This is a genomic window from Tritonibacter multivorans (assembly GCF_001458415.1).
In the GTDB taxonomy this organism is placed as follows: domain Bacteria; phylum Pseudomonadota; class Alphaproteobacteria; order Rhodobacterales; family Rhodobacteraceae; genus Epibacterium; species Epibacterium multivorans.
Map to the genome: position 1 here is coordinate 113,890 of NZ_CYSD01000039.1, position 57,671 is coordinate 171,560.

47 protein-coding genes (2 of these 47 only partly in view) are annotated in these 57,671 nt (G+C 60.3%); 20 read left to right on the forward strand and 27 right to left on the reverse strand.

The window, feature by feature from the left end; all coding sequences use genetic code 11:
* The 3 genes from recN to TRM7557_RS14015 all read left to right on the forward strand — a co-directional run.
* A protein-coding gene (recN, locus tag TRM7557_RS14005; RefSeq protein WP_058290848.1) for a DNA repair protein RecN crosses the window boundary here: on the forward strand, positions 1–1,305 show its 3' portion. It extends 345 nt beyond the left edge of the window; 1,305 of the gene's 1,650 nt are visible here — the last part of the coding sequence; its start codon lies off the left edge, out of view; the stop codon is at positions 1,303–1,305.
* 114 nt (positions 1,306–1,419) lie between these two features.
* Positions 1,420–3,126 carry a chloride channel protein gene (locus TRM7557_RS14010; RefSeq protein ID WP_058290849.1) on the forward strand — a complete coding sequence of 569 codons (1,707 nt, stop codon included), beginning with the start codon at positions 1,420–1,422 and terminating at the stop codon, positions 3,124–3,126.
* A gap of 170 nt (positions 3,127–3,296) precedes the next feature.
* Entirely contained in the window at positions 3,297–3,488 is a 192-nt protein-coding gene (locus TRM7557_RS14015) for a hypothetical protein (RefSeq protein WP_165592464.1), read from the forward strand.
* A gap of 108 nt (positions 3,489–3,596) precedes the next feature.
* Here the strand turns inward: TRM7557_RS14015 and TRM7557_RS14020 are convergent, their stop codons facing one another.
* The 6 genes from TRM7557_RS14020 to TRM7557_RS14045 all read right to left on the reverse strand — a co-directional run bounded on the left by TRM7557_RS14020 (position 3,597) and on the right by TRM7557_RS14045 (position 10,531).
* Positions 3,597–3,938: a DUF427 domain-containing protein gene (locus TRM7557_RS14020; RefSeq protein ID WP_058290851.1), complete on the reverse strand. Its 342-nt coding sequence runs from the start codon at positions 3,936–3,938 to the stop codon at positions 3,597–3,599.
* Between the two features lie 60 nt (positions 3,939–3,998).
* Positions 3,999–5,783, reverse strand: coding sequence for an aminopeptidase P family protein (locus TRM7557_RS14025; protein ID WP_058290852.1), 1,785 nt, complete (start codon positions 5,781–5,783; stop codon positions 3,999–4,001).
* A gap of 345 nt (positions 5,784–6,128) precedes the next feature.
* Positions 6,129–8,006, reverse strand: coding sequence for a cobaltochelatase subunit CobT (gene cobT / locus TRM7557_RS14030; RefSeq protein WP_058290853.1), 1,878 nt, complete (start codon positions 8,004–8,006; stop codon positions 6,129–6,131).
* Positions 8,003–8,704 (reverse strand): aspartate/glutamate racemase family protein, encoded by a 702-nt coding sequence (locus TRM7557_RS14035; RefSeq protein WP_058290854.1) that lies wholly within the window; start codon positions 8,702–8,704, stop codon positions 8,003–8,005. The genes cobT and TRM7557_RS14035 overlap by 4 nt, the downstream gene beginning before the upstream one ends.
* Before the next feature lie 15 nt (positions 8,705–8,719).
* Positions 8,720–9,706 carry a cobaltochelatase subunit CobS gene (gene cobS / locus TRM7557_RS14040; protein WP_058290855.1) on the reverse strand — a complete coding sequence of 329 codons (987 nt, stop codon included), beginning with the start codon at positions 9,704–9,706 and terminating at the stop codon, positions 8,720–8,722.
* Between the two features lie 270 nt (positions 9,707–9,976).
* Positions 9,977–10,531: a carboxymuconolactone decarboxylase family protein gene (locus TRM7557_RS14045; RefSeq protein ID WP_058290856.1), complete on the reverse strand. Its 555-nt coding sequence runs from the start codon at positions 10,529–10,531 to the stop codon at positions 9,977–9,979.
* A gap of 168 nt (positions 10,532–10,699) precedes the next feature.
* Between TRM7557_RS14045 and TRM7557_RS14050 the strand changes: the two genes are divergently transcribed.
* Positions 10,700–11,290 carry a TetR/AcrR family transcriptional regulator gene (locus tag TRM7557_RS14050; protein WP_058290857.1) on the forward strand — a complete coding sequence of 197 codons (591 nt, stop codon included), beginning with the start codon at positions 10,700–10,702 and terminating at the stop codon, positions 11,288–11,290.
* A gap of 699 nt (positions 11,291–11,989) precedes the next feature.
* Here the strand turns inward: TRM7557_RS14050 and TRM7557_RS14060 are convergent.
* Together TRM7557_RS14060 and TRM7557_RS14065 are read right to left on the reverse strand one after the other, a co-directional pair.
* A complete protein-coding gene (locus tag TRM7557_RS14060) occupies positions 11,990–12,589 on the reverse strand; it encodes a methyltransferase family protein (RefSeq protein WP_058290859.1) in 600 nt (199 codons plus the stop codon).
* Between the two features lie 201 nt (positions 12,590–12,790).
* Positions 12,791–13,417: a J domain-containing protein gene (locus tag TRM7557_RS14065; protein ID WP_058290860.1), complete on the reverse strand. Its 627-nt coding sequence runs from the start codon at positions 13,415–13,417 to the stop codon at positions 12,791–12,793.
* A gap of 115 nt (positions 13,418–13,532) precedes the next feature.
* Here TRM7557_RS14065 and TRM7557_RS14070 point away from each other — a divergent pair, with 115 nt between their 5' ends.
* The gene (locus tag TRM7557_RS14070) at positions 13,533–13,787 is read left to right on the forward strand and encodes a BolA family protein (RefSeq protein WP_058290861.1); all 255 of its coding nucleotides are present in this window, start codon (positions 13,533–13,535) and stop codon (positions 13,785–13,787) included.
* A 32-nt stretch (positions 13,788–13,819) separates the two neighbouring features.
* On the opposite strand, the gene TRM7557_RS14075 is transcribed toward TRM7557_RS14070, so the two are convergent.
* The 3 genes from TRM7557_RS14075 to TRM7557_RS14085 form a co-directional block, all read right to left on the reverse strand.
* Complete coding sequence (locus TRM7557_RS14075) at positions 13,820–14,392, reverse strand: DUF4177 domain-containing protein (protein WP_058290862.1); 573 nt, start codon at positions 14,390–14,392, stop codon at positions 13,820–13,822.
* Positions 14,393–14,535: 143 nt separating this feature from the next.
* Positions 14,536–16,047, reverse strand: a complete 1,512-nt coding sequence (gene gatB, locus TRM7557_RS14080) for an Asp-tRNA(Asn)/Glu-tRNA(Gln) amidotransferase subunit GatB (protein WP_058290863.1) — start codon at positions 16,045–16,047, stop codon at positions 14,536–14,538.
* 224 nt (positions 16,048–16,271) lie between these two features.
* Entirely contained in the window at positions 16,272–16,991 is a 720-nt protein-coding gene (locus TRM7557_RS14085; RefSeq protein ID WP_058290864.1) for a substrate-binding periplasmic protein, read from the reverse strand.
* Positions 16,992–17,249: 258 nt separating this feature from the next.
* Between TRM7557_RS14085 and TRM7557_RS14090 the strand changes: the two genes are divergently transcribed.
* Positions 17,250–19,628 (forward strand): Tex family protein, encoded by a 2,379-nt coding sequence (locus TRM7557_RS14090; protein ID WP_058290865.1) that lies wholly within the window; start codon positions 17,250–17,252, stop codon positions 19,626–19,628.
* Positions 19,629–19,678: 50 nt separating this feature from the next.
* Here the strand turns inward: TRM7557_RS14090 and TRM7557_RS14095 are convergent, their stop codons facing one another.
* The 3 genes from TRM7557_RS14095 to pepN all read right to left on the reverse strand — a co-directional run bounded on the left by TRM7557_RS14095 (position 19,679) and on the right by pepN (position 24,435).
* Positions 19,679–21,214 carry a hypothetical protein gene (locus tag TRM7557_RS14095; RefSeq protein WP_058290866.1) on the reverse strand — a complete coding sequence of 512 codons (1,536 nt, stop codon included), beginning with the start codon at positions 21,212–21,214 and terminating at the stop codon, positions 19,679–19,681.
* A 202-nt stretch (positions 21,215–21,416) separates the two neighbouring features.
* Positions 21,417–21,878 carry a hypothetical protein gene (locus TRM7557_RS14100; protein WP_058290867.1) on the reverse strand — a complete coding sequence of 154 codons (462 nt, stop codon included), beginning with the start codon at positions 21,876–21,878 and terminating at the stop codon, positions 21,417–21,419.
* Complete coding sequence (gene pepN, locus TRM7557_RS14105; protein ID WP_058290868.1) at positions 21,871–24,435, reverse strand: aminopeptidase N; 2,565 nt, start codon at positions 24,433–24,435, stop codon at positions 21,871–21,873. The genes TRM7557_RS14100 and pepN overlap by 8 nt, the downstream gene beginning before the upstream one ends.
* A 214-nt stretch (positions 24,436–24,649) precedes the next feature.
* Between pepN and TRM7557_RS14110 the strand changes: the two genes are divergently transcribed.
* The 5 genes from TRM7557_RS14110 (at position 24,650) to TRM7557_RS14130 (ending at position 31,583) form a co-directional block, all read left to right on the forward strand.
* The gene (locus TRM7557_RS14110) at positions 24,650–26,773 is read left to right on the forward strand and encodes a malate synthase G (protein ID WP_058291056.1); all 2,124 of its coding nucleotides are present in this window, start codon (positions 24,650–24,652) and stop codon (positions 26,771–26,773) included.
* A 78-nt stretch (positions 26,774–26,851) separates the two neighbouring features.
* Positions 26,852–27,277, forward strand: a complete 426-nt coding sequence (locus TRM7557_RS14115; protein WP_058290869.1) for a GlcG/HbpS family heme-binding protein — start codon at positions 26,852–26,854, stop codon at positions 27,275–27,277.
* Between the two features lie 140 nt (positions 27,278–27,417).
* Positions 27,418–28,206 (forward strand): gamma-glutamyl-gamma-aminobutyrate hydrolase family protein, encoded by a 789-nt coding sequence (locus TRM7557_RS14120; protein ID WP_058290870.1) that lies wholly within the window; start codon positions 27,418–27,420, stop codon positions 28,204–28,206.
* Positions 28,207–28,563: 357 nt separating this feature from the next.
* A complete protein-coding gene (locus TRM7557_RS14125) occupies positions 28,564–30,135 on the forward strand; it encodes a Re/Si-specific NAD(P)(+) transhydrogenase subunit alpha (RefSeq protein ID WP_058290871.1) in 1,572 nt (523 codons plus the stop codon).
* Between the two features lie 14 nt (positions 30,136–30,149).
* Positions 30,150–31,583, forward strand: a complete 1,434-nt coding sequence (locus tag TRM7557_RS14130) for an NAD(P)(+) transhydrogenase (Re/Si-specific) subunit beta (protein WP_058290872.1) — start codon at positions 30,150–30,152, stop codon at positions 31,581–31,583.
* Between the two features lie 52 nt (positions 31,584–31,635).
* Here TRM7557_RS14130 and TRM7557_RS14135 read toward each other — a convergent pair whose 3' ends face one another.
* Positions 31,636–32,133 carry an HPP family protein gene (locus TRM7557_RS14135; RefSeq protein ID WP_058290873.1) on the reverse strand — a complete coding sequence of 166 codons (498 nt, stop codon included), beginning with the start codon at positions 32,131–32,133 and terminating at the stop codon, positions 31,636–31,638.
* Positions 32,134–32,467: 334 nt separating this feature from the next.
* On the opposite strand from TRM7557_RS14135, the gene TRM7557_RS14140 reads away from it, so the two are divergent.
* Positions 32,468–33,754: a DUF3422 family protein gene (locus tag TRM7557_RS14140; RefSeq protein WP_058290874.1), complete on the forward strand. Its 1,287-nt coding sequence runs from the start codon at positions 32,468–32,470 to the stop codon at positions 33,752–33,754.
* Positions 33,755–33,868: 114 nt separating this feature from the next.
* Here TRM7557_RS14140 and TRM7557_RS14145 read toward each other — a convergent pair whose 3' ends face one another.
* The 3 genes from TRM7557_RS14145 to TRM7557_RS14155 form a co-directional block, all read right to left on the reverse strand.
* A complete protein-coding gene (locus tag TRM7557_RS14145; RefSeq protein WP_058290875.1) occupies positions 33,869–34,861 on the reverse strand; it encodes an ABC transporter permease in 993 nt (330 codons plus the stop codon).
* Complete coding sequence (locus TRM7557_RS14150) at positions 34,854–35,861, reverse strand: ABC transporter permease (protein ID WP_058290876.1); 1,008 nt, start codon at positions 35,859–35,861, stop codon at positions 34,854–34,856. The genes TRM7557_RS14145 and TRM7557_RS14150 overlap by 8 nt, the downstream gene beginning before the upstream one ends.
* A gap of 158 nt (positions 35,862–36,019) precedes the next feature.
* Positions 36,020–37,717, reverse strand: a complete 1,698-nt coding sequence (locus TRM7557_RS14155) for a peptide ABC transporter substrate-binding protein (protein ID WP_058290877.1) — start codon at positions 37,715–37,717, stop codon at positions 36,020–36,022.
* A 353-nt stretch (positions 37,718–38,070) separates the two neighbouring features.
* Here TRM7557_RS14155 and TRM7557_RS14165 point away from each other — a divergent pair, with 353 nt between their 5' ends.
* The 3 genes from TRM7557_RS14165 (at position 38,071) to TRM7557_RS14175 (ending at position 42,298) form a co-directional block, all read left to right on the forward strand.
* Positions 38,071–39,888, forward strand: coding sequence for an ABC transporter ATP-binding protein (locus tag TRM7557_RS14165; RefSeq protein ID WP_058290879.1), 1,818 nt, complete (start codon positions 38,071–38,073; stop codon positions 39,886–39,888).
* A 1-nt stretch (position 39,889) separates the two neighbouring features.
* Positions 39,890–41,068 (forward strand): acetylornithine deacetylase, encoded by a 1,179-nt coding sequence (argE, locus tag TRM7557_RS14170; RefSeq protein WP_058290880.1) that lies wholly within the window; start codon positions 39,890–39,892, stop codon positions 41,066–41,068.
* A gap of 63 nt (positions 41,069–41,131) precedes the next feature.
* Positions 41,132–42,298: a M20 aminoacylase family protein gene (locus TRM7557_RS14175; protein ID WP_058290881.1), complete on the forward strand. Its 1,167-nt coding sequence runs from the start codon at positions 41,132–41,134 to the stop codon at positions 42,296–42,298.
* Positions 42,299–42,366: 68 nt separating this feature from the next.
* Here TRM7557_RS14175 and TRM7557_RS14180 read toward each other — a convergent pair whose 3' ends face one another.
* From TRM7557_RS14180 to moaA, 4 genes are all read right to left on the reverse strand, one after another.
* Positions 42,367–42,726 carry a hypothetical protein gene (locus TRM7557_RS14180; protein ID WP_058290882.1) on the reverse strand — a complete coding sequence of 120 codons (360 nt, stop codon included), beginning with the start codon at positions 42,724–42,726 and terminating at the stop codon, positions 42,367–42,369.
* Between the two features lie 251 nt (positions 42,727–42,977).
* Positions 42,978–44,033 carry a glycosyltransferase family 4 protein gene (locus TRM7557_RS14185; protein WP_058290883.1) on the reverse strand — a complete coding sequence of 352 codons (1,056 nt, stop codon included), beginning with the start codon at positions 44,031–44,033 and terminating at the stop codon, positions 42,978–42,980.
* Between the two features lie 15 nt (positions 44,034–44,048).
* Positions 44,049–45,344 (reverse strand): 3-deoxy-D-manno-octulosonic acid transferase, encoded by a 1,296-nt coding sequence (locus tag TRM7557_RS14190; RefSeq protein ID WP_058290884.1) that lies wholly within the window; start codon positions 45,342–45,344, stop codon positions 44,049–44,051.
* A gap of 2 nt (positions 45,345–45,346) precedes the next feature.
* Complete coding sequence (moaA, locus tag TRM7557_RS14195) at positions 45,347–46,354, reverse strand: GTP 3',8-cyclase MoaA (protein WP_058290885.1); 1,008 nt, start codon at positions 46,352–46,354, stop codon at positions 45,347–45,349.
* A 92-nt stretch (positions 46,355–46,446) separates the two neighbouring features.
* On the opposite strand from moaA, the gene TRM7557_RS14200 reads away from it, so the two are divergent.
* Positions 46,447–47,046 (forward strand): hypothetical protein, encoded by a 600-nt coding sequence (locus tag TRM7557_RS14200; protein ID WP_058290886.1) that lies wholly within the window; start codon positions 46,447–46,449, stop codon positions 47,044–47,046.
* A 46-nt stretch (positions 47,047–47,092) separates the two neighbouring features.
* Here the strand turns inward: TRM7557_RS14200 and TRM7557_RS14205 are convergent, their stop codons facing one another.
* The 3 genes from TRM7557_RS14205 to glmU are packed head-to-tail and all read right to left on the reverse strand — an operon-like array spanning position 47,093 to position 50,930.
* The gene (locus TRM7557_RS14205; protein WP_058290887.1) at positions 47,093–47,770 is read right to left on the reverse strand and encodes a DNA alkylation repair protein; all 678 of its coding nucleotides are present in this window, start codon (positions 47,768–47,770) and stop codon (positions 47,093–47,095) included.
* Positions 47,767–49,575: a glutamine--fructose-6-phosphate transaminase (isomerizing) gene (gene glmS, locus TRM7557_RS14210; protein WP_058290888.1), complete on the reverse strand. Its 1,809-nt coding sequence runs from the start codon at positions 49,573–49,575 to the stop codon at positions 47,767–47,769. Before glmS ends, TRM7557_RS14205 begins: the two co-directional genes overlap by 4 nt.
* Positions 49,576–49,580: 5 nt before the next feature.
* Positions 49,581–50,930 carry a bifunctional UDP-N-acetylglucosamine diphosphorylase/glucosamine-1-phosphate N-acetyltransferase GlmU gene (gene glmU, locus TRM7557_RS14215; RefSeq protein WP_058290889.1) on the reverse strand — a complete coding sequence of 450 codons (1,350 nt, stop codon included), beginning with the start codon at positions 50,928–50,930 and terminating at the stop codon, positions 49,581–49,583.
* A 129-nt stretch (positions 50,931–51,059) separates the two neighbouring features.
* Here glmU and TRM7557_RS14220 point away from each other — a divergent pair, with 129 nt between their 5' ends.
* Positions 51,060–51,725, forward strand: coding sequence for an HAD-IA family hydrolase (locus tag TRM7557_RS14220; protein ID WP_058290890.1), 666 nt, complete (start codon positions 51,060–51,062; stop codon positions 51,723–51,725).
* 2 nt (positions 51,726–51,727) lie between these two features.
* Here the strand turns inward: TRM7557_RS14220 and TRM7557_RS14225 are convergent, their stop codons facing one another.
* Positions 51,728–52,999: an MmgE/PrpD family protein gene (locus TRM7557_RS14225; RefSeq protein WP_074941887.1), complete on the reverse strand. Its 1,272-nt coding sequence runs from the start codon at positions 52,997–52,999 to the stop codon at positions 51,728–51,730.
* Positions 53,000–53,158: 159 nt separating this feature from the next.
* Between TRM7557_RS14225 and TRM7557_RS14230 the strand changes: the two genes are divergently transcribed.
* Positions 53,159–54,367, forward strand: coding sequence for a DegT/DnrJ/EryC1/StrS family aminotransferase (locus TRM7557_RS14230; RefSeq protein WP_058290892.1), 1,209 nt, complete (start codon positions 53,159–53,161; stop codon positions 54,365–54,367).
* Between the two features lie 354 nt (positions 54,368–54,721).
* The gene (locus TRM7557_RS14235) at positions 54,722–55,882 is read left to right on the forward strand and encodes an isovaleryl-CoA dehydrogenase (protein WP_058290893.1); all 1,161 of its coding nucleotides are present in this window, start codon (positions 54,722–54,724) and stop codon (positions 55,880–55,882) included.
* A 59-nt stretch (positions 55,883–55,941) separates the two neighbouring features.
* Here the strand turns inward: TRM7557_RS14235 and TRM7557_RS14240 are convergent, their stop codons facing one another.
* A complete protein-coding gene (locus TRM7557_RS14240; protein ID WP_058290894.1) occupies positions 55,942–56,571 on the reverse strand; it encodes an OmpW/AlkL family protein in 630 nt (209 codons plus the stop codon).
* A 155-nt stretch (positions 56,572–56,726) separates the two neighbouring features.
* Here TRM7557_RS14240 and TRM7557_RS14245 point away from each other — a divergent pair, with 155 nt between their 5' ends.
* On the forward strand, positions 56,727–57,671 hold the 5' portion of the coding sequence (locus TRM7557_RS14245) for an AMP-binding protein (RefSeq protein ID WP_058290895.1). The gene runs 612 nt beyond the window's last position; 945 of the gene's 1,557 nt are visible here — the first part of the coding sequence; its start codon is at positions 56,727–56,729; its stop codon lies beyond the right edge, outside the window.

The window sequence follows — 57,671 nt, forward strand, 5'->3', positions numbered from 1 at the left end:
GTGCTCCGCGCGCTCTCGGACACGTTGTTAGAGCTGCATGGCCAGCATGATGATCGGGGTCTTTTGAACCCACGCGGCCACCGCGCCATGCTGGATGCCTTCGCCGGAGCAGAGCCTGAGCTTGCCAAAACTCGCAGCACCTGGGCCGCAATGGCCAGCGCCCGCAAAGATGTGAGTGCCATTCGCGAGGCACTGGAAGCCGTGCGCGCGGAAGAGGGATTCCTGCGCCACGCTGTGCGCGAACTGGATGATTTGAACCCGGAACATGGCGAAGACGAAGCGCTTGATAGCCGTCGTCGGCACATGCAGGCCGCAGAACGCATCCGCGGCGATATTGCCCGTGCACATGGGTTGCTGACCGAAGGTGCAGAGCAGGCGATGGGCGAAGCGCAACGCTGGCTCGAGGCGGTGGCAGGGGATGCGGCCGAAGGGCTCGATGCGCCGTTGGCCGCCCTGTCACGGGCGATGATCGAATTGGGCGAAGCACAGGAAGGTGTGGAAACCTTCCTCTCTGCGCTGGATTACAACCCGCTGGATCTGGAAGCCTGCGAAGAACGCCTGTTTGCGATCCGAGCCTTGGCGCGCAAACACGACCGGCAACCGGATGAACTGGCGGGTTACGCGGAGTTCCTGCGCGAAAAACTGGCGGCGCTGGATGCGGGCGATCAGAGCCTTGCGGAAAAAGAACTGGCCCTGAAAGAAGCTGAGGCCGCCTATGCCAAAGCGGCAGAGGCGCTGCGTGCCAAACGGTGCAAAAGTGCAGCCGCCTTGGATCAGGCTGTGATGGCTGAACTTGCGCCGCTCAAGATGGAGCGCGCGGTGTTTGAAACGCTGGTGAGCGAAGGCGACGCAGGGCCAGACGGCACCGATGCTGTCGCCTTTACCGTCGCCACCAACCCGGGCGCGCCTGCGGGGCCGCTGAACAAGATTGCTTCGGGCGGTGAATTGAGCCGTTTTCTTCTGGCGCTGAAGGTCTGCCTGCGCGGGGATGACACCGCCAAAACGCTGATTTTTGACGAAATCGACCGCGGGGTTGGGGGGGCGACCGCAGACGCCGTGGGCCGTCGCCTGAAATCGCTGGCCGATGGCAGTCAGGTTCTGGTGGTAACCCATTCGCCGCAGGTGGCCGCGCAGGGCGCGCATCACTGGCGGGTGCAGAAGTCTGTAGAGGCGGGTGTCACACTGTCGCGCGTTGTTCCCCTTGCCGAAGGCGATAGGGTGGATGAAATTGCGCGAATGGTGTCAGGTGATCGCATCACCCCCGAAGCCCGCGCGGCAGCGAAATCCCTGCTTCTCGCCGAGTGATCGGGAAAAGAGGCATTTAAGACTAGGGTTTAATGCCCTGCTAAGGCTTCAAACGTTATTTTTGCGCAGGGCTTATGCCCGTGCAGTTTCAGACTTCGACCCGGAGACCCTTGGATGCCGCCCAAGATCAAATCGGCCCTTAATTCGCAAGTCGCCCAAGGGAAATCCGCCCTACACAGCGGTTGGTCCGTTCTCAAGCATCGCGGGCCCAGCCAGTTTCAGTTTTGGCTGATTGCATTGCTGATCGGGATTGTCGCCGGTTTCACAGCGCTGAGTTTCCGTAAGGGCATCACGGCGTTGCAGGGTTTGGTCTATGGGGCCGAAGACGTCGATTACCTGCATTCATTCGCTGCGACCATGCCGTGGTACATGCTGGTGATCATCCCGGTTCTGGGCGGGCTGGTGGTTGGGGTAATCCTGCACCGGTTCACCGAAGATGCGCGCGTGCGTTCGGTATCTGATGTGATCGAAGGCGCGGCGCTGCGGGATGGGCGGGTGGAAACCCGCGAAGGGCTGGCCTCTGCCTGTGCCTCCTTCCTGACCCTGTCTACTGGTGGGTCTTCGGGGCGGGAGGGGCCGGTGGTGCACCTTGCCGCAGTTGTCTCAAGCTGGGTCAGCGACCGAATTCGGGCGGACGGCATTACTGCGCGCGATCTGCTGGGATGTGCGGTGGCAGCGGCTGTGTCTGCCAGCTTTAACGCCCCCATTGCCGGCGCGCTTTTTGCGATGGAGGTGGTGCTGCGCCATTTTGCGGTCAATGCTTTTGCCCCCATCGTGATTGCAGCGGTGGCAGGTACGGTGATCAACCGCCTGGAATATGGCGATGTGACCGAATTCAGCCTCGAAACCCCAGGCGCGCTGCAATTCTACGTCGAATTGCCTGCGTTCCTGATCCTGGGTCTGATTTGCGGCGTTGTGGCCGTGGTGCTGATGAAGTCGATCTTCTTCGCCGATAAGGTGGGTGTCATGGTGCAAGAGGCCATTGGCCTGCCGCGCTGGCTGCGCCCGGCGGGGGCGGGGCTGATCTTGGGCATTATGGCGGTGTGGTTCCCGCACATTATCGGTGTCGGCTACGAGACCACGGTTCTGGCGCTGAGCGGCGGTCTGGTGGCCTCGCAGGCGATCCTGTTTGTCATGGTGAAAACCGCGGCTGTGGCGGTGACCATGGGCGGGCGCATGGGGGGCGGGGTGTTTTCCCCGTCGCTGATGATCGGCGCGTTGACAGGGCTGGCTTTTGGCCTGATTGCCACCTCGATCCTGCCGGAGGTGTCCGGGACGCCGACGCTTTATGCGTTCACCGGGATGGGCGCCGTGGCCGCCGCAGTTCTGGGCGCGCCGATTTCGACCACTTTGATTGTGTTCGAGCTGACCGGTGACTGGCAGATCGGCTTGGCGGTTATGGTGTCGGTGTCGATGTCCACCGCCCTGGCCAGCCGTATGGTGGACCGATCCTTCTTTCTGACGCAGCTTGAAAAGCGCAACCTGCATTGTGCGGCGGGCCCGCAAGCCTATCTTCTGTCGAGCATCAAGGTCGGCACCCTGTGTCATGCAGCCCATACGCTGGACGATGATCTGCGTGCGCGTCTGGAAGAGCTGGTCGAAAATGGGGTTTCTGTCTGTGCCTCGGCCAGCCTAGAGGCCGCCCTCCCGGTTTTTGACCGCAGTGGCGAGGATGTGATTCCCGTGCTCGCGCATCTGCCGGAAGGTGCGAATCCCGATGGCGCGGCAGGGTCAAACCTTTTTGGTGCGCTGCGCCATGTGGATTGCCTGCAGGCATATAACCGCGCATTGGTGGCGGTTGCTGCGGAAGAACACCGCTGACCGCTTGGGAAGTGGGTTGAATAGGCACAACCTGTGGCATTTCTGCATGGCCGCCATCTGTCCTGTACTAATTCGTTAATAACCGGTTGCGAGCACCTCACGCGTTGTTCACATTTCCTAACAAAAGATAAAAATCTTTAGTGATCGGGCGGATCGGAACAATGCAGGCAATGGATACCATGTCTCAGGCAACAGACGGCTTTGGCCGCGACGATGCACAGGCCAACGAGCGTGCCGCGCTCGAGGCATTGATCAACTATGTCGCAGACATGGGGTCTGGTGCGCAGGGGCGGGACCGCCATGGTCAGGCCGACGCACTGCGCCGTTCATTGCGCGATGTTCTGGACCCGAAGTTCAGCTAAGTTGGCTTAATCACGCTGACGCAGGCAGTTTCCAAAGACCATTCGCACGCACATCAAAAAACCGGGCACTGGGCCCGGTTTTTGTGTTTTTACGGGTTGGAACGCAGGTCAGACCTTCTCAACCTTGACGCTGGCGCTCTCGACAAACGCGATATAGTCCTTGATCTCTGCAGCGGCCTCCAGCGGTGCTTCATAGCTCCAGGCGGCGTCTTCGGTCACCGAAGATTTATTGGCAATCGAGAAGTAGGTGGCGTCGCCCTTGCTGGCGCAGCTGGTGGTTTTCTCGGATCGGTCGAGGAAGGCCATGGCAATGTCCCCGCGCGGGAAATAGATCACCGGCGCCAGATCGCCTTCGCTCAGTTCCAGTGCATTGGTGCTTTCGCCCAGAACGGCGCCGCCAGAGCGGACCACCCAGGTGCCTTCAACCTTGCGAATGCGAATGTTTGTCATGTTTATCCCCTAATTCTTATTTCTGAGCGGCTTGTGCCTGCTGAGTGTAACAATTGTATATCAAAGCGGCGCGCACGCGGTCTTGAGCCATTCCGCCGCACCAGCGCTCAGCTGCGGCAAAATCTTCTCCAGAACCTCTGCGTGATAGGCATTCAGCCAGTCTTTTTCTGCGGTGCAGAGACTATCTGCATCAATCAGGCGTCTGTCAATCGGAACGAATGTGAGCGTACGCCAAGACAACATGTCACGACCTTGGTCACTTGTTGGCAGGGCTTCTGCCGGGGTGACAACAATGAGGTTCTCGATCCGAATACCAAACGCGCCTTCACGATAGTACCCAGGTTCGTTTGACAGGATCATACCCGGTTCCAGCGGCACATGGCTCATCCGGCTCAGGCGCTGTGGGCCTTCGTGGACGCTCAGGTAGGCGCCAACCCCATGGCCAAGCCCGTGGTTGAAGTCCTGCCCCGCAGACCACAGCGGCACCCGTCCAATCGCTTCGATATCGCGCCCGGCCAGCCCACGCGGCCAGCGCAGGCGCGATATGGCGATCATGCCTTGCAGGACACGGGTGAAGGCGGCGCGTTCTTCGTCACCGGGCGTGCCGACGGCCAGTGTGCGGGTAATGTCGGTGGTGCCGTCCAGATATTGGGCACCACTGTCCAGAACCAGAAGATCGCCCGCGGCGAGGGTGCGGTTGGTTTCCTCCGTCACGCGGTAATGGATCACCGCGCCATTTGGTCCGGTGCCAGAGATGGTTTCAAAGCTGATGTCGCGCAGGGCATTGTCCTGACGGCGCTGGTCTTCGAGGTGTTTGACCACGTCGATTTCAGTGATCGTGCCGGGGGGCTGTGCATCGAGCCACGCCAGCGTTTCCACCACGGCCGCCCCGTCGCGCAGATGCGCTGCGGCAGAGCCTTCGATTTCGGCCGTGTTTTTGCGTGCCTTGGGCAGGGCGCAGGGGTCCCCGGCAGGTTCCAGCGTGGCTGCGCAGGCGTCAGCGACGGCTTGGGGGAGGGTGGTCTCATCCACGGCGACCGTGCCGGTAAGCGCCGCAACGGCTTCTAAAAAGGTCTCGGGCGCATGCAGCGACACAGGCTCAGGCAGCGTGATTCCCGCCAGCTTGTTCGCATCCATAAACAGATCGACCCGCGCGTCGGCATGCAGGATGGCAAAGCCATGTGCCACGGGATTACGGGCAATGTCGCTGCCGCGCAGATTGAGCAGCCACATCAGGTTGTCTGGCAGGGTGACAATCGCCGCTGATTGGCCTGCTGCGCGCAGGCTTGCGGCAAGGCGGGTGATCTTGCTCTCTGCGGTTTCACCGGCATAGTCCAAGGGATGGGGGAAAACCGGATTGGCAGGGGCTGCAGGCTGATCGGTCCAAACCCGATCGACGAGGTTCTCGGTCTGCGTCAGGAGGATGCCCTTCGGGGCGAGACGGGCGGTGAGCTCGCGGATTTCCTTGGTGGGATGCAGCCAAGGGTCATAGGCCACAGAGCCCCCGTTTGGCAGCTGTTCGATCAACCAGGCTGCCAGAGAGACCTCGGGCCAGGAAACAGGCGTGTAGACATCGGCAACTTGCTGTTTCACCTGTGTGCGGTATCGGCCGTCAATGAAAACACCTGCAATATCGTGCAGCGCAGCGCAGAAGCCGGCAGACCCGGTGAACCCGGTGAGCCAGGACAGGCGCTCGTCGCGGGGGGCGACATATTCGCCCTGATGGGCATCTGCACGCGGAACCAGAAATCCATCAACCTCTTTGCGAGACAGCTCTGACCGGAGCGCCTCCAGCCGGTCCGGCCCCTGCTCAGGGCGCGCGGTGACGTCAAAGGATTGAAACATGGCGGCTCTCCCAAAAATTGCGGGTCTAAAGATGGTTGCGGCCTTTGTTCCATGCAACCAATGGCAGTGCAAGCGTGCAGCCGTCGTAACTGGGGGCTCCCGTCGGTTTGCTCCTGTTCAAAGAACAGGCACAAACCCTTGGGCATGGCGCAGCGCCTGCGGCCCGGCGCGGCCTCGCAGAATAGCTAACATGGACGAAAACGCGGCGGGATCATGAGACCCGCGCACCGAAGGTGCGCGTGGCCCAAGGCTTATGCGAGCATCTTCGATGCTCGGAAAAGGCGCGGGAGCGGACCCGCTCCCCGCAGGGGCGGTCGGCCCCGCCGACCTGATGCGCCGACCTGATTAGCCGACCTTGCGCATTCCCATAACACGGGCGCGTGCACGTGGGTCACTGTCAAAGAGCGCCGCGAGCTGTTCGGTCATCGCGCCCGCCAGCTGCTCGACATCGGTGATGGTCACGGCGCGGTCATAGTAGCGGGTCACGTCATGGCCAATGCCGATCGCAAGCAGTTCGACCTGTTTGCGCTTCTCGACCATGGCGATCACATCGCGCAGGTGTTTTTCCAGATAATTCGCCGGGTTCACCGAAAGCGTGGAGTCATCCACCGGCGCCCCATCCGAGATCACCATCAGAATTTTGCGCGCCTCGGGCCGGGACAACATCCGCTTATGCGCCCACTCGAGCGCCTCGCCGTCGATGTTTTCTTTCAGCAGGCCCTCTTTCATCATCAGGCCCAAATTCGGACGCACGCGCCGCCAGGGGGCATCGGCCCCCTTGTAGATGATGTGGCGCAGGTCATTCAGACGGCCCGGCAGCTGCGGACGGCCCTGATTGAGCCATTCTTCGCGCGCCAGCCCGCCTTTCCAGGCACGGGTGGTAAAGCCGAGGATTTCGACCTTCACATTGCAGCGCTCCAGCGTGCGGGCCAGTACATCGGCACAGATGGCGGCGATGGAAATGGGACGTCCGCGCATGGAGCCTGAATTGTCCAAGAGCAGCGTCACCACAGTGTCGCGGAATTCGGTGTCTTTTTCGATCTTGAACGACAGTGGCGTGGTGGGGTTTGCCACCACACGGGCCAGACGGCCTGCGTCCAAAATGCCCTCTTCGAGGTCAAACTCCCACGATCTGTTCTGCTGGGCCTGCAGGCGACGCTGCAGCTTGTTGGCCAAACGGGACACAGCGCCTTTCAGCGGCTCCAGCTGCTGGTCCAGATAGGCGCGCAGACGCTCCAGCTCTTGTGGTTCTGCCAGATCTTCAGCTTTGACCTCTTCGTCATTGCTGTCGTCAAACACCTTATAGTCCGGGTCAGCCTCGGAAACCGGGGGCGGTGCCGGCGGTTCGAGCGGGGCTTCGCCATCGGGCATCTCCATCTCGTCGGACAGCTCATCTTCGGCCATCTCATCCGAGGAGACCTGCGCCTGCGACTGGTCCTGCTGCTGTTCCTGTGCCTGTTCCGGGTTGGCTTCAACGTCGTCTTCGTCGCTGTCGTCCTGCCCAGAGCTTTCCGGCTGTTCTTCTTCTTCCGAGGTTTCCTCGGCCGTTTCATCCTGCTCGTCTTCCAGCTCGTCCGGATCATCGCCCAGCTGGTCGCCATAGCCGAGGTCCGAAATCACCTTGCGGGCAAATTTGGCAAAAGCCGCCTGATCGGACAGCATCCCGTCCAGATCCTCAAGCGTATCTCCCGCCTGATTTTCAATGAACCCGCGCCACAGGTTCATGACATTGTCTGCGGCTTCGGGCAGGGGGCGGCCGGTGGCCAGATGGCGGATCAGATAACCTGCCGCGACGGGCAGGGGGGCCTCTGAGGCGGTTTTGACCTGATCATATCCACGGCGCAGGGCTTCGTGCTGAATTTTCACATCGATGTTCGACGCCGTGCCCGGCATGACGCGTGCGCCCATGGCTTCGCAGCGGGCGTGTTCCATCGCCTCGTATAGTTCGCGGGCCATATCCCCATTGGGGACATAGCGCGCGTGGGTCGCGTCGTCATGGAACCGCTGGCGCATCGCCAGCGCATCGGCTGTGCCGCGCGCCATCAGCACCTCTTCACGGGTCATCCGACGCGAGACCTGCGGCAGGCGCATGGCATCGCCGGTCATGCCCGAGGGGTCGACCGTGTAATTCACCGACAGTTCGGCATTATTGGCCATGACCTTGGTGGCCTCGGCCAAGGCTTTCTTGAACGGATCTGCCGGGTTGTCGTTCGGTTTGCTCATGTCTTTATAGCCACTTCATCAAGGCTCAGCCGGTCGCAGGCGAGGTCGGCCAGAACCGACACATGCACGTCCAACGCATCTATTACTTTATAGCCCGGATCCAGCCCGTCAAAGGCCAGGTTCAGGTCGGTCCCTGCAAGCACAATGGCGTCCGCGCCTTGGTCTTCGACCATTTGGCGGCCGGCCGCCACAAACACTTCGCGCTGCGACGGGGTACAGTGTCCGGCAACCGCCATGTCCAGATAGGCCTGACCAATATGGTCAATCTCGCTGTCCACGGCCACGGCTTCGGTCTGTGCCAGCTGACCATAAAGGCGGCTGGCCATCACCCCGCGGGTGCCCAGAAGCCCGATCCGTTTGATCCCTTCGCGCGCAAAGTAGCCGTCCAAAGGTGCGACGCCCGAAACGACGGGCAGAGCAGACAGAGTGGCCATTTCATTCACGCAAAAATGCGCCCCAAGCGAGGTCAGTGCGACGCAGTCACATCCGGCGGCTTTCAGCCGGTCGATCTGGACTGCGAACCGTTCGGCCTGCGGCTGGCGCGCATCAGCGAGGTTGTTTTGGATCAGGGTCTGAATGTCGCCATGGCTGATGGTGAGATCAAGCGTCGTGCCGCGCTCTGCCACCGCGGCAGTCAGCCGCTGGTAGTAGACGATAGTGGCGGCAACGCCGATCCCCCCGATCAGGCCAATGTGCATTGTCAGGTCCCGTTCTTAGCCAAGGCTCACGTTTGCTGCGCTTTCCGGCAGTTCTTCATCAAAGCAACGCTGGTAGAACTCCGCCACGGTCTGGCGCTCCAGCTCGTCACATTTGTTGAGGAACGACAGGCGGAAGGCATAGCCCACATCGCGGAAAATCTCGGCGTTCTGCGACCAGTTGATTACGGTCCGGGGCGACATCACGGTGGACAAATCGCCGTTCATAAACGCGGTCCGGGTCAGGTCTGCGACGGTGACCATCTGGCTGATGGTCTTGCGGCCTTCGGCGGTGTTGTAATGCGGCGCTTTGGACAGAATGATCGCCGCCTCGGCATCGTGGCTGAGGTAGTTCAGCGTCGACACCAGCGACCAGCGGTCCATCTGGGCCTGGTTGATCTGCTGGGTGCCGTGATACAGGCCGGTGGTATCGCCCAGACCGACGGTGTTTGCGGTGGCAAACAGGCGGAAGTTCGGGTTGGGGGTGATGATCTCGTTCTGATCGAGCAGGGTCAGCTTGCCGTCATGTTCCAACACGCGCTGGATCACAAACATCACGTCCGCGCGGCCCGCGTCATATTCGTCGAATACAATCGCGACCGGGTTGCGCAGCGCCCAGGGCAGGATGCCTTCGTGGAATTCTGTGACCTGCTTGCCGTCGCGCAGCTTGATCGCATCCTTACCGATTAGGTCGATCCGAGAGATGTGGCTGTCGAGGTTCACACGCACAGAGGGCCAGTTCAGACGGGCTGCGACCTGTTCGATATGGGTGGATTTACCTGTGCCGTGATAGCCTTGGATCATCACACGACGGTTGTGCGAGAAACCGGCGAGGATCGCCAGCGTGGTGTCACGGTCGAACTTATAGGTGGGGTCCAGCGCGGGCACGCGGTCAGAGCCTTCTGCAAAGCCCTTCACAGTCATATCGCTGTCGATCCCAAAGACCTCGCGTACCGAAATGGTCTCGGTCGGTTTCGCGTTCATGTCGAGGAGGCCGTCGGTCATTCCATCTGTCCTTATCAAAACTTTGCGGTGTGGTCGCGTCGGACGCACAATTCGCAGGATTGGTGCCCCATTCCGCGCCCAAGGGCAAGGGCTGCGTATTGTTATGACACAGGAAAGACGGAGCGTCTCAGTCCAGCGCTGTGGTCTTGATCATACCAAACCGGGCCAAACCGGGCCAAAGCGCGCCAAACCTGTCCCAAACCCGGCCAAAACAAGTGCGCCGCCCCGATTGCCAGGAGCGGCGCTGTTTCCGTGAGTGGGAAATAGGAGTTATTTTGACCGGGTCCAGGCGAATTTCTGGAACGGTTCGTCAACCGGGGTCTGGGCCATGTGGTTGACGTAATTCGACATGATTTTCTGAGAATAGCCCAGCACCACCTCGAGCATGTTTTTGCGGGTGTAGCCTGCCTCAAGGAAGGCCGACACGGTGGCGTCGCTCAGGAAGCCACGGTCGCGCACCACGCTCAGGGTGAAGCTGCGCAGCGCTTCCAGTTTCGGATCCGCCAGCGGGGTCTCATCACGCAGCGCGTCGATGATCGCCGGATCCACCTTCATCATATGCGCAATGCCGGTGTGGGCGGGCACACAGTAGTGGCATTCGTTTTCCACATTGATGGTCTGCCACACCACGGTCAGCTCTTCTGCATTGAACGAGGTCTTCTGAAACAGCGCGTGGGCCGTCTGGTAGGTTTCCAGCAGTTCCGGGCTTTCCGCCATAACCGAATGCAGACCGGGCAGGCGGCCAAAGGTGGCGATGGAGCGTTCGATCAGCGGTTTGGAGGCTTCTGGGGCGGTTTCAGCGGTGTGGAACGGGAAGTCAGACATATCGGAATCTCCGGGGTTAAGCGCCGGGCGGTGTGCTCCGGCTGACAGGGAACTTAGATAGTTTGAGCGATCACTCAATGGGATAATTTGAGCGATCACTCAAATGTGAAGCGGCGGATTGACGGGCAGGGGGAAGACAGCGGCGGTTTGCTGCCGTAAATAGAAGGTATGAGCCGTGCCCAACCCTATGACCGCCAGACCGCGATTGATGCTGCCATGACCTTGTTCTGGGAGAAGGGCTATCATGCGACCTCGCTCAAGGATCTGGAGGCGGCGCTGCAGATGAAACCGGGCAGCATCTATGCCGCGTTCAAAAGCAAAGAGGGCCTCTATCTCGAGGCGCTGGCTTATTATGGCGAGAGTTTTGAACAGCGTCTCGGCGCCGTGGCCGAAGTCTCTGACACACCGCTCAAGACGCTGGCCAATTTCATGCGCAGCCAGGTGAAGGCGGATGAAAAGGGCGTTTTGCGGGCCTGTATGGTGGTGAAAACCCTGTTGGATCTACCGCTGGCCGATGGGCCGATTGGCGCCGCCGCGCGGGCGCAATACGACCACACGCGCAACGCCTTTGCCGACCTGTTCCGCGCCGCCCAAGCGCAGGGGCAATTGGCGGCGGATGCCGACGCCGAGGTGCTGGCCAAACGCTACCAAATGGCGATCACCGCCCTGCGGATCGAAGCGCAGCGAACCCCGAACGACCCGCTGGTGGCTGAGTTGGCCGAGACGCAGGCAGCGGAGATTGAGGGGCTTGCCGTTTGAGGGTGGCCTGCGATCTGTTGTTGGAGGCAAGCCAAAGCCAACAAAGAAAGCAAAATGAAGTGTGACTTGTCGATGGCGCGAAAAGCACTTCGCTGACGGCTCAGGATACTGAAGCCGCCGCATTTGCAGCGAAAAGTCATCTTTGTGCCTTCAGTGGCTGACGCTGCGCTTTGCGCGAGCGCCTGCTTTTCGAAGCGTAGTCAAAATCCAAACTATGACTCCGACCCAAATTGCCGCTTCTAAATGAAAGAACATTCGATCCCGTAAGCGCTCTAGTTGGTAGAACTCATCGCAATACTCTTGGCCAATCGGACAAACAGCGAAGTCTGATAGACCGGCTGCATCCACGGACCAAATGTGGATTCCGAACGGCAACGCAATGACGATCATTTGGACAATAAGCATTGCCGCGAAAAGTCTAGTGCTTAGTTTCTGGGCTGTTGCCTGACGCACAAGACACCAAATCGCCAGAGCGACCCAAAGCATAGGACCAAGTGCAAGCACAAATATCATGAGTCTCTTCGTGTCGACCTTTTGGCGGTTAACATAAGCCAAGTTTCGCAACGATGAAAATCATCATCTTTCAACGAAAGTATCGGCTGTCTTTGCCCTAAATTTCAAAAGCCGCCATTGGCGCAGCCGCAGCGAAAGAGCGGTTTGTCCGCGACCTGTCATTCAATTTTGAATACCAATGTCGCCTCACAGCCCCGCGCGGAGGCGTTCTAGGCTGCGTTCGTCGACAAATCGCGGGGTGGACTTCATGTAGTCGGCAAAGGCCGCTCCGTATCCCTTCAGGAGCCAGCGTTCCTCGTTCAGGACGAACAGGAAATAAAGCGTGAAGAGGACACCCGCCAGACCGATTGTGATCCACGACCCCGCCGCGATGCCCAGACCCACAGTCGCCAGCACCGAGGTCACATACTGCGGGTTGCGGGAATAGGCGTACATGCCGCCTGTGACCAGACCGCCCGAGTCGCAATAGGTGTTGTCGAGGCCAAGAAACCGGTACCCCCACAGCGTAATGCCAAAGGCCATGACCATGATCGGCACCCCGATCACATAGCGGAGTGGGTGGCCCCAGCCCAACACGGCAATCTCTGTCAGGGCAAAGGCGACCGTGGCCCCACAGAACAGCCGGAACAGACCAAACGCTAGATGGTGACGCCAGCCGGTGGACGCAGGCCAAAGACCCAGTTCCGGGCGCTTGAGGCTCAGCCCCAGATGCGCGGCCAGCGCGACGGCCGATAAAATCGCAAGCGCAAGGCTCAGATCGTGGAGAAGTTCGAAAGACGCCATCATGCCAATACCCTCCCTCAAGGACGCGGCTCTTTGGTTCCACCTACATTAGCAATGTAACAGGAAAGCGGAGCGCGCAAAGATAGGGTGGGTTCACTCCGGGTCACGCTTTGGCGAGGCTTGGGCGTGGGGCGTGCAAATAGGCAAGAGAGGCAAAGAAAAAGGGCCCCATTGGGACCCTTTGCGGTTTTGTGCGAGCAGCGCTTATTTGAAGCTGCGGCTGTCCTTGATCTGATCCCAGGCCCAGACCACCTCTTGCAGCTGTTCTTCCTGGCTGCGGTCGCCGCCGTTCATATCCGGGTGCAGGACTTTGATCAGTTTCTTATAGGCTTTGCGGATCTCGGCCTTGGTCCAGTCGTCCTTGGCCTCGAGGATTTCCAGTGCGCGACGTTCCGGCGGCGGCAATCGGCGGGTCGAAGCCTGGCCGTTCTTGCCGGGGTTCTTGGTCGCATTCTGACCCAGAACCTGATGCGGATCCTCAATGCCCAGGCGCGCCCAGGCGCGGGCCTCGGGATCCCCCATGGGTTTGGTTTCGCGTTCCCAGACCTTGTCCTTTGACTGTTGGGCGTTCATCTCGGCCTCGGTGGTGCCTTCGAAGAAGTTCCATTTCTGGTTGTACTCGCGAATGTGATCCTGACAGAACCAGTAGAATTCGTCCAACACGTCGGGCGCCTTGGGCGCGCGGAAAGTTCCGGGCTTGTCACAGCCGGGATGTTCGCATTTGCGTGTCGACGTGGAAGACGCACCTGTGGTGCTGCGGCGTCCGCGCGGATTTTTCTTCTTCGCGGACTTGATCGACATATCGAAGCCAAAGGGATCGGATTTGGTCATGCGGGGGCACCTTCTAGACGCACTGTTCGACTCGGATGCAGCAGTTTAATCTAACACTCCAGAGATAAAAGGGGGGCGGGAAAAGAATTATGAACAACAAGCGGAGAATTGCAGGATGAGCGTCAAAGCAGAGATCGAAGCAGCGCTGAAAGACGCGTTTAACCCCAGCCGGTTAGAGGTTGTCGATGACAGTGACAGCCACCGCGGGCATGCTGGTCACGACGGTCATGGTGAAAGCCATTTTAACGTTCTGATCCGGGCCGAGGCCTTCGGACCAATGAACCGCGTGGCACGGCATCGTGCTGTGCACAAAGCGCTCGGCGATATTGTTGCCCGCATCCATGCGCTGGCGCTCGATATTGACGCCTGAGTCGCACGCGACCAGAGAGAACCAGAGGGCGTTTAGCCGTCCTCTGGTTCTTTGAGCGGGTTCTTGAGGCCCGCCCGCTGTTTCAGCGCGGCCGTGAGGCCAGAGACAGGACTCAGTTCTTCCACACCATCGTCCGAGATCATTTTACGCGCGCCTGCACCGGGGATGGCCACAGCTTCTGGTGGTGCCTCAGGGTCGCCGGCAATGGCGGTGAGCGGCGGTTCAGGCGCGGGTGATGGCGTCGCAGGCGCCGCCGCGACGGGGGGCGCGGCCTCTGCTGCTGCGCGTGCTGTCGCGGTTGCACTGGCCGCGGCTGCCACGGAGGGCACTGTTTCGCTGGGGGCGGCAGGGGCCTCTGCGGGGGCTGCAGTGTGGAGGGCACGGCGAAACACCAGCAGGTTACGCCAATTGGTTTTCGATCCGGTCAGGCCAGAGCGTTCTTCGCTGGGCAACATTTCAGCGCGTTGAAATTCCCAACCTTCAACAGCCATTTCGTTCAAGATGGCCTCAACCCCATTGGCAAAGCGGTCCTCGGGGGTTTTGACGCCCTTGGCTTTCTTGCCCTTATTGGGGGCGGGAATGACTTTGTACTCAAACGCTTGCATGGGGTTCTCCTCGCAGGGTCAGAGAGATGATTTAGCAATTGGGGCCCCGCCGTCAAGCAAACCCGCACAATTGCAGCACGGCACAGGAAAAAGGGTGACCGTGCGGGCCACCCTTTTGCGATCTTTTGAGGACGTTGCGGCTGTTACGCGAGCTTCTTCGCGATCAGCTCGTTCACCGCTTTGGGGTTGGCTTTGCCGCCGGTGGCTTTCATCACCTGACCGACAAACCAGCCCGCGAGCTTGGGGTTCACCTTGGCCTTTTCCACCTGCGCGGGGTTGGCGGCGATGATTTCGTCCAGTGCGGCCTCGATGGCGCCAGTGTCGGTTACCTGCTTCATGCCGCGCTCTTCGACGATTGCGGCCGGGTCGCCCCCTTCGGTATAGACGATCTCGAACAGATCCTTGGCGATTTTGCCGGAAATCGCGTCCGAGGCGATCAGGTCAATAATTCCCCCCAGCTGCGCAGGGGACACGGGGCTTTCGGTGATGCCCTTGTCTTCGTCTTTCTTGAGGCGGCCAAACAGTTCGTTGATGACCCAGTTCGCGGCCAGCTTGCCCGAACGGCCCTCGGCCACGGCCTCAAAATATTGTGCCGCTTCGACCTCGGCTGTCAGAACCGAAGCATCATAATCGGTCAGGCCAAAATCGCCCATGAAACGGGCTTTCTTCTGGTCCGGCAGCTCGGGCAGGTTCGAGGCAATATCGTCCACCCATGCTTGTTCGATTTCCAGCGGCAGCAGGTCGGGATCGGGGAAGTAGCGATAGTCATGCGCTTCTTCTTTCGAACGCATCGACCGCGTCTCACCCTTGTCCGGATCGTAGAGACGGGTTTCCTGTTCGATCTCACCACCGCTTTCCACGATCTGGATCTGGCGGCGGGCCTCGACCTCAATCGCCTGCTGGATAAAGCGCATGGAGTTCATGTTCTTGATTTCGCAACGCGTACCAAGGTGCGCGAAGTCACCGGTTTCCTGGAACTTCTCGTATTGGCCAGGCAGACAGATCGACACGTTGACGTCCGCACGCAGGTTGCCGTTTTGCATATTGCCGTCGCAAGTGCCCAGATACTGCATGATCTGGCGCAGCTTGGCGATATAAGCCGCCGCTTCCTCAGGCCCACGAATGTCAGGGCGCGAGACGATCTCCATCAGGCAGACGCCGGTGCGGTTCAGATCGACAAAGGACATGGTGGGATCCATGTCGTGGATGGATTTGCCCGCGTCCTGCTCCATGTGGATGCGTTCCACGCGCACATTGCGCGCGGTGCCGTCGCCCAGTTCCACCAGCACTTCGCCTTCGCCCACGATGGGGTGATAGAGCTGCGAAATCTGATAGCCCTGCGGCAGATCCGGGTAGAAATAGTTCTTGCGGTCAAAGGCCGACCACAGGTTGATATCCGCCTTCAGGCCCAGACCTGTGCGCACGGTCTGCTCCACGCAGAACTCATTGATCACCGGCAGCATGCCGGGCATGGCCGCATCAACAAAAGCCACGTTTGAATTCGGCTCTGCGCCAAATTTGGTCGAGGCCCCCGAAAACAGTTTTGCATTGGAACTCACCTGGGCATGGACCTCCATGCCGATGACCAGTTCCCAGTCATGCTTGGCGCCCGAGATCACCTTGGGCTTGGGGAGTTCATATGTCAGGTCGAGCATGGTCCACCGTCATCCTTTGATCCAATTGTTCCCTGCGTTCTAGGCGTCAAGGCGGACAGGGGCAAGAGGGCAAAGACCCATGGGCCGCCTCATGGGGTGTGCGGTCGGCTGATTTGCCCGGGCGTCCAGCTTCTTTTGGCCCAAATACTCCGGAGCGCGAGGCAGCGCCTCGCATAAAAAACGGCCCCCAAACAGGAGGCCGCCATTTGGATGTGAGGATTCCATCAGTTCAGGTATTTTGCGAGCACCGCGTCATAGGTGCCGTCGGCGCGCATTTCGTCCAGCGCGGCGGCCAGTTTGGCAGCAATCTCGGGATCAAAGTCGAGGTTAGACGCCAGCCAGTTGCTGGTGGTGCGCTGCGGCGCGCCAAAGACCAGCGAAGATGGGTCGAAGCCTTCGGATTTGAAAACATAGGCGGCGCGCTGGTCCAGCGTATACCACGCGTCCACTCGGTCATGTTCCAGCAGACGGGCGGCGGTGGCGGTGTCTTTGGTATGCTGCGCATTGGCGACGCCGTTTTCATCCAGTCGACGCTCGCGCGGGGTTCCGCCCATCACGGCAACACGGCCCAGTGCTGCGCCCGCCTCAAAACTGTCGACAGAGTCTGAAGTAGTTACAAAAACTTCGTTCGGTGCTGCCATTTCCACAACCCAACCATAAAGCGGTTCGCGTTTTTGGGTGCGGGTGGCTGTGAACAGCAGCGAATTGGGGGTTTTCTGCACGGTCATCTGCGCGCGTTTCCATGGCAGATATTCGATTTTCAGGTCAACGCCCGCGCGGTTTGCCATTTCGGTCAACAGCTCGTGGCTGATGCCGGGGTTCGGCGCTTCGGCGCCAATGGTATAGGGCGGCAGTTCGCCGGTGTAGGCGGTGATGGTGGCAGCGTGCAGTTGCGGAGTGGTCAGACCCAGCGTGAAGGCCAGGCTCAGAAGTAGACGGTTCATGTGAAGGGGTCCCTTCGGAAATGGGTTTCAGCAAAAGGGCGTTGGAGAGCGCCTTTCTGCTGGTCTTAAGTTTCCAAACTTTCCGCTGAGTTAACGTAGGGGCAACTGTGGCGCATTCGATCTACTTTCCATAGTTTTGCGCCATTTTACGCTGCTCGGTTGGAGCGTGTGGCTTTCTTCTTGGCCAAGCCTCGGCGTCAGTTTATGTCCATTGAACCCCGGTGTTTTTCCGGGAGTGCGCTATTGCAGGAGAAGATATTGAGCCAGACCGCCCAGACCGCCCAAACCCCGCAACGCATTTTGCGCACCATTGCGCAGGACATCAGCGCCGAGGCCAAGCAGGTCGCCGCCGCGGTTGATCTTTTGGATGGCGGCGCAACGGTTCCCTTTGTGGCACGGTATCGGAAAGAGGCCACCGGCGGTCTGGATGACACACAGCTGCGGGTGCTGTCGGAACGGCTGGCCTATTTGCGCGAACTGGAGGCCCGCCGGGCCACGATCCTCGACAGTATTAAATCCCAGGACAAGCTGACCGATGCGCTGGCCAAGGCAATTGCGGGCGCAGAGACCAAGGCGCAGCTGGAAGACATCTATCTGCCTTACAAAAAGAAACGCCGGACCAAGGCGATGATTGCCCGCGAAAACGGGCTGGAGCCGCTGCTCGACCAAATCCTATCTGACCGGTCGGTAATCCCTGAGGTGCTGGCGGGTAGCTTCCTGACAAATGCGGTTGAGACCCCCAAAGACGCGCTGAATGGCGCGCGTGATATTCTGACCGAACGGCTGTGTGAAAGCGCGCCCCTTCTGGGGCGGTTGCGCAGTTACATGAAGTCCGAGGCACAGTTCACCGCGCGGGTGATCGAGGGCAAGGAACAGGACGGCGCGAAATTCGCCGACTACTTTGCCCATTCTGAGACTTGGAAAGACATGCCCTCGCACCGGGCCCTGGCCATGCTGCGAGGGGCAAACGAAGGTATATTGGCCCTTGATATTGCCCCGCCGGGCGAAGAAGGCGCGGAGCGCGCCGAAACAATGGTCGCCGCCGAACTGTCCCTGCGCGGGCAGGGGGCGGCAGACCAATGGTTGCGCAAGGTGGCTGGTTGGACCTGGCGGGTGAAACTGTCGATGTCGATGATGGTAGAACTGATGAGCGACCTGCGGCTGCGCGCACAGGAAGAGGCCATTCAGGTCTTTGCCCGTAACCTCAAGGACCTCTTGTTTGCCGCGCCTGCAGGGGCGCGTCCGACGCTTGGGTTGGATCCGGGCATTCGCACCGGCGTCAAAGCGGCTGTCGTCGATGCAACGGGCAAGGTTCTGGCCACAGAAACACTCTATCCTTTCCAGCCCAAGAACGACCTGCGCGGCGCTCAGACCTCTATTGCGCGGTTGATCAAGGCGCATGGGATCGAACTGGTGGCCATCGGCAATGGCACTGCCAGCCGCGAAACCGAACGGATGGTGGGCGAGGTGCTGGGCGCGCTGCCTGCGGGGATCAAAGCCCCAACCAAAGTGGTGGTCTCAGAGGCGGGCGCGTCGGTCTATTCCGCCTCCGAACTTGCCGCGCGCGAATTCCCCGATCTGGACGTCAGCCTGCGCGGCGCCGTGTCAATCGCCCGCCGTCTACAGGACCCGCTGGCGGAGCTGGTCAAAATTGACCCCAAAAGCATTGGCGTCGGCCAGTATCAGCATGATGTCGACCAGCACAAGCTGACCAAATCGCTGGAAGCCGTGATCGAAGACGTGGTGAACGCGGTTGGGGTGGACCTCAATATGGCCTCGGCCCCTTTGTTGGCGCATGTTTCGGGGCTTGGGCCGGGTCTGGCCGAAGCCATTGTCGCGCATCGTGACAGCAATGGCGCGTTCGCATCGCGTCGCGAGCTTCTGAAGGTCGCGCGCCTTGGCCCCAAGGCGTTTGAGCAATGCGCGGGATTTCTGCGGATCCGCGATGGTAAGGAACCGCTGGATGCCTCGGCTGTACACCCGGAATCTTATGCCGTCGCGCGGCAGGTGGTGAAGGCCTGCGGGCGGGACATTCGCCAGATCATGGGGGCAGAGGGCGCGCTGAACACTCTGCGCGCGCAGGATTTTGTCAGCGCCGAGGTCGGCCTGCCCACGGTACGCGATATTTTTGAGGAACTGGAAAAACCCGGCCGCGACCCGCGTCCCAGTTTCCAGACGGCAAGTTTCACGGATGGCGTGGAAGAGATCACGGATTTGAAGCCCGGCATGGTCTTGGAAGGCACGGTCACGAATGTTGCAGCCTTTGGCGCCTTTGTGGACGTTGGCGTCCACCAGGACGGGCTGGTGCATGTCAGCCAATTGGCCGACCGTTTTGTCAAAGATCCTCATGAGGTGGTGAAAACCGGTCAGGTGGTCAAAGTCACCGTGACCGAAGTGGACGTGCCGCGCAAACGCATTGGTCTGACAATGAGGAAAGATGGGGGGGGCTCTGCCAAAGATCAGCGGCGCGAACAAGGCCGCGACACCCCACGTGGCGGTCCCAAAGGCGCTGGGCGCAACCAACCGTCACGCGGTCAGGGGGGGCAGCCACCGCGCAAGGGCGGCCAGACCACCCTGAAGCAAGACAGCCCCGGCGCGCTGGGGGCGGCCTTGATGGATGCGTTCAAGAAGAAATGACAAAGGGGGCCAACGGCCCCCTTCTGCGGTTTGCATATGGCGCGGCGCGTTTACGTGAAGGGCGCCAACTGTAGGCCCTCGGGCGAAAACACAACGCGCTGACCGGCGTCGATTTCTGCGGCGAACAGGGTGGCAAGCGCCGCATGTGCGGTCTGACGCCCGTGATCCGTGAACCGGCGCAGAGAGCTGACACCGATATTATTGGCAAAACCACGTTCGGCGTGGGCCCAGACCATTGGGTGCAGCTCCTGAAGATGGTTGCGCACCAGCCAATGCGCGGATTCGGCGATCTCGTCATAGGTTGCCGCGGCCATTTCGGACGCCGAGCGGGTTCTGAGCGTCACCAAGCAGTAGGCCGCCAGCAGGTTGACCGTTTCCTGATCCACGTCTGCTTCTGCACCGCGCTCGACAATATCTGCGATCCCATCCAGGAACAGTTGCAGATCCATGTCCGCGCAGGCTTCCGGGTCCAGCGCCAGCGCGTCGAAATAGACCCAAGCATATCCAGCGGCGCCCCAGTGCTCGGCTGTGCGATTGGCAATGCGGCGGGCCTCGGTTTCGAGCCGGTCATAGGATCCGTGCCAGCGCGGCAGCAGGTGGTTGCCAAAGGCGCGCATGTGTCGCGCGTTCTGTGGCGCGAGGGCAATCAATGCCCCATACGTGTCGGCCACCTGATCGGCCGTTGCGGGCTGCCCCGAAAACAGCGCGCAGCGCGCGGATAGTACCAATGGGCTGGTATTGGCGGTTGCGTCCAATTCCCCCAACAGCGCCGCAGCGCGATCAAAATGGGCCTGCGCGCGAGTGTCAAAGGCCTCGGGCGTGCTGCTGGCGCGGGCGGCGGTCTGAAAGGCCCAGCCGAAATCAATATGGGTCTGTGCCACAACGGCGGTCATCAGCGGTGCGCGGGCCAGTTCCAGCCGCACCCGTTCGAGCGCCATGACCCCATTCAGCGTGATCGGATCATCGGCAGTGCAGCCTTCGCGGAGGGCGTGTTCCAGCCCATTGACCACATCGCAGCGGGCCCCAAAGGCCAAAAGTTCGGCCAGGGCGCTGCCATTGGGCAGATGGGTGCGGGCTGTGTCGGCCTCTATGAGCGCGGTCAGCAGCTCCTCCCAACGGTCCTGACGGGCCAGAAACTGGCCGCGATCAATGGCGGCTTGTGTCTCGCCAGTGCCTTCGGCGCGCGCCTCCGGCAGGGTCAGCCATGTGTCTGCAGAGGGGCGCTGCGCAGGGTCTGTTCTGTCCGGCGCTGCGGACGTTTGTGGACGCCCCATTTTTAGCAGGGAGGCCCGAGCAGGGGACACTTTGCTGTCTGTGGTAGGCGCGGCCAGATCTGCTGTGGGATCTTCTGTAGGCGCAGTCTGGGCGCCGCCGAGCGCCTTGCGCATGGCGGTGCTGGCTTTACCCGCCAAAAGTTGGTCCAAGAGCCCCGGTGTCCCTGCACCGTCATTCAGGCTTGCATCCGCGGCCGGGCGACGCAGCCCGGTCTGGGCCATGGGTATGATTTTGTCCTTGATCACCTTGGCTTGAGCGCGGCGCAGCGCGTGGCGGATCCCGGTTTTAGCGGTGTTGGCGATAAATTGCATTCGAGATACCCGAAGTTGGCGCGGTCGTTCTGTTAACGTTTCTCAGCAAACTTTTGGGCGCAATTGGGGCGCGGGCGCGGTCTTAGGCGGACGAATTTCAGTTCCTATTAAGTTTACCTTAGCCATTGACCCACCTTCGCCAGTCAATCAGGGCGAAGGTGGGGGATTGGTGCGCAGGAGGCGACAGTGCGCCGCCGCGTTCTTAAAAAGAGGTAAAGTGCTGACGAGTCACAGCAATTCCCCGTGACTTTAGAACCTCTTCCCACGTGTGACCCGGTGGTTGCACTGCAGGTGGCAGGTTGTGACGGGTGCCGGGCTTTGTGTGAATGGTTGTGCGCGTGGAAAAATCCCAGCGGGTCGTCAGGGCGACGCGCTCGATTTCAGAGACCAGAATTTCGCCTTCACTGCGGGGACAGGACCATCTCAGTTGGGTGCTGTCCAAGCTCAGCTCTGCTTTTGGGTTCTGCATAATCTCCCAGAGCGCGGGCGCGGCGGGCAGCGCCAGGATTGCCAGAACCCACCACGTCGCGCCCACAACCAGCCACAGCACTGCCAGCAGCAAGAGCCATGCCCCCAACCCCAGCAGAGCCGCCAGAGATCTGGCATCCCCTTCATAGGTGAAGGGGGGCAGGTCTGCCCCCGCTTGTTCGATGACGTCAGGCATTGAGGATACGGCTCACCATTTCATTGGTATCGCGGCTCAGGCCCTCGGTTGCCAGAATACGTTCTAGCTCTACCCGGACTTTGCCTTGACGGTCGTCGTCATAGCGTTTCCAGGTTTGGAAGGCCGCACACATGCGCGCGGTGGTTTGCGGGTTCAGCGCATCCAGCGCGATCAGCTTTTCCGCAAGCAGCGCATAACCAGCGCCGCTTGCGTGATGGAAGCCCGCATGGTGGCCGGCAAGCGCCCCCATCACCGCGCGGAAGCGGTTGGGGTTTTTCATGTCAAACAGCGCATGGTCACACAAGGATCGTGCCACATCGGCCGCCGCCTCGGGGCGGGCCATCGACACCTGCAGGCCAAACCATTTGTCCATCACCAGACGGTCGTCTTTCCACTGCTCAAAGAAGGCAGCAGACTGATCCGCGCCTTTCTCAATGCGCAACAGGCAGGCGAGCGCTGACAGCTGCAGGGTCATATTGTCCGCAGCTTCATATTGTTTGGCTGCCGCTTCGCCGCCGTCGATGCGTGACAACAGGCCAAGGATCGCACTGTTCAGCGCGCGTTTGCCGGCACCTTCTGCATCAGGCACATAGGGCCCATCAACAGTGGTTGCCGCATAAAGGCGCGGCAGGCTGTCGGCCATTGCCTGCGCGAGGGTTTGCGAGAATGTCTCTGCGGCATCATGAATGGCGGCCGGATCGGGTGTCGTGCCCGCCTCATGCAGGGCCTGCGCAATCTCGGACTGGCTGGGCGGCGACAACACCAGCGCCCGGAAGGCCGGATCCAGTGCGTCGTCACGCACCAGCGACGTCAGCGCCTCCAGGTAGGCGGCATCAGGGGCGGCGCCTTCGGTGATCATGGCAAGGCGTGCTTCGCGCGCCAGCGCACGGCCCGCTTCCCAGCGGTTGAAAGGATCCGTGTCATGGGCCAGCAAAAACGTGCGCTCAGCCGCCGAGGTTTCGCGCTCCAGCACCACCGGGGCGGAAAATTCGCGCAGGATCGACGGCACGGGCCGTTCGCTGAGACCTTCAAAGGTAAAGCTCTGCTCTGCCTCGGTCATCTCCAGCACGGTGGTGGGCACAACCTCTTCGCCTGCGTCGTTCAGCAGGCCTACCGCGATCGGGATCACACGCGGTTCTTTGATGTCCTGACCCGGGGTTGGGGCGGTGGATTGCTGGAAGGTCAGCGTGAAGGTTTCGCCGTCATATTCCTCCGCCACTTTCAGGCGCGGCGTGCCGGCATCCGAATACCAGCGTTTGAACTGCGCCATGTCGCGGCCCGTGGTGTCTTCAAACACCTCTAGCCAATCTTCAATTGTGCAGGCCTGACCATCGTGGCGGTCAAAATACAGATCCAGCGCCTTATAGTAGGCCTCATCGCCCACCAGCCGTTTCAGCATGCCAATGACCTCAGCGCCTTTTTCATAGACGGTGGCGGTGTAGAAGTTGTTGATCTCCTGAAATTCCTCCGGGCGTGGGGGATGCGCCAGCGGGCCGCCGTCCTCGGGGAACTGGCGCGCGCGCAGGTCAATCACATCGGAAATCCGCTTCACCGGTTCTGACCGCATATCGGCGGTGAACTGCGCGTCGCGATAGACCGTCAGACCTTCCTTCAGGCACAGCTGGAACCAGTCCCGGCAGGTGATCCGGTTTCCGGTCCAGTTGTGGAAATACTCATGCGCGATAATCGCCTCGATACGTTCGAAATTCATATCTGTGGAGGTCTCGGGCGAGGCCAGAACGCAGGAAGAGTTGAAAATGTTCAATCCTTTATTCTCCATCGCCCCCATATTGAAGTCATCGACGGCCACGATATTGAATACGTCCAGATCGTATTCGCGGCCATAGACCTCTTCATCCCAGGTCATGGATTTCTTCAGGGCTTCCATGCCAAATGCGCATTTGGTCTCATCGCCGGGACGGACCCAGATGTTCAGTTCCACGTCCTTGCCCGATGCGGTGGTGAACCGATCCGGGTGGTTGACCAGCTCACCCGCGACCAGCGCAAACAGATAGGCGGGCTTGGGCCAGGGGTCGTGCCATTCGGCAAAGCCCGCGCCGCTGTCACCGGGGTTGCCATTGGACAGCATCACCGGCTCTGTGCCTTCGATGCGCACCTTGAACGTCGACATGACATCGGGGCGGTCGGGATAGAAGGTGATCTTGCGGAACCCCTCGGCCTCGCACTGGGTGCAATACATGCCGTTCGACATATAAAGCCCCTCCAGCGCGGTGTTGGCGGCCGGGTTGATCTGCACCTCAGATTCCCATGTAAAGGGTTCAGAGGGCACATCACACTCCAATCCGCCGTCGATCAGGCGCGGCGCGACGGGTTCGCCGTCGATCTGGGCGGAAATCAGCTCCAGCTCTTCGCCGTGCAGGAAAAAGCGCGGGTCAGCGGCCCCCTCGCGCGGCACAAAACGGATCTTGGACAGCACCCGCGTGGCTTCGGGCGCAAGGCGGAAGATTAGCTCTACGCTTTCAACCTCAAAGCCGAAGGGTTTGTAATCCTTGAGGTAAAAGGTTTCTGGGGCCGTAGCGGGGCTAGCGTCTTTCATCGCGTCTCTTCCTGATTTGGCTCAGTTGTTCTCTGACCTCATTGGTAGGGCGCACCCCGAGGTGCGGCAAGGGAAAGCGCAGCTGACCTGTGTAATCTCTGGGATAATTTGAAACAGCTGTGCGGAAATTGGTAATATCATTTGACCGCCCTTGTTGCCGATAGGAAACTTTTCGGTTATGTGGGAAACCGAATTGGACTTACAGGAGGCAAAGATGCGTGATCTTCACGGGATGAAAGTGGCAGCCGAACTGGCGGATTTTGTCGAAAGCAAAGCATTGCCGGGCACGGGTGTCACCGCAGATGCCTTCTGGGCGGGGCTTTCAGGCCTTGTGAATGGCATGGGCGATGAGAACCGCCGCCTCCTGGCCAAACGCGCTGACATTCAGGGCCAGATCGACGCTTGGCATGTGGCCCGCAAAGGTCAGGACTGGGATGCGAGCGCCTATCAGGCCTTCCTGCGCGAGATCGGCTATATCCAGCCCGAGGGCGCGGATTTTGAAATCGACACCGCCAATGTCGATGCCGAGATCGCACATGTCCCCGGCCCACAGCTGGTGGTGCCGATCACCAACGCCCGCTTTGCCCTGAACGCCGCCAATGCCCGCTGGGGCAGCCTCTATGATGCGCTCTATGGCACCGATGCGATGGGCGACCTGCCGACAGGCAAGGGCTATGACGAGGCGCGCGGCGACCGGGTAATTGCCTGGGGCCGCACGTTCCTGGATGACACCTTCCCGTTGGCCGAAGGCTCTTGGGAAGATGTGGTGGAACTGGCGGTCGAGGGCGGTGTCCTGCGCCCCGCGCTGAAAGACGCCGCGCAATTCGCGGGCCACGCCGGCCCCGCTGCCGCGCCGAACCGCGTTCTGCTGAAAAACAACGGCCTGCATGTGATTGTAGAGATCGACCCGAACGGTCAGATCGGCTCGACCGACAAAGCGGGCATCAACGACATCACCATGGAATCTGCGCTCTCCACCATTATGGATTGCGAAGATTCTGTTGCCTGTGTCGATGCCGAAGACAAAGTTGTCGCCTATTCCAACTGGCTGGGCCTGATGAAGCGCGACCTGGCGGAAGAGGTCACCAAAGGTGGCAAGACTTTCACTCGCGTGCTGAATGACGATGTGTCCTATGTGACCCCGGCGGGCGAGGCCGCGACCCTGAAAGGGCGTTCGCTGCTGCTGGTGCGCAATGTGGGTCACCTGATGACCAACCCCGCCGTCCTGGACGCAGAGGGCCGCGAAGCGGGCGAGGGCTTCCTTGATGCGATGATCACCGTGCTGATCGCCATGCATGACTTGGCTGCCGACGGCGGCAACTCGCTCCATGGTTCTGTCTATGTGGTGAAGCCGAAAATGCACGGCCCCGAAGAGGTCGCCTTTGCCGTCAAGATCTTCGACCATGTCGAAGACGCGCTGGGCCTGCCGCGTAATACGGTAAAGCTCGGCATTATGGACGAAGAGCGCCGCACCTCGGTGAACCTGCGCGAATGTATCCGTGCGGCGAAATCCCGTGTGGCCTTTATCAACACCGGCTTCCTGGATCGCACCGGCGACGAGATCCACACCTCGATGGAAGCGGGCGCGATGCTGCCCAAGGGGGTGATGAAATCCACCCCGTGGATTGCCTCTTACGAGGACCGCAATGTGGACATCGGTCTGGCCTGTGGCCTGAAGGGGCGCGCGCAGATCGGCAAAGGCATGTGGGCCATCCCCGACCGTATGGGCGAAATGCTGGATGCGAAAATCGGCCACCCGAAATCCGGCGCCACCTGTGCCTGGGTTCCGTCGCCCACCGCCGCGACCCTGCATGCCACACACTACCATTCGGTAGACGTGCACGCGGTTCAGGACGGTCTGAAAGCAGGCGGCGCTCGTGGCACGCTGGATGATCTGCTGACCGTGCCGGTCATGCAGGGCGAAAACCTGAAGCCCGAGGACATCACCCGCGAGGTCGAAAACAACGCACAGGGCATCCTTGGCTATGTGGTGCGCTGGGTCGATCAGGGCGTGGGCTGCTCCAAGGTGCCGGACATCAATGATGTGGGCCTGATGGAGGACCGCGCCACCTGCCGGATCTCGTCTCAGGCGCTGGCCAACTGGCTGCACCACGGCGTCGTCAGCGAAGAGGCCGTGATGGCCGCGATGCAGAAAATGGCCGCCGTGGTCGACGGACAAAACGCTTCTGACCCGACTTACACCGCGATGGCACCGGGCTTTGATGGGGTCGCGTTCCAGGCCGCCTGTGATCTTGTTTTCAAAGGTCGCATCCAGCCGTCGGGCTACACAGAGCCGGTTCTGCACGCTCGTCGCCTTGAACTAAAGGCACAAAACTAACGTCATATTGGCCGGGGTTATGCCCCGGCCTTTTCTTTTTTCAACAAAATCCTCGAAAATTGAAGGGAGGGGTTCCTCATGTCACTCACTCTGGATCAGGCCCGCACCATGATCGCTGCCACCCGCGCCAAAGGGCGCGAAATGGGGCTGAAGCCGCTGTCGGTTGTTGTGCTCGACGCCGGCGGTCATGTGCTCGCATTCGAACGCGAAGATGGTGCCAGCCCGGGGCGCTTTGGCATTGCCCAGGGCAAGGCCTACGGCGCCGTGATGCTGGGCATGTCCGGCTCTGCGCAGATGGCGCGCGCCGAACAGCAGGCCTATTTCATGGCGGCTGTGAACGGTGTCTATGGCGGTCAGGTTGTGCCGGTTCCCGGAGGCATCCTGCTGCGGGACGCGGCTGGTGCAGTGATCGGTGCCATGGGTGTCACCGGCGATACTTCGGACAATGACGCCGAAGCTGGCAAAGCAGGCGCTGAGGCCGCGGGCATTGCGGCAGACATCTGAACTGCTTAAAAACCAAGCAACGCAGGCGCGCATTTAATGTGCGCCTGCGCACAGGCGCCTGCGCCAGCCTTGGGAATTGCGCGCTTGGCCTTCTGTCTCCTAGTCTTTTCAGGACCCTGAACAACAGACGGAGACCAGACGTGCGGCCCAAAGTCGGTATTATCGGCAATTCCTACCTCGTGAATGATGAATACCCTGCACATGCCGGCGGGACGATGAATTCGGAAGCCATTGCTGAGGTCTCGGGGTGTATGCCGCTGCTGATCCCGTCTGATCCGCGCTTTGTCACTGTCGATGAACTGCTCGAGAGCTTTGATGGTTTCCTGCTGACGGGCGGGCGTCCGAATGTGCACCCGAATGAGTACGGCGAGGCCGCGACCGAGGCGCATGGCGCCTTTGACCGGGCCCGCGACGCCATCACTCTGCCACTGATCCGCGCCTGCGTAGAGCGGGGGCAGCCGTTCTTTGGCATCTGTCGGGGCTTTCAAGAGGTCAACGTGGCCATGGGCGGTTCGCTCTATCCGGAAATCCGCGATCTGCCGGGCCGGATGAACCACCGCATGCCCCCCGATGGCACGCTGGAGGAGAAATTCGCCCTGCGCCATGTGGTGACCTTGGAAGAGGGCGGCTGTTTCCAAAAGCTTCTGGGCGGGACCGAAGTGATGACCAATACGCTGCATGGGCAGGGCATCAAGCAACCGGGCCAGCGTATTGTCGTCGAAGGGCATGCACCAGATGGCACCCCCGAGGCGATCTATGTCAAAGACGCGCCCGGTTTTACCTTGTCAGTCCAGTGGCACCCGGAATACCAAGCCGGGCTGGATCCTGTGTCGCGCCCTCTGTTCGAAGCCTTTGGTACCGCCGTTCGCGAATGGGCTACGGCTCATGGCACGCTTCGGGCGACCCCTCCGGCAAAACGTTCTGCTTAAACGATAGTTTCTGCGCTGCGGCAGGACGGAAATTCTATCCTGTCGCCACGCGCGGACCAAATGCGCTGCTATCGCAATGATGGCGAAAACATCGTCTTTATTGTCGCATTTGGCCTGAAAATCGGCCTCTCCCCCTTCCTTTTCGGCCCATAGTCTGGTGCAACTTGCAATGTGGGCCATCTGTGGAAGGGCGGGCATGTTGGCGAAGTTTCGAGACCTTGCGTCACTTTGCCCGGTCAGCAGCCGCTGCGACGCAGCGACATCCTTGCGCAGGAAAATTGCGCTTCGTAGGCTCATTTTTTACAGAACATGCGCAACCGCAGACGGGCGAGGGCGCAAGAAGGGGGACCAAAGCAGGTGAAACTAGGGACACCAAAAGAGATTTTTGAGGGCGAAGCCCGGGTCGCAATGACACCCGACAGCGCCCGCCAGCTGCAGAAGCTGGGCTATGAGTGTTTGATTGAAACCGGGGCAGGAACGCAGGCCGGTTTCTCGGATGCGGCTTATGAAGACGCGGGCGTCACGGTGGTGAAAACTGCCGCTGCCTTGTGGAAAGAAGCCGATATTATCGCCAAGGTGCGCCAGCCGGAGACCACCGAGCTGAAGCGCCTGAACAAAGACAAAACGCTGATTTCCTTCTTCAATCCCGGTGGGAACGAAGAAGGCATGGAGCTCGCCAAATCCAAGGGTGCAACTGTTGTCGCTATGGAGATGGTGCCGCGTATTTCCCGCGCGCAGAAAATGGATGCGCTGTCGTCCATGGCCAATATCGCGGGCTACCGTGCGGTCATTGAAGCGGGTAACAATTTTGGCCGCTTCTTCACCGGCCAGATTACCGCTGCGGGTAAGGTTCCACCGGCCAAAGTGCTGGTGGTTGGTGCTGGTGTGGCGGGTCTTGCCGCCATTGGCACCGCCACATCCTTGGGTGCGGTAACCTATGCCTTTGACGTGCGTCCCGAAGTGGCCGAACAGGTCGAAAGCATGGGCGCGGAGTTCGTCTATCTGGACTTTGAAGAAGAGCAGCAAGATGGCGCGGCCACCGGCGGCTATGCCTCTGTCTCCAGCCCCGAGTTCCGCGAAGCGCAGCTCGCCAAGTTCCGTGAACTGGCGCCCGAGATCGACATCGTCATCACCACCGCGCTGATCCCCAACCGCGAAGCGCCCAAGCTGTGGCTCGCGGATATGATCGCGGCGATGAAGCCGGGGTCTGTGATCGTTGACCTTGCAGCGGAAAAAGGCGGCAACGCCGAAGGCACCGTGGCGGATGAAAAAGTTGTGACCGACAATGGCGTGACCATCATCGGCTACACCGATTTCCCATCCCGTATGGCGTCGCAATCTTCCAGCCTCTATGCGACGAACATCCGTCACATGATGGCGGACCTGACACCGGAAAAAGACGGCGTCGTGAACCACAATATGGAAGATGACGTCATCCGTGGGGCGACTGTCACCCATGAGGGCGAGATTACCTTCCCGCCGCCGCCACCGAAGGTACAGGCCATCGCGGCTAAGCCCAAGGAAGTGGTGCCGGAACTGACGCCCGAAGAAAAGCGTGCGCAGGAAGTGGCTGAATTCAAAGCGCAGACCAAACAGCAGGTGACCCTGCTGGCGGTGGGCGCAGCCGTGATCCTTGGCGTGGGCCTTGTGGCACCCGCCAGCTTCATGCAGCACTTCATCGTGTTTGTTCTGGCGGTGTTTGTGGGTTTCCAAGTGATCTGGAACGTCTCGCATTCGCTGCATACCCCGCTGATGGCGGTCACAAACGCCATCTCCTCGATCATCATTCTGGGCGCGCTGATGCAGATCGGCTCGGGCAGCTTCCTGGTGATCCTTCTGGCTGCGCTTTCGGTCTTTATGGCCGGGATCAATATCTTCGGCGGCTTCCTCGTGACACGGCGCATGCTCGCCATGTTCCAGAAATCCTAAAGGGGTACAGGTAGATGGAATTCGGATTTACCACCGCAGCCTATGTTGTGGCTGCTGTTCTCTTCATCCTGTCGCTGGGCGGCCTGTCCGGTCAGGAAAGCGCGAAGCGCGCAGTCTGGTACGGCATCGTGGGCATGGGTCTCGCGGTGTTCGCAACGCTGGTCGGCCCCGGTTCGGGCTTCTGGCTCTTGTCGTTGCTCCTGATCGCCGCAGGTGGCGCAATCGGCTATATGCTGGCCTCCAAGGTCGAAATGACCCAGATGCCGGAGCTGGTTGCGGGCATGCACGCGCTGGTCGGTCTGGCGGCGGTGTTTGTGGGCTTCAACGCCCATTTCGAACTGGGCCGGGTCCTGCTGATGGACGACAGCGCCAAGAAAGCACTTGAGGGCTTTGCAGCGCTCTTGGCCAAGAAATCCCAGGTCGAGATCAACATCCTGCGGGTTGAAGCCGCCCTTGGCATCTGGATCGGTGCGGTGACCTTCACCGGGTCCGTGATTGCCTATGGCAAGCTGTCGGGCCGTGTGACCTCGGCGGCGACCAAACTGCCCGGCGGCCACATGCTGAACGCTGGTGCGGCGGGCCTCTCGCTGATCTGCCTGATCTGGTACCTCAGCACGGGTGCCTTCTTCCCGCTGTTCATTCTGACCGTGGCGGCGCTGTTCATTGGCTATCATCTGATCATGGGCATCGGCGGCGCAGACATGCCCGTCGTGGTCTCTATGCTCAACAGCTACTCTGGCTGGGCGGCAGCGGCGATCGGCTTCTCGCTGGGCAATGACCTGCTGATCGTTGTGGGCGCGCTGGTGGGCTCTTCAGGGGCGATCCTGTCCTACATCATGTGTAAGGCCATGAACCGGTCCTTCATCAGCGTGATCCTGGGCGGCTTTGGCGGCACCACAGGCCCCGCTATGGAAGTCGAGGGCGAGCAGATCGCAATCGACGCCGATGGCGTGGCAACCGCGCTTGATGAGGCCGACAGCGTCATCATCATCCCCGGCTACGGCATGGCGGTGGCACAGGCGCAGCAGAACGTGGCAGAACTGACCCGTCGTCTGCGCGCCAAAGGCAAAGAGGTCCGCTTTGCGATCCACCCGGTCGCAGGCCGTCTGCCCGGTCACATGAACGTGCTGCTGGCGGAAGCTAAAGTGCCCTATGACATCGTCATGGAGATGGACGAAATCAACGACGACTTCCCCGAAACCGATGTGGCAATCGTCATTGGCTCCAATGACATTGTGAACCCGGCCGCACAGGAAGATCCGAACTCGCCCATTGCAGGCATGCCGGTGTTGGAGTGCTGGAAAGCCAAACAGGTGTTTGTCTCCAAACGGGGGCAGGGCACGGGCTATTCGGGCATTGAGAACCCTCTGTTCTACAAAGAAAACACGCGCATGTTCTATGGTGATGCAAAACAGTCGCTGGACACGCTGCTGACCCTGATCAACTGATCAACCGGTCTGGTGATACAAAGAGGCGCTCCAAATCGGGGCGCCTTTTTTGTTAGACATTTGGGTAGTCACCGCCTTGGCCGCGATGGAACAGGGTGGCCATCCCGACAAGGGCAACGGACCCCGCCAGCACGGGTGTCAGCAGAAACTCAAATCCGGGATCAGCGACAAAGACCACAATCGGATCCGCACCTGCTGGTGGATGGGTCACGCGCAGGAGGCTCATCAGCGAAATCGCCAGTCCCACAGCCAGCCCCACCGCCCACCAGCTGTCCGGAAAAGCGAGCCGCAGGCTCAGCCCCACAGCGGTGGACAGAAGATGCCCGCCGATCACATTTGCGGGTTGCGACAACGGGCTTTGCGGCAGTGCGAACAACAACACACAGGTGGCTCCAAAAGGCGCCATCAGCATCAGTATATCGGCCTGCTGTGTGATCAGCGACAGGGCAGCAATGGCGCTACCACCACCGACACCTGCAAAAAGGGCCGCAAAGAGTTTCGGTTTTGGCTGAGGGCGAACCAGCCAGGAGGCGCGTGGGGCGGCTTTCATTGGGTATCCTTTCGGGGTTGTGAGCCCCGCAGATTTAAGCGCCTTTGCAAGGCTTACAGCCCACAAACCCGTCACGTTCGCGCACAACAATGCGATCAGGACCTTTCCCCTGTGCGTAGATCAACAAAAAACCAGCGCGCTGGAGGATCGCTGGATCCCCAGACCCTGCCACCAAAGACGGTCCGCTTGTTTGGGTGCGATGCAATACGACAGTGGCGCTATCCTATGCGTCGTCTCGGCGGTATACATTCGTATTCTTCTAAGTCATTGTAAAATAACAATTGATTTCGTCAAATCGCGTCTTACGTTGGGGCAGCCTTTGCCGGAGTCCACGATGCAGACGATCCAAGATCACCCGTTGCGCTATCAGCTCTCAAACGAGCTGCACGCGCGCCCATTCCCCACTATCTCAGCGCTGTCGACGGTGATCTACCTTGCGGTGAAACAACCCGAAGAGGCGGTAAACCGCGACCGGGCGCTGGATCTGGCGCATCTGATTGATCTGCTGGATCGCCATGGCGCACCGCATCCGCAGCCCGATGCCACCCATTACACAGCGCAGATCGGTCGCCACTGGCTGAAATGGGAACAGCACACCGAGTTTGTGTCCTACACGCTCCATTGCGAAGGCGTCGCGGACCGTCCCTTTGATCCCGCCGATTTCGAGGTCCTGCCGCAGGACTGGCTGGCTGCGATGCCGGGCCAGCGCGTAACCTCTGCGATGATCCGTATTTTGCCGCGGGGGAACCTGAAACAGATGAAGGCGGATGCCAAATCCTGGTTTGTGCCCGAAAGCACAGTGATGAGCCAGGTTCTGGATGACAGCATCACCATCGGCGGTGACTTCCGGATTGATGCGGCAGGGCATATGCGCTTTGCCATGTTCGTCAGCGACAGCACCGGCCCACAGCGCATTGGCCGCGTGGTGCAGCGCATCTGCGAGATTGAAACCTATCGCGCTATGTCGATGCTGGGCTTTGCCCGCGCACGGCGGCTCAGCTCCAAGATCACCAATCTGGACGGTCATCTCAGCCGAATGATGACACAGATGACCGGGGATGAGGTCGACCCGGACCAGTTGCTGACACAACTGCTGAACATCTCAGCGGAACTCGAAAGCATGGCGGCGCAATCGGCGTTCCGCTTCTCTGCTACAGGGGCTTATGAGGCGCTGGTCAATCAACGCATTGGCCTCCTGCGCGAGGAACGCTGCGCGGGCTATCAGACGCTGGCAGAATTCATGCTGCGCCGGTACGAGCCCGCCATGCGGACGGTGAAATCGACCGAGACGCGGCTCACGGTTCTGGCCGATCGCGCGCGCCGGGCCGGGGAGCTCTTGCGAACCCGCGTCGACGTGCAGCGCAGCGCGCAAAACCAGGCGCTCTTGGAAAGCATGGACCGCCGCGCCGATCTGGCCCTGCGTCTGCAGCACACGGTCGAGGGGCTCTCGGTGGTGGCGATCAGCTACTACGCGGTGTCCCTCGCAGCTTACGCGCTCTACCCGCTTGCCCAACTCATGGACCTCAGCAAAGGCATGCTGACCGCGCTGATCACGCTGCCGGTGGTGGCTTTGGTGTGGCTCAGCGTGCGCCGCCTGAAAAAGACCCTCCACAACAGTTAACCCCCGCAAGTGAGAACCTGCGGGGGCTTCATCTTTTTAAAAATATCCCGGGGGTTTGGGGGCAGCGCCCCCATATTCAGGCGGTTGGTTTGGGGTCAGCGGCCCCCAAGCGGGTCAGCGGCCCCGGATCCGCGGATCAAGCGCATCGCGCAAGCCATCGCCAAGGTAGTTCACCGACAAAACCGTCAGTGAGATCAGGATCCCTGGCCAGACCACCCGCTCCGGGTACAGCACCATCCGATCGACGGAATCATTCAGCAGACGGCCCCAGGTCGGAAAGTCCGGCGGGAAACCAAAGCCCAGAAACGACAGCGACGATTCAGTGATGATCGCGGTGGCGATCCCCAAGGTGGCCGAGACCATGATCGGGGACATCACATTGGGCAGGATATGCCGCGTGATGATGCCACTGGGACGGGTGCCAATTGACCGCGCCGCCAGCACAAACTCGCGCTCTTTGATCGCCAGCACATCCCCGCGCACGATCCGTGCAGTGGGCATCCAGCTGGTGATCCCGATCAGGCAGACGATCAGCACAAAGACCCCGGCCTCTGGCCCAATCGACAGCGCAAGGCTTTCCCGGAACAACACCGCTGCAACCAGGATCATGGGCAGCAAGGGCAGGGCAAGGAACAGGTCGGTCAGGCGCATCAACATCCCGTCAAGGCGTTTGAAGAAACCTGACAGCACCCCAACCAAGGTGCCAAGCAGCAACGCCAGGACCATTGCCGCCATGCCCACGGCCAGCGACACACGGCCGCCAAACATCAGACGTGCCAGCGTGTCGCGGCCCAGGTTGTCTGTACCCAAGGGATAGGCCCAATCCATCTTGGCCGACGGATCGAACAACATATGATAGATCGGCCGCATATCCCGCAGCTTGATGAAATCTCGGCCCGTGGGGACGTATTTCGCATCGTTCCAATAGACCAGCGGGCCAAATACGACCCCGATGACAATCAGCAGGAACAGGATGCCCCCGATCAGCGCGCCGCGGTGTGATTTGAACTGGCTCCAGACCTCGCCCCATTGGCTGCGCGCCGGTTTTTCCGGCTCGGCAGTGATCCCGGTCTTTTGCGGACCTTCGATTTTCACGGCTTCAGTCATAACGGATCCTCGGGTCAAGAATGCCATAGAGCACATCGGCAATCAGGTTGAAGCTCACGATAAGCACCGCAAAGATAAAGGTCAGTGTCTGGACCATGGGCAGGTCGTTGGCCTCGATTGCGCCAATCAGCAACTGGCCAATGCCGTTCACCTTGAACACCTGTTCGGTGATGATCGCGCCACCAAAGATCGATGGGATCCCCAGCGCAATCACGGTCACAACCGGGATCATGGAATTTCGCAGCACATGCACCATCACCACGACGTATTCCCCAAGGCCTTTGGCCCGTGCGGTACGCACATAGTCTTGGTTCAGATTGTCCAGCATGGAGGCCCGCATAAAGCGCGACAGCTGGGCGGTGATCTGCAGGGCCAGCACCATGACCGGCATGATCATCTGGCGCAGCTGCACCACAAAGCTGTCCCAGTCAGTGACCTTATGGGTGGTGTCATAGATCGATGGGAACCAGCCCAGTTGAACCGAGAAGATCACAATCACCAAAACACCGGAAAAGAACGGTGGCACCGAAAAGCCCACCATCGACACAAACGTCCCCAGCTGGTCAAACCAGCTGTATTGCTTGTAAGCCGAATAAATCCCAATCGGCAACGCGATCAGAATGGCCACCACATAGGCCGTTCCCACAACCCACAGGGTCTGGGGCAGGCGCTGGATGACAATATCCATCACCGGAGAGCGGGTCTGCCAGGAAATCACCCGCAGATCGCCTGCGGAGAAAGAGGTGCCAAAAATATGATCGACCAGCACTTGTGGTTCGATCCAGAAGAACTGCACCAGCCATTTCCAGAAGCGGATGTGCAGCGGTTCGCCCAGGCCAAGGGCCAGGCGCATTTTCTCTTTGACCTCAGGGGGAACGGTCAGAGGGACCTGTGCCATTGGATCGCCCGGAGCGAGTTCCAGCAGCAGAAAGATCACCAGGCTGATAAACAGCAGCGTCGGCACTGCCAGGATCAGCCTGCGAATAGTAAAAGTCAGCATCAGCCTTACGCCTTTGCAAGGTGTTAGTTTTTTGAAGGGTTATGCCAAAGCTGTCGCGCGTCAATCCCCAGCGCCCCATCGTTAGAGCGTTTTGGATCCAATCGCAACAAAACAGGCTCCGGCCGAGATGCCCGGAGCCTGCGCTTGAGGGGTTACCCTCAGTTCATGCGGTGCCAGTCAGCAATGTTCCACAGCTCGCTGTCCCAGACGTTCAGGTCGACACCACCCAGGGTGTTGGCCTTGCCGGACAGACGACCACGGTGCACCAGCGGGATCATGCCGCCTTTTTCCATGATGATGGTGTTCAGCTGTTTTGCCAGCTCTACACGCTTGCCCATGTCTGCGGTGGCAGAGAGTTCAGCGTGGATCGCGTCGAACTGTTCATCACAGAAGCGGGAGATGTTTTCGCCCTGCCACTGGGAGGCCGGTGTCGGCGCCTTGTCGCACAGACCGTTGCCCATGTAGGACTGGGGATCGGTGCCGTTGAAGGTGTTGGCATACATTTCAACGTCAGCATAGAACTTCTGGAAGGTGTCCGGGGAGCCCGGGTCGCCACCGAAGAAGACAGAACCAGAGATATTGCGCAGTTCGGTTTCAATGCCGATCTCGCTCCACCACTGCTTGATCAGCGCCTGGAAGTCCTGACGCACCGCGTTGGTCGAGGTCTGGTACAGGATCTTCAGCGGAACGCCGTCTTTTTCGCGCACGCCGTCACCATCGGTGTCAACAATGCCAGCGGCATCCAGCATGGCGTTTGCTCCGGCGATGTCCTGAGTGTCGCAGCCTTCGATCTCAACCGCGTAAACGGCAGGGGCCGGAACCCAGGAACAAGTCACTTTACCCGCTTTGCCATAGCCGATTTCCACCAGCAGCGGACGGTCGATGGCCATGGACATGGCTTTGTAAACCGCCGGGTCAGACAGGAAGGGGTGGGGGCCCACAACAGAGCGCTTATCAGCGTCCAGCAGCGGGTTCGGGTCGGTGTTGTTCAGCATGATGCGTTCGACCAGCGGACCAAAGCCCGCAACCGCGGTGCCTTTGCCAGCCGCTTCCATGGAGGCAATCACGTCGGGCGCCAGCTGCAGGTTCCAGGCGTAGTCGAATTCGCCGGTTTCCAGCACGGAACGGCCCGCAGCGGTCGCGTCGCCGCCACCTTTGAACAGAACGCGGCCAAAGGCAGGCTTCGCGGCGTCACGATAGTTTTCGTTGGCCACAAAGGTGATTACGTCATTGGGTTTGAACTCTTCCACCACAAACGGGCCGGTGCCGATCGGGTTAAAGTTCGCTTCGGTGCATTCAGGCGCGCGCGCGCCCATGCAGTCAGAGAACTGTGCCTTTTGCAGGATCGGGCTTTCGCCACCCACAAACGGGCCATAGGGAAAGGGGGTTGCGCCCTCGAACGTGACCACAACGGTCAGATCGTCGGGGGTTTCAACCGACTTCACACCTTCGAATTTGGTCAGCTGCGCACAGCCGCCTTCGGGGTGGGTGCAATATTCGTAGGTGAATTTGACATCTTCGGAGGTGAAGGCAGAGCCGTCAGACCACAGGATGCCGGGTTTGATTTTCCACGTGATGGTGGTCAGGTCTTCGCTGACGCCACCATTGGCAACGGTGGGGACCTCTTCGGCCAGCCACGGCACCATTTCGCCGGAAGAATTGTAACGGGCCAGCGGTTCGATCACCAGCGACGCGGCTTCGATGTCCTTGGTGCCCCCGGACAGAAAGCTGTTTAGGATGGACGGCGCTTGCCAGTAAATAATGTTGACCTGACCATCAGCACCACGTTCCGCAAAAGCGGCGGGCGCCATGGCTGCAGCCGCAACTGCACCAAGCAAAAGGCTCTTGGTTTTCATGTTTCACTCCTTGTCGGCCATGCGCGTTGGCATGGTTTTCTTTAGTCCTCTCCCCCTTGCCCTTTGGTCGGGCGGGAGCGTTAAATTGGCATCTTCCAATACCCGGGGACGTTGCCCCACCCTTGCCAGCTTTCCCGGTAAAGGGTTGCGCCGGACATGAATGCCCGCGACAAGAGTAATCGAAAACCAACTGGTCAAAAAAAGCAAATTATGTTTGCGAATTGGGCCAAGCTTTATTCGTTCGCGCCTTTTTTTCGGAAGAAGGGTTTTCTGAAAGACAAAATCCGGCTCATAAATGGAGCCATAAAATCCGGGCGAACCCGGAGCAAAACAGGGAAGACACGGGGAATATAATGCTGGATCAACCGATCGCCTCCATACGCGGCCTCAGGGTCGAATTCGAAACCAAAGACGGCCCCGTTGTGGGGGTCGAGGATGTGTCCTTCGACATTAACCCGGGGGAAACCGTCTGCGTTGTGGGCGAATCAGGGTCGGGAAAATCGGTATCCTCTTTGTCGTTGATGCGGCTGGTCGAGTTCGGTGGCGGCACGATCGCAGGCGGCCAATTGTTGTTCGATCGCGACGGATCTCAGCAGGATCTGGCCAAGGGCGATGCCGGTTTGATGCGGCACATTCGCGGCAACGAGATCGGCATGATCTTTCAGGAACCGATGACCGCGCTCAATCCGGTGTTCACGGTGGGCCGCCAGCTGACCGAAGGGCTGCGCCTGCACAAAGGGCTGGACAAGGCGGCGGCTGAGGCGCGCGCAATTGAGCTTCTAAAAGAAGTGCGCATTCCCGAAGCGGAACGGCGCATGAAACAATACCCGCACGAACTTTCCGGCGGCATGCGCCAAAGGGTTGTTATTGCAATGGCAATGGCTTGCGAGCCGCGGCTTCTCATTGCCGACGAGCCGACAACCGCTTTGGATGTGACAATCCAGGCCGAGATCCTTGCCCTGATGGACCGGCTCAAGCGCGAGACCGGCACAGCCGTGATGTTCATCACCCATGACATGGCCGTCGTCGCGCAGATGGCGGACCGGGTGGTGGTCATGTATCGCGGCAATAAGGTTGAAGAAGGCCCGGTGACCGAGATCTTTGCCAACCCGCAGCACGACTACACCAAGGCCCTGCTGGCCGCCGTGCCGCGTCTGGGCGAGATGCGCGGAAAACCCTTCCCGGAGCCGATGAAACTGCTTGGTCAGGAGCAGACCGAAATTCCCCCCATCGCGGGCACCAATGAGGTGCTGCTGAATGTTGAAAACCTTGTCACCCGCTTCCCCGTCAAAGGCGGGTTGCTGCGCCGCACGGTCAGCAATGTGCACGCGGTCGAAGATGTGTCTTTCAAGGTCTTCAAAGGACAAACTCTCTCTCTGGTAGGAGAATCGGGTTGCGGAAAATCAACCTGTGGCCGTTCGATCCTGCGATTGGTCGAACCTTTGTCCGGGAAAGTCGAATTCGAAGGGCGGAATATTCTGGGCCTTAGCCCGGATGCGATGCACAAGCAGCGCCAGGACATGCAGATGATCTTTCAGGATCCCTTTGCCTCGCTCAATCCGCAGATGGTGCTGCAGGATCAGGTGGCAGAGCCGATGAAAAACTATGGTCTGGCGTCTGGATCCGAGGTGATGGACCGGGTTGCAAACCTGTTTGACCGGGTGCAGCTGCCGCGCAGCTTTATGCGCCGATACCCGCATGAAATGTCCGGCGGCCAGCGGCAGAGGATCGCGATTGCCCGCGCACTGGCCCTCAACCCGAAATTGATTGTCGCGGACGAGGCAGTCTCAGCGCTGGATGTGTCGGTGCAGGCGCAGGTGTTGAACCTGATGATGGAGCTGCAGTCTGATCTGGGGCTGTCCTTCCTGTTCATCAGCCACGATATGGCGGTGGTCGAACGGGTCAGTCATCAGGTGGGCGTTATGTATCTGGGGCGTTTGGTCGAAATCGGCCCGCGCGAGCGTGTGTTTGAAAACCCGGCTCATGCCTACACGCAGGCGCTGATGCAGGCGGTGCCGATTGCCGATCCGACCCAGCGGAAAAGCGAGCGAGATCTGAACTTTAAACCGATCCCATCGCCGATCCACCCGCTGAGCTATGAACCCGATCCCTCGGAATACATCGAAGTGGAACCCGGCCATTTTGTGTTGACCACGGACAGCGGATATTAAGATGACCGCCGCAACCCCGGCCCGGTTGCCGCCGCTGGAGATTTTGCGCCAGCTGGTGGCCTTTCCGACGGTCAGCTCTGACACAAACCGGCCTTTGATTGAGTGGGTCGCCAGTTATCTGGCGTCCCACAGTGTCGAACATTACGTCTGGATTGACCCGGATCAGCCCGAAAAAGCAGGGTTGATGGCGCATGCAGGTCCGCGTGTTCCGGGTGCGGTTGTGCTGTCGGGCCATACGGATGTGGTGCCGGTGGACGGGCAGGCCTGGACTGGTGATCCCTTTACGCTGGAAGAGCGCGACGGCAAGTATTTTGGGCGTGGTGCGGCAGATATGAAGGGCTTTGTGGCCTTGGCGATCTGGGCGCTGGTCGAGGCCCGCTATGGCGTGTTGAAGACACCGCTGCAACTGGCGCTGAGTTTCGACGAAGAAATCGGCTGCACCGGTGCGCCGCCGTTGATTGCGGCGATGCAGGATCTGCTCCCCCGTGGGGCAGCGGTCATTGTCGGCGAACCCTCCATGATGCGCGCGGTGACAGCGCACAAGGGGATTGCGGGGTTTGACACCCTTCTGCGTGGATTTGAGGTGCATTCTTCGCTGCTGCCGTCTGGCGTCAACGCGGTGATGGAGGCGGCAGAGCTGATAACCTGGGCCAAAGCGCGCAATGCGCAGGCCGCAGCGCAGGCACCTTCGGCGATGGCCGCATTGTTTGACCCAGCCTATACCACGGCCCATGTTGGCACCATTCGAGGCGGCACAGCACATAATATCACGGCCAAGGAGTGTAGGCTGGATATGACCTTCCGCGTGGTGCCCGGAGAAACCGTTGCAGAGGTCACCGCTGCCTACCGCGAAGAGGTGGCGCGACTTCAGGCCGCCATGCAGATGGTGCATCCCGATTGCTCGATAACCCTTGCGCCGCTGTTTGATGTGCCACCGCTCACCCCCGAAGTGGACGGCGTGGCCGAGGCGCTGGTGCGCAGCCTGACTGGCGACAATGGTACCCATGCGGTCAGCTTTGCCAGCGAAGGCGGGCAGTTTCAGGAAGCGGGCTATTCCACGGTTCTATGCGGGCCCGGTGACATTGCGCAGGCGCATCAGCCAGACGAGTTTATTTCCAAGGCTCAGTTCCAGATGGGCCAAGATTTCATGCACAACCTGCTGGAAAGATTGTCCCAGTAAACACACGCCATATATACCAAAGACAAGACCGGGTGCGTCCCGGCCGCAATAGGAGAGATCGACGTGCCCGTCAAAAACCGCTTTGCCGAACTTCAGGATGAAATCACCGCTTGGCGACGTGATCTTCATGAAAACCCCGAGATCCTTTTTGAAACCCACCGGACCTCGGCGATGGTGGCCGAAAAGCTGCGTGAATTTGGCTGCGAAGAGGTCGTCGAAGGCATCGGTCGCACGGGTGTGGTGGGTGTGATCAAGGGCAAGTCAGACGCTTCGGGCAAGGTTATTGGCCTGCGTGCCGACATGGACGCGCTGCCGATCCACGAAGAAACCGGTGTGGATTATGCTTCCAAAACCCCAGGCGCCATGCATGCCTGTGGCCATGACGGTCACACGGCTATGCTGCTGGGCGCTGCGAAATACCTGTCAGAGACCCGCAATTTCGACGGCACCGTGGTGGTGATTTTCCAACCCGCCGAAGAAGGCGGCGGCGGCGGCAAAGAGATGTGCGATGACGGTATGATGGATCGCTGGGGCGTGCAGGAAGTCTACGGCATGCACAATTGGCCGGGCTATCCGGTCGGCGAATTCGCCATCCGTTCCGGTGCTTTCTTTGCAGCAACCGACCAGTTCGACATCACCTTTACCGGGCGTGGCGGCCATGCGGCGAAACCGCAAGAAACTGTCGACAGCACAGTGATGGCCGCGCAGGCGGTGCTGGCGCTGCAGACCATTGCGTCGCGGAATGCAGATCCGGTGCATCAGATTGTGGTTTCTGTGACCTCGTTTGAGACCTCGTCCAATGCGTTCAATGTGATCCCCGAACGGGTCCGCATCAAAGGAACTGTGCGCACGATGGACAAAGGCATCCGCGATCTGGCCGAGCAACGCATTGGCGAGGTCTGCACTGGCATTGCGGCGACCTTTGGCGGGGCGGTCGATGTGAAATACATGCGCGGCTATCCGGTCATGGTGAACCATGATGACCAGACGGAGTTCGCGGCAGAGGTGGCGCGTGGGATTGCTGGCGACTGTGAAGAGGCGCCACTGGTCATGGGCGGCGAAGACTTTGCCTATATGCTCGAGGAACGTCCCGGTGCCTATATCCTTGTTGGCAATGGCGATACGGCTGCGGTGCACCATCCGAAATACAATTTCAATGACGATGCCATCCCTGCAGGATGCAGCTGGTGGGCCGAAGTTGTGGAAAAACGGATGCCCGCTGCAAACTGATCTGTCGGAAATGCACTTAGAAAAAGGGGCCGTCGGGCCCCTTTTTGCATTGATTGGTGATCTGTGGATCAGCGATCAAAGCTTTGACCGACGATCACGCAGGCCTTGTAGCCGTCCGGCAGCGTTTCCTGACAATGCGAGAGCGCGGCAAAATCCGCAGCTTTTTGGTCGTCATAACCCCAAGACCGGCTGGTCGGAACAAAGGTCGAGGCATCGCTGCAATCCACGCTGGCCCCCGCAGGCAGGGCCGGAACAGCATAGGTGCCATGGCCGTCGATTTTGCCAGCCCAGTCGATCATGGTGTCTTTAAACGTCGGGCAGACCTCGCCCTGGATGCGCAGAACACGCTGATCCTGCGCCATGGCAGAGCTGGCGGCGGTAATTGCGAAGCCAGCGACAACGATAGAGAATGCAAATTTGGTGATCATGTTTTTACTCCCAACTGAAAAACTCAACTGGGAACAACTTTAAAAGATTTGCGACGAATGGACCGTGGGAGGGGGGATTGCATTTTCCCCTCTTGAAATCCGCGTCGCAGTCCCCGGGGGCGGTTATGTGTGGGAAATTCAGCGAAGTAGCGCCAGATTTGCCCCAAAACCGCATGTTTTAAGGGGATATCGCGAATGTTCTTCCCCCTGAAGATGCGCACAACCATCGGGGAAATTCAGTTTACGCAAGGTCAGATTAGGAGTTTTCGATACTCTGCAATGATCGCGGCGGCTTCCCCTTCGAGGCGGAAATTGGTCTCTACGTGCTGGCGCGAGGCCACAGACATGGCCTTTAGGCGGTCTTTGTCGGACAGGCATTGGATAATATCTGCGGTGATTTTATCCAGATCCTCGATTTCGCACAGCGTGCCGGTTTCTCCGGGCACAATCAGCTCTTCAAAGGCGCCAACTCGGGTAGAGACAGAGGGCGCACCGCAAGCCATCGCCTCAAGCGGGGTGAGGCCAAAGCCTTCCCAACGTTGTGGCGCGACATAAAGATCCAGCGCCTGAAAATGGCGCGGCACGTCCTCAATATCGACCTCGTCGCGGAACAGAATGCGGTCGGACAGACCAGCGGCTTCGACTTCGTCCTTGAGGTCTTGCAGGAAGGTTTCGTGTTCACCGACCGCCCGGCCCATCATCAGCGCCCGCGCTTCCGGGTTGGCCTGACAGGCTTTGATCATAGCTTTGACAAAAAGATCATTGCCTTTTTGGGGGCGAATACGGCCAAAGCAGCCGACAAGAAGCCCATCGGTGGGGAGGCCCAGTTCTGCGCGCAGGGCGGCGCGATCAGCGACGGGTTGGAACAGGTCGCAGTTCACCCCGTGGCGGATCACCGTCGCGTCGACGTCCAGATAGCTGGCGGATTTGGCCGAGGTCGCGATCACCTTGTCCATCCGGCGCAGAAGCCAGCGGGTAAAACCGGTGTGGCGACGCTGCGCCGCAGAGGTGAACAGAAGTTTCAGACGTTTGCCCAAGAGGTACTTCAGCGCAAGGCCTGCGACCATTTCGACATTGCGCCGCGCATGCCAGACCCGTACGCCCGAAGGGCCTGCGCGCGACATTGTGATCAGCTGCTTGGGGTCGACGTTTGGCACATCTGCCGGCAGGTCGGGCGCGGCTGAGGTGATGGCGATCTGCTTGGCCTGAATCGGCAGCAGCCGCAACACGGTTGAGGTCACACCCGAGTGGCGTTTTTTGAAGTTCGGCGCGATCACGTCGATTGTGCGCAAGTCGATCTGGGTCATATGCGGTCCTGTCGTTCAGGCCGCAGGCAGAAGCTCGATCAATGCCGCGGCGGTCTTGTCCAAATGGTCGCTTTGCCGCGCGATATACGCGGTTGCGGCGGCGCAGGCCACCTCCAATTCAGTTGATTGGCCCAGCCAAGTCGTCACACGCGCGGCAATGGCTTCGGCGTTTGCTGCCTCAAAGGCAGCGCCCTCGGCAATCATCTCGGCATAGCTTTCAGCGAAGTTGAAGTAGCCCGGCCCGGTCAGCACGGTTGCGCCCAGCTGTGCCGGTTCAAAGGGGTTATGGCCGCCGATTTCAAGCAGGGAGCCGCCCATAAACACCCGCGGACAAAGCGCATACCAGGTGCCGACCTCGCCAAGGGTATCCGCCAAGTAGACATGGGTCTGGGCTGTTGGCATTTCGCCACCGCTGCGGCGGGCAAGCGTCAAGCCCGCATCGCGGATCAGTGTTTCGACTGTGTCGCCTCGGTCCGGGTGACGGGGCACCAGGAGCAGGCAGGCGTCAGGCAGTGTCTTCAGGATCTGCGCGTGCGCGGCGAGCACGGTTTCTTCTTCGCCTGCATGGGTCGAAGAGGCCACCCAAAGGGGACGGTCGCCCAGTGCGGTTTGCATCTGCTGCAATGTGGTCTGATCAACGGGCAGCGGGGCTGAAACCGCCTTGAGGTTGCTGCCAGGGCGAATGCGGTCCGGGGCGGCACCCATGCGGCGCAGATTGTCGGCGGTTTTCTGGTTCTGTGTCACAAACAGATTGAACTGCGACAGGATGAACCCTGCGGTGTCGGGGCGTTTGACCCAGGCATTGACCGTTCGGTCAGACATGCGCGCATTGAGCAGGACCAGCGGGCAGCCCGTGGCCCGAGCGCGGACCACCATCTGCGGCCAAAGCTCGCTTTCAACAAAGACACCAAGATCCGGTTGCCAATGGGCCAGAAACCTGTCCACCGCCGCGCGGCTGTCCAGCGGCGGGAACTGGTGGCGGCAGCGCGGTGGCATGCGTTTTTCGATCAGTTCCGCTGAGGTTGGCGTGCCAGAGGTAATCAGGAACTCTGCCTCTGGGCGCATTTCACCAAGCCGCGCGATGAGCGTCAGGACCGACAAACTTTCCCCAACGGATGCCGCATGGAACCAGATCAGCTGACCGTTTGGTCGGGGCAGCGTCGCATGGCCGAGACGTTCGCGCTGGCGTTCGGGGGTGACGCCATAGGCGCCCAGCCGCTGCGCCACCTTGCGCCATGCAAAAGGAGCAAGCAGGGCGCTTGCTCCGGTATAAAGGTGATAGAGCGGGGTCGGCCGCGACGTATCGGGCATTTTTAGCCGCCTGTATGGCTCATGTGGCGGGTCATTTGACCATCCACGCTTTGGCGGGAATAGTCGAAATCATGGCCCTTGGGTTTGAGGCCAATCGCCTTGCGGATGGCCTCTTCGAGCGGCTGTTCAGTGTCCGGGTGGTCGCGCAGCGGGCCGCGAAGATCGGCCATATCCTCTTGACCAAGGCACATGTACAGCTCCCCGGTGCAGGTTAGGCGCACGCGGTTGCAGCTTTCGCAGAAGTTATGGCTCAGCGGCGTAATGAAGCCGATTTTCTGACCGCTTTCTTCCAGTCGCGCATAGCGCGCCGGGCCGCCGGTGCGTTCGGTCAGATCGGTGACCTGATAGTTCTGCTCGTAAGCTTTGCGCACGTCTTTCAGGGACCAGTACTGGTCCAGACGGTCCTCATTGCCCAGATCGCCCATGGGCATGACCTCGATCCAGGTGAGATCAATCCCGCGCGAGGCACACCATTCGGTGATGGTGAACAGCTCGGGTTCATTAAAGCCTTTCAGTGCCACCGCATTGATTTTGACGTGCAGACCGGCCTTCTGCGCGGCATCGATCCCGCGCAGGACTTGGGGCAGGCGGCCCCAACGGGTGACCTTGGCGAATTTTTCGTCATCCAACGTGTCGAGCGAGACATTCACCCGGCGCACGCCGCAGTCATAGAGCGCCTGAGCGTATTTTTCGAGCTGCGACCCATTGGTGGTCAAGGTCAGTTCTTTCAGCGCGCCGCTTTCAAGGTGGCGGGTCATCGACTGGAAGAAGGTCATAATATCGCGGCGCACCAGCGGTTCACCGCCGGTGATGCGCAGTTTTTCCACGCCCATGCGCACGAAAGTCGAGCACATGCGGTCCAGCTCTTCCAGCGTCAGAAGTTCTTTCTTCGGCAGAAAGGTCATGTTCTCGGACATGCAATAAACGCAGCGGAAGTCGCAACGGTCGGTCACAGAGACCCGCAGATAGGTGATGGCGCGCGCGAAGGGATCGATCAATGGTGCAGTCATGCATCCATAGGTAGGGCGTGAAGATGCCGCTATCAATAGAGAAACCTTAATTCTCTGTGGTAACTGCGCAGGCTTGGAGCTAGGGTCGCGGCATGAACAGACGTAGCTTGAAACTTCTCGTGCTTGGACCGCTGGTTGTCGGCGGTTTGTCCGCCTGTAATGGGCTGAACGGGGTCCAGGTGAACTCCAATATTCTGGGCGGGCTGGGCGGTGGTTTTCCGCAAGCACAGACCAATCAGGACATTCTGGAAGGCAGCGCCAATCCGGACGCCCCGCCTGCGGTCAGTGAAGAGCCGCTTTCGGCGGTTGGCGGTACGGAAACGGCGGGTCTTTCCACACCGGAGGCGCCGACGATCGAGGCACCTGCACCTGTGCAGCCGACCGCACCGTTGCGCAAACGGGCCGAACCTTCGGTGGGCCCGTCCGATGCCAGTGCGCCATCTTTTGGGCAATCTGCAAAAACAGTTGCCGGTCTGGGCGATCCGGGCCGCGTTGGTCTGTGGATGGAAACGCCGCTGGTAAAGGCACGCCGCAACGCGCGTGTCGTGGCGCCGAATGGGCGCTCTATCGTACTGACGCTTGAGCCGATCACCGGCGACACTGGTGCGGGCAGCCGTCTTTCGATTGGTGCCATGCGCAGTCTGGGGCTTCCGCTGACCGAACTGGTCGAGTTGCGGGTCGGGCCGGTCTGAGCCAATATGAGATCATACAGATGAAAGGGGCCTGCGGGCCCCTTCTTTATGTCAGATATTTCGCGGCTTCTTTGCGGGCAAAGGCCTTGAGCGTCGCGCCGGGGCCATCCAAGAAGGCGCGGGTGCGGTCGGGCGCGTGTTTTGAAAGATCGCGCAGCCACCAGCCGACGGATTTTTGAATAAACCAGTCACGATCGGCGACATAACCTGCAGCCCAGCCAAGGATGCGGTCGCGGGTGGCCTCATCCGCCGCTTTGGGATTTGGCAGTTTGGCCCAAGGCAGGGTCGCCACAAGGGCAGCACGGCGGGACCACATGTGCGCGGAAGTTGTCCACTCTTCGACACTGTCCAAACGCGCAGGCTGTGCCACCAGACGTTTGGAAATTGCCGAACAGGCGTGATCGGCAATGGCCCAGCTGTCAAAATCCGGCACCCAAGACACCAGCAGCTCCCAGACGGGCGCATCGTCTTTGATCCGCGCTTGAGTCAGCAGTTTGGCCGCCAGAATGCGGGCCTCAAAGATATCGCTGTCCCAAAGCGCGCGGGCCAGATCGGCGCGGCCTGCCACGTCCAGATCCTTGCGCCAGTCTTTGGCGAGCTGGTTCAGCACCTCATTGCCAACCCCCAGAACCGCGCGGGTCTGTTTGTGGTAGGCGGCTTTCTGGTCTGCTTGCTGCACCTCAGCATAAGAGCGCAGCACATCGAGCGCGTCGTCGAGTGTCATTCCACTGTAACCGATTTCGCGAGGTTGCGCGGCTGGTCCACATCCGTGCCTTTGGCAATCGCCGTGTAATAGGCGATCTGTTGGGCGGGCACCGCATAGAGGATCGGCGCTAGCGCGTCGGGCACCTGCGGCATGGTGATGATTTCATGCGTGCCGTCGCCGGCGACGCGCGCACCTTCGGCATCCGTCACCAAAATCACCTTGCCGCCACGGGCCATGACTTCCTGCATGTTCGACACGGTTTTTTCAAACAGCGCATCGCGGGGTGCCATCACAACCACGGGCACCTTTTCGTCGATCAGGGCAATTGGGCCGTGTTTCAGCTCGCCGCTGGCATAGCCTTCGGCGTGAATATAGCTGAGCTCTTTCAGCTTGAGCGCACCTTCCAGCGCCAGCGGGTACAGCACGCCGCGGCCAAGGAAGATAATATCCTGCGCCTTGGCAAGGTCGCGTGCGGCGTCTTTGATCTGCGCGTCCAGCGACAGGCACTGGTGGATCAGGCCGGGCAGGGCGCGCAGGTCTTCGGGCAGGCCGTCGGGCAGGGGGTGGCCGCGTTGTTGTGCCGCCTTCAGCGCCATCATCAGCAGGATCACCAGCTGGCAGGTAAACGCTTTGGTCGAGGCGACAGAGATTTCCGGGCCTGCGTGCAGCGGCAGCACCACATCGCTTTCCCGCGCGATGGAGCTTTCTTGAACATTCACCAAGCCAACAATCTGCGCAGCCTTGCCTTCCATATAGCGCAGCGCCGCCAGCGTATCGGCGGTCTCACCGGACTGGCTGACAAACAGCCCCATGGTGTTCGGGGACACTGGCGGTTCGCGGTAGCGGAACTCCGAGGCCACATCGACCTCAACCGGCATTTTTGCGATCTGCTCGAACCAGTATTTCGCCACCAGGCAGGCATAATAGCCGGTGCCGCAGGCGACCATGGTCAGCCGGTCCACAGTGGTGAAATCCAGATCTTCGGGCAGCTGACGGCCGTCTTCGCTGCCCAAATAGGCGCGCAGCGCACGGTCAATTGCGACGGGCTGTTCGGCGATTTCTTTCGCCATAAAGTGCTTGTGGCCGCCCTTGTCAACGCGGGCCGCTTCCAGCGCGATCTTGCGTTTCTCGCGGTTGGCGAGATTGCCTTTGCTGTCAAAGATCTGAAGGCTGTTGCGGGTCAGGATGGCAAAATCGCCTTCCTCCAGATAGGTGATCTGGTCGGTAAACGGCGCCAGCGCCAGCGCATCCGATCCGACAAACATTTCGCTATCCCCATGGCCAATAGCCAGCGGAGAGCCCTTGCGGGCGGCGATCATCAGATCGTCTTCGCCTTCAAACAGAAACGCCAGTGCAAAGGCGCCGTGCAGGCGGCCCACGGTTTTCTGCGCGGCCTCCGTGGGCGACAGGCCCTCGCGGATGTAGTGCTCACACAGAAGGGCGACGGTTTCCGTGTCGGTGTCGGTTTCAAAGTCGATGCCCGCTGCGCCCAGCTCAGCGCGCAGGTCTTTGAAGTTCTCAATGATGCCGTTGTGGACCACCGCCACGCAGCCCGCGCGATGCGGGTGGGCGTTGGTCACCGTGGGTGCGCCATGGGTGGCCCAGCGGGTGTGGCCGATGCCGGATTTACCCGCCAGCGGTTCATGCACCAGAAGGTCCGACAGGTTTACCAGCTTGCCCACCGCGCGGCGGCGCGACAGGGTGCCGCTGTTCACGGTAGCAATGCCCGCGCTGTCATAGCCACGGTATTCCAGCCGTTTCAGGGCCTCGACCAGAATGGGGGCAACTTCGTGGTTGCCCAGAACGCCTACGATACCACACATGGTTCTTACCCTTTGGTCTGGCGGGCTTTCTTCGCGCGCAGCATATCCATCAGCTTGCGCGCGCGGCCCGGTTTGTTTGTCTGCTCGGTGCGCGCAATCGCCAGCGCGCCGTCTTCAACGTTTTTGGTGATCACCGCGCCTGTTGCGGTCAGGGCCTCGTGGCCCACTTTGACCGGGGCAACCAGCAGCGTGTTGGAGCCAATAAAGGCGCCGCGGCCGATTTCCGTCCGGTGTTTCATCACCCCATCATAGTTGCAGGTGATGGTGCCTGCGCCAATGTTTGTTTTTTCGCCGACGGAGGCATCGCCAATGTAGGACAGGTGATTGACCTTAGCGCCTTCGGCGATTTCAGCGTTTTTGATTTCGACAAAGTTGCCGATGTGCGTGTCTTCGGCCAGTTCTGCGCCGGGGCGCAGGCGGGCGTAGGGGCCAACCTTTGCGCCACGGCTAACATGGCAGCCCTCAAGGTGCGAAAACGCGCGGATCAGCGCGCCGCTTTCCACAGTGACGCCGGGGCCAAAGACCACATTGGGCTCGATCACGCTGTCACGGCCGATGATAGTGTCAAAGGCGAGGTAGACGGTTTCGGGTGCCATCAGGGTGACGCCAATGTCCAGCAGTTCGGCGCGGGCGCGCTGCTGGAACACGGCATCTGCTGCCGCGAGATCGGCGCGAGAGTTCACGCCCAGTGTTTCAGCCTCGTCGCAGGACACGGCGGTAACACGCAGGTCTTCGCCGCGCGCGATCTCCACCAGATCGGTCAGATAGTATTCGCCGGACGCGTTCGCGTTCCCGACCTTGTCGAGCAGGCGGAACATGGTTTCCGCGTCACAGGCCATCAGACCGGAATTGCAGAAAGAAATGGCGCGGGTGGCGTCATCCGCGTCTTTGAACTCAACAATGCGCTCAAGACTGTCGCCCTCCATGACCAGACGGCCATAGCGGCCGGGGTCTGCGGCGTTGAAGCCCAAGATCACCAGATCGGCACGGCTGCGGGCGGCGATCATCCGTTCCAGCGTGTCTTCGGATACAAAAGGCGTATCACCGTAAAGCACGACAACATCGCCGGTAAAGCCCGCTAGCGCCTCGCGTGCCTGCAAAACCGCGTGGCCGGTGCCCAGCTGTTCGGTCTGAAGCACAACAGTGGCGTCTTCGTCAATGTCGGCCACGGCGGCGCGAACCTTTTCGGCCTCGTGGCCGGCGACGACAATGGTCTTTTCCGGCATCAAAGCACGGCCTGCCGCCATGGCGTGTTCCAGCATCGGGACCTGCGCGATGGGATGGAGAACCTTGGGCAGATCGGAGTTCATCCGGGTTCCTTTACCTGCGGCCAGGATGACGAGGGCTGTGCTCATGATGATTTCTCTTTGAGTTTTGTTGTGCCCCGTTTTATCCGCTAACAGAGGGCGCGCAAGGCTTTGCGCCATAAACTTCGGTTGCGGGTTGCAACAAAATCGGGCGGGAAACCGCCGAGAAAGGGACAGATGCGCACGGTTATCTTCGATCTGGACGGCACTTTGGCCGATACCTCGGGCGATTTGCTGGCCGCCGCAAACCATTGTTTTCGCGCAATGGGCCTCGGCGATGTGCTGACTGCGGCCGACGCGGGCGTTGCGTTGCGTGGAGGGCGAATGATGCTGTCCACGGGGCTTGAACGCGTCGGGCAAATGTCTGACGCGACAATATCGGAATATTATCCGGTGCTGCTGGAGGCCTATGCCGACGCCATCGACACGCATACGGTGATGTATCCCGGCGCGATGGAGGCTGTGGAGGCCTTGAAAACCATGGGCTATGGCGTTGGAATTTGCACCAATAAGCCGGAGGGCCTTGCGGAGACGCTGATGGCACGTCTGGGGGTGCGCAATGAATTTGCCTCGCTTGTGGGGGCGGACACCTTGCCCGTGCGCAAACCTGACCCCGAACCGCTGTTTGAGGCGGCCCGTCGCGCAGGCGGTACGCCCGAAGCCTGCGTCCTGATCGGCGACAGCGACACAGACCGCAAGACCTCGGCCAATGCAGGTGTGCCGTCCGTGCTGGTGACCTTTGGCCCCTCGGGCGAGGACATGGCGGCGTTGAAGCCCGAAGCGCTTTTGGATGTTTATTCTGACCTGCCAACTGTGGTGGAGCGTCTGATCGGGCGAAACTGACCCTAGATAGGGGCCGTGATCAGGTCAAAGAACACCGCAAGCCCGCTGTTTTCCAGACCGTCCACGGCGGCCTCAATGGCGGCAGCTCGGGGCGCACCCACCACAGGTACGGCGTATTGGTGGAACTTCTCGCGCAGCTCTGCAGGTGTCGGCGGGGCGGTGTGGTCCCAGCGGGGTTCCACATAGTCGCCTTCCAGCCTGCGCCCGTCCTTCAGAACCAGATCCACCTTGGCATAGCGGCGCAGGGGAAAGGCGGCATCGGCGTGGTCGCTTTCCCGCATCACCAAGGATCGTGACAGGCGCAGGATCTCGGGGTCAAACAGCGCATCATCGGCAATGTCGGCGGGCGTCACATCGCCGCGCACCAGGGCCACCGCGCAGGGGAAGGACGTGGAATACTGCGCTTCATCCGTGGCCTGCGGTTCGCGCATGGCAAGTCGGATGCTTTCGTGAAAGGTGGTGACCTCGATCCGCTCGACCTGATCCGAGGTGAGATCATGCGCGTGGCGATGGGCCAGAACCCCTTCGATTGGGGCCTGTGCCCAACGGCAGACGGGGTAGGGTTTGTAATATTGTTCCAGCGCATACCAGCGTTCGCCAAGATCCGCCCAGGCTTCAGGCACTTGTTCCACAATCAGGGCTGGGGCGCCGGTGAAACCGGCCTGTGCCAGCCCCACCGCCGAGGCTCCGGCCATCGCCCCCCATCCAGCGCCGTCTTTCAACATAGAGGGATGGTCGATCAACCGCATCATCTGGCTGCGCGGACCGTAGTATTCGGCGATCCCCACTGCGTGACGGGTCTGTGTGGGCGATAACCCGGCAAGCCGTGCCGCAACCCGCGCGCCTGCAACGGCGCCCCAACTGCCTGAAGTATGGTAATCTGGGGCGGTGCTGTGTTGCGCGATGGCCGCACGCGCGCCGAATTCATACCCGAGGATCAGAGCCTGCAAAAGCGCGTCCCCCGTGCTGCCCTGCTGATAAGCCGCCGCCAGCGCAACCGGCATCATCGGCGCGGCGATATGGCCTTTGGAGGGGTTGAACCCGTCGTGGGCATCCAGACTGTCGATGGTGATGCCAGCCGCCAGCGCAAATCCCGCTGGACTGGCTCTGCGGCCGTCAAACAGCATCGGCAGCGCGCCCGCGTGATTGGCATCGGCAAAATCGCAGATGATCTGCGCCGCTCTGCTTTGGCGTCCGGCAATGGCCACACCAAGGGTGTCGAGAAGAGAAAGCTTCACCTGTGCCCGCACGGCGTCGGGTGCAGAGGAAGGGATCTAGTCGAGAGAAGACATGTTCGGCATCGGGGAGGGGGGCTCCTATGGGGTTAGCCTAGGCGCATGGGGCGCGCCTTCTGTTCGTTTTGCGACATCTTGTGCCGCGCAAGTCGCGCTGGGCTCTTGACCGAAGGCGGGGCTCTGCGCAGAAGTGGCGATATGACAGAGAATTCCACCGAGATCTTCACCGGCAGTTTCACCCAGCAGGAGCCTATCCCAGAAGAGGCGATAGAGGCAGCCGTGGCCGTCATGCGCCATGGTCGCATTCACCGCTATAACCTCGCTGAAGGAGAGGCTGGTGAAACCGCTTTGCTGGAGCAGGAGTTCGCGGCGCAAGTGGGTGCGAAGTACTGCCTTGCAGTGGCCTCGGGCGGGTATGCGCTGGCCACATCGCTGCGCGCCGTGGGGGTGAAACCCGGTGATAAGGTTCTCACCAATGCCTTCACGCTGGCGCCTGTGCCTGGTGCGATTGCCTCGGTCGGGGCAGAGCCCATCTTTGTGGGTGTCACCAAAGCGTTGACCATTGATCTGGAGGATCTGCAGGCGAAATGCGCGGAGGCCAAGGTGCTGATGCTGAGCCACATGCGCGGCCACCTGTGCGATATGGATCGCCTGATGGAGATTTGCGACGCCGCAGGGGTCGTCGTGATCGAGGATTGTGCTCATACAATGGGTGCGGCCTGGAACGGCGTTCCATCGGGACGTCACGGATTGATCGGCTGTTATTCCTGCCAGACCTACAAACACGTGAATTCGGGTGAGGGCGGTTTGCTGATCACCGACGATGCGGAGGTCGCGGCGCGGGCAACCATGCTGTCTGGGTCTTATATGCTCTATGGTCGTCACCTGGCGGCCCCGGAGGCCGAGGTCTTCGAGCAGGTCAAATACGACACGCCCAATATCTCGGGGCGGATGGACAATTTGCGCGCGGCGCTGCTGCGCCCGCAATTGCGTGGTTTGGACGCGCAGGTGACGCGCTGGAACGACCGCTACCGGATGGTTGAGCAGGGGCTGGGCGATGTGCCCGGACTGACGCTGGTTCCGCGTCCAGCGGCAGAGACCTATGTGGGATCTTCCTTCCAGTTCCTGCTGTTGGATTGGACCGCCGAGGCAATTGACGCAGTGCTACAGCGCTGCGCTGCGCGGGGTGTCGAGATGAAGTGGTTCGGCGTGCCAGAGCCCGTCGCCTTTACCTCGCGCTATGACAGCTGGCGCTATGCCCCGGCGCAAAGTCTGCCAGAGAGTGACCGTATCCTCGCGGGGATCATCGACATGCGGATCCCGCTGACGTTTTCGATTGAGGACTATGCTTTGATTGCGCGGATCATTCGGTCAGAGGTCAGCGCAGTGTTTCAGGGCGCGGGCTGAGCGCGCTCGATTGAACACCTTAAGACGTGTTTGGCCTCTCTGTTCCGGCGGAGGGGCTTTTTCAATTAGGCAGGTCGGTAGAGGGCTTGCGCCCTGCTGCGCAGGTCGCCGGGGGGGGCAGGCCGCGCCTTCGGCGCGGCCTGCCTGACCTAAAGGGAGCGGATGCTTTTTTATAGCATGCGCGGCGTGGGCGAACCTTTGCCTTTTGTCTGGAGCACATCGCGTTGGCTGGGTGCAGTCCCCCCTCAATGGCGCATTTTTTTGGCAGCGGCCTTGACGAAGTGGGCTCTGTTCGGAGATAAATGAACAAGTGTTCATTAAATTGCGAGTCAGCACTTCTGGGAGGAGAGGCCGATGTTCACCAACAGCATGACGTTTGATCTGGGCGAAGACGTAAATGCCCTGCGCGATATGGTGCATCGCTGGGCGCAGGAGCGCGTAAAGCCGATGGCGCAGGAAGTAGATCAGACCAACCAGTTCCCGGCCGAGTTGTGGCAGGAAATGGGTGAGCTGGGCCTGCTTGGCATAACTGTGTCCGAGGAATACGGCGGCGCGGGCATGTCCTACCTTGCCCATACGGTTGCGATTGAAGAAATCGCGCGGGCCAGTGCGTCAGTGTCGCTGTCTTATGGCGCGCATTCGAACCTTTGCGTCAATCAGATCAAATTGAATGGAACAGCAGACCAAAAGGCCAAATACCTGCCACGGTTGATTTCCGGCGACCATGTGGGCGCGCTGGCCATGTCCGAGGCGGGCGCGGGGTCGGACGTCGTTTCGATGTCCCTGCGCGCGGAAAAGCGCAACGATCGCTTTGTTTTGAACGGCAATAAATATTGGATCACCAATGGGCCGGATGCGGACACGCTTGTGGTCTATGCCAAGAGCGACCCGGACGCGGGATCAAAGGGGATCACGGCCTTTCTGATCGAGAAAGAGATGAAAGGTTTCTCCACCTCCCAGCATTTCGACAAGCTGGGTATGCGCGGGTCCAACACGGCAGAGCTGGTGTTCGAGGACGTTGAGGTGCCGTTTGAAAACATACTCGGCGAGGAGGGGCGCGGCGTTGCGGTGCTGATGTCGGGGCTCGACTACGAACGTGTGGTTCTGGCCGGGATCGGCACCGGAATTATGGCCGCCTGTATGGACGAGATGATGCCCTATTTGAAAGAGCGCAAGCAGTTCGGCCAGCCGATTGGAAACTTCCAGCTGATGCAGGCGAAGATCGCGGATATGTACACCGCAATGAACACCGCGCGGGCCTATGTCTATGAGGTGGCGAAAGCCTGCGACAAAGGCACCGTGACACGTCAGGATGCGGCGGCATGTTGTCTCTATGCCTCCGAGGTTGCCATGACGCAGGCGCATCAGGCCGTGCAGGCCTTTGGCGGTGCGGGCTACCTGAGCGACAATCCAGTGGGGCGGATTTTCCGTGACGCAAAGCTGATGGAGATTGGCGCGGGCACCTCGGAAATCCGGCGGATGCTGATTGGCCGCGAACTGATAGGCCGCCAGTAAAACCAAAGGCCCCCGGCCGATGGGTCAGGGGCGCAATGTCTTGTGCAACCTTCAAAAGGTCAGAAGCGGTGGATGTAGCTTACGCCAACAGTGATGGGGTCGATTTCGGCGGTGCCAATATCAGCGCCGTTGAGCGAGGCATCGGTGTCGATATCCATGTAGCGGACGTTCACGCGCAGCGCGCCGTGGTCGGTGATCTGCCAGTCCGCTCCGAGGCTTGCAGCAAGACCAAAGCTGTCATCCAGTTCCAGCGTGCCCAAGGGGGTCTCTTCCTCGAAGAATGTGGTGTAGTTCACGCCAAGGCCCACGAAGGGAGTGAACTTGCCTTTGGTCGGGAAGTGATAGTTCACGCTCAGGGTCGGCGGCAGATGCTTGGTCGACCCGATATGCGACCCACCCAAGGCGATGTCGTGATCAAAGGGCGTCGCGGCCAGAAGCTCAATTCCGATGTTGTCGCGGATGAAGTACTCTGCCGTCAGGGAGACTGCGGTATCGCTGCCAATGGAGGCGTCCGCACCGGCCACAGTGCCGTTGTCGGATTTCGGGTTCACATTGATCACACCGGCGCCAAAGTGCCAGCTGCCCTGGCTGTAGAACGACGAGTCTGCCACAGCCGGGACGGCCAGCGTGGAAGCAAGAACAGCACCAACACCAAAGGCGGACACGCGAAGCTTGCGGAGGGTAGTCATGGGGATAATCCCTTCTGTTGTCGATATGCCCCGACACTAGGCCCCGCGTGCCGCACTTGCCCTGATGCAGATCAAGTTTTCGCGCGTTTAAGCGCTGAAATTAAAGAGAAAAACATAACTTCCAAAGTGATGTTTGCACCACGGAGGAGGGGGCTATGACCGCTGTGCAACCCCCGCCCGGTCTGGATGCCGCAGCGCGCTGGATTTTGCCCGCAGACCTCAATATGGCGCGTCAGGCGCTGGACCATGCGCCCGACAAGCTTGCGATCATTGATCTCAGCGCGGGGCCGCGACAGGACGTTACCTTTGGTCAGCTCCAAGAGATGGTCGATGGCCTTGCCCGCTATTTGCACACGCGGGTCGGCCCCGGTGATCGCGTCGGAGTGCTGTTGGGGCAGTCGCCGTGGTGCGCTGCCGCGCATCTTGCGATCTGGAAAATCGGTGCGATCTCAGTGCCGCTGTTCAAATTGTTCCAATATGACGCGCTTGCCAGTCGGATTGGCGATGCGGGTGTGACCTTGGTTTTGACCGACGAAGACGGGCGGACACAATTGGCGGATCTGGCAGAGGGGGCCCTCGCAGTCGAGGTCGGCCGCGAGGGCTCCCCCGTTCCCTTTGCAGAGACCACCGCAGAAACCCCGGCAATTCTGATCTATACATCAGGGACAACCGGCAAGCCAAAAGGGGCGCTGCACGGACATCGGGTTCTGACCGGTCATCTGCCCGGGGTGTGGATGAGCCACGACCACCTTGGGCAACCCGGCGATTGCCTGTGGACGCCTGCAGATTGGGCCTGGATTGGCGGACTGTTTGATGTCGCCATGCCGGGGCTGGCGCTGGGCGTGCCCGTGGTAGCCGCCCGGCTGGAAAAGTTTTCCTCAGATGCCTGCCTTGACGTGATCGCGCAGGGGGACGTGCGCAATGTGTTTTTTCCCCCCACCGCGCTGCGGATGCTGAAAGCAGAGCCGAGCTTTGCGCTCGGCTCTGCGGGGCAGGGGCTTCGTCTGTTGCGCTCTGTTGCCAGTGGCGGAGAGCCCCTGGGCGCAGAGATGCTCGCTTGGGGCCGGCAGGCGCTGGGTGTGACGATCAATGAATTCTAC

Coding starts and splice junctions, on each gene's coding strand:
- TRM7557_RS14010 (WP_058290849.1), top strand. CDS start 1,420: ATGCCGCCCAAGATCAAATCGGCCCTTAATTCGCAAGTCGCCCAAGGG.
- TRM7557_RS14015 (WP_165592464.1), top strand. CDS start 3,297: ATGGATACCATGTCTCAGGCAACAGACGGCTTTGGCCGCGACGATGCA.
- TRM7557_RS14020 (WP_058290851.1), bottom strand. CDS start 3,938: ATGACAAACATTCGCATTCGCAAGGTTGAAGGCACCTGGGTGGTCCGC.
- TRM7557_RS14025 (WP_058290852.1), bottom strand. CDS start 5,783: ATGTTTCAATCCTTTGACGTCACCGCGCGCCCTGAGCAGGGGCCGGAC.
- cobT (WP_058290853.1), bottom strand. CDS start 8,006: ATGAGCAAACCGAACGACAACCCGGCAGATCCGTTCAAGAAAGCCTTG.
- TRM7557_RS14035 (WP_058290854.1), bottom strand. CDS start 8,704: ATGCACATTGGCCTGATCGGGGGGATCGGCGTTGCCGCCACTATCGTC.
- cobS (WP_058290855.1), bottom strand. CDS start 9,706: ATGACCGACGGCCTCCTCGACATGAACGCGAAACCGACCGAGACCATT.
- TRM7557_RS14045 (WP_058290856.1), bottom strand. CDS start 10,531: ATGTCTGACTTCCCGTTCCACACCGCTGAAACCGCCCCAGAAGCCTCC.
- TRM7557_RS14050 (WP_058290857.1), top strand. CDS start 10,700: ATGAGCCGTGCCCAACCCTATGACCGCCAGACCGCGATTGATGCTGCC.
- TRM7557_RS14060 (WP_058290859.1), bottom strand. CDS start 12,589: ATGATGGCGTCTTTCGAACTTCTCCACGATCTGAGCCTTGCGCTTGCG.
- TRM7557_RS14065 (WP_058290860.1), bottom strand. CDS start 13,417: ATGACCAAATCCGATCCCTTTGGCTTCGATATGTCGATCAAGTCCGCG.
- TRM7557_RS14070 (WP_058290861.1), top strand. CDS start 13,533: ATGAGCGTCAAAGCAGAGATCGAAGCAGCGCTGAAAGACGCGTTTAAC.
- TRM7557_RS14075 (WP_058290862.1), bottom strand. CDS start 14,392: ATGCAAGCGTTTGAGTACAAAGTCATTCCCGCCCCCAATAAGGGCAAG.
- gatB (WP_058290863.1), bottom strand. CDS start 16,047: ATGCTCGACCTGACATATGAACTCCCCAAGCCCAAGGTGATCTCGGGC.
- TRM7557_RS14085 (WP_058290864.1), bottom strand. CDS start 16,991: ATGAACCGTCTACTTCTGAGCCTGGCCTTCACGCTGGGTCTGACCACT.
- TRM7557_RS14095 (WP_058290866.1), bottom strand. CDS start 21,214: ATGCAATTTATCGCCAACACCGCTAAAACCGGGATCCGCCACGCGCTG.
- TRM7557_RS14100 (WP_058290867.1), bottom strand. CDS start 21,878: ATGCCTGACGTCATCGAACAAGCGGGGGCAGACCTGCCCCCCTTCACC.
- pepN (WP_058290868.1), bottom strand. CDS start 24,435: ATGAAAGACGCTAGCCCCGCTACGGCCCCAGAAACCTTTTACCTCAAG.
- TRM7557_RS14110 (WP_058291056.1), top strand. CDS start 24,650: ATGCGTGATCTTCACGGGATGAAAGTGGCAGCCGAACTGGCGGATTTT.
- TRM7557_RS14115 (WP_058290869.1), top strand. CDS start 26,852: ATGTCACTCACTCTGGATCAGGCCCGCACCATGATCGCTGCCACCCGC.
- TRM7557_RS14130 (WP_058290872.1), top strand. CDS start 30,150: ATGGAATTCGGATTTACCACCGCAGCCTATGTTGTGGCTGCTGTTCTC.
- TRM7557_RS14135 (WP_058290873.1), bottom strand. CDS start 32,133: ATGAAAGCCGCCCCACGCGCCTCCTGGCTGGTTCGCCCTCAGCCAAAA.
- TRM7557_RS14140 (WP_058290874.1), top strand. CDS start 32,468: ATGCAGACGATCCAAGATCACCCGTTGCGCTATCAGCTCTCAAACGAG.
- TRM7557_RS14145 (WP_058290875.1), bottom strand. CDS start 34,861: ATGACTGAAGCCGTGAAAATCGAAGGTCCGCAAAAGACCGGGATCACT.
- TRM7557_RS14150 (WP_058290876.1), bottom strand. CDS start 35,861: ATGCTGACTTTTACTATTCGCAGGCTGATCCTGGCAGTGCCGACGCTG.
- TRM7557_RS14155 (WP_058290877.1), bottom strand. CDS start 37,717: ATGAAAACCAAGAGCCTTTTGCTTGGTGCAGTTGCGGCTGCAGCCATG.
- TRM7557_RS14165 (WP_058290879.1), top strand. CDS start 38,071: ATGCTGGATCAACCGATCGCCTCCATACGCGGCCTCAGGGTCGAATTC.
- argE (WP_058290880.1), top strand. CDS start 39,890: ATGACCGCCGCAACCCCGGCCCGGTTGCCGCCGCTGGAGATTTTGCGC.
- TRM7557_RS14180 (WP_058290882.1), bottom strand. CDS start 42,726: ATGATCACCAAATTTGCATTCTCTATCGTTGTCGCTGGCTTCGCAATT.
- TRM7557_RS14185 (WP_058290883.1), bottom strand. CDS start 44,033: ATGACCCAGATCGACTTGCGCACAATCGACGTGATCGCGCCGAACTTC.
- TRM7557_RS14190 (WP_058290884.1), bottom strand. CDS start 45,344: ATGCCCGATACGTCGCGGCCGACCCCGCTCTATCACCTTTATACCGGA.
- moaA (WP_058290885.1), bottom strand. CDS start 46,354: ATGACTGCACCATTGATCGATCCCTTCGCGCGCGCCATCACCTATCTG.
- TRM7557_RS14200 (WP_058290886.1), top strand. CDS start 46,447: ATGAACAGACGTAGCTTGAAACTTCTCGTGCTTGGACCGCTGGTTGTC.
- TRM7557_RS14205 (WP_058290887.1), bottom strand. CDS start 47,770: ATGACACTCGACGACGCGCTCGATGTGCTGCGCTCTTATGCTGAGGTG.
- glmS (WP_058290888.1), bottom strand. CDS start 49,575: ATGTGTGGTATCGTAGGCGTTCTGGGCAACCACGAAGTTGCCCCCATT.
- glmU (WP_058290889.1), bottom strand. CDS start 50,930: ATGAGCACAGCCCTCGTCATCCTGGCCGCAGGTAAAGGAACCCGGATG.
- TRM7557_RS14220 (WP_058290890.1), top strand. CDS start 51,060: ATGCGCACGGTTATCTTCGATCTGGACGGCACTTTGGCCGATACCTCG.
- TRM7557_RS14230 (WP_058290892.1), top strand. CDS start 53,159: ATGACAGAGAATTCCACCGAGATCTTCACCGGCAGTTTCACCCAGCAG.
- TRM7557_RS14235 (WP_058290893.1), top strand. CDS start 54,722: ATGTTCACCAACAGCATGACGTTTGATCTGGGCGAAGACGTAAATGCC.
- TRM7557_RS14240 (WP_058290894.1), bottom strand. CDS start 56,571: ATGACTACCCTCCGCAAGCTTCGCGTGTCCGCCTTTGGTGTTGGTGCT.